The 41,354-nt window shown below is 32.0% G+C and carries 39 protein-coding genes; 19 read left to right on the top strand and 20 right to left on the bottom strand.

All coding sequences use genetic code 11. The features are described from left to right. Positions 1-500: 500 nt before the first annotated feature. Complete coding sequence (locus BOW57_RS17650) at positions 501-1,079, top strand: glutathione peroxidase (RefSeq protein ID WP_129056154.1); 579 nt, start codon at positions 501-503, stop codon at positions 1,077-1,079. Positions 1,080-1,195: 116 nt separating this feature from the next. On the opposite strand, the gene pip is transcribed toward BOW57_RS17650, so the two are convergent. The 3 genes from pip to BOW57_RS17635 all read right to left on the bottom strand — a co-directional run bounded on the left by pip (position 1,196) and on the right by BOW57_RS17635 (position 3,883). Further along, entirely contained in the window at positions 1,196-2,107 is a 912-nt protein-coding gene (gene pip, locus BOW57_RS17645) for a prolyl aminopeptidase (protein ID WP_129056152.1), read from the bottom strand. 7 nt (positions 2,108-2,114) lie between these two features. Continuing rightward, on the bottom strand, positions 2,115-2,612 hold the full coding sequence (locus BOW57_RS17640; protein WP_129026210.1) for a GNAT family N-acetyltransferase: 498 nt from the start codon (positions 2,610-2,612) through the stop codon (positions 2,115-2,117). A 95-nt stretch (positions 2,613-2,707) separates the two neighbouring features. Then, complete coding sequence (locus BOW57_RS17635) at positions 2,708-3,883, bottom strand: thioredoxin family protein (RefSeq protein WP_129056150.1); 1,176 nt, start codon at positions 3,881-3,883, stop codon at positions 2,708-2,710. Positions 3,884-4,057: 174 nt separating this feature from the next. Here BOW57_RS17635 and menD point away from each other — a divergent pair, with 174 nt between their 5' ends. Both menD and BOW57_RS17625 read left to right on the top strand, forming a co-directional pair. Beyond that, a complete protein-coding gene (gene menD, locus BOW57_RS17630; protein WP_129056158.1) occupies positions 4,058-5,719 on the top strand; it encodes a 2-succinyl-5-enolpyruvyl-6-hydroxy-3-cyclohexene-1-carboxylic-acid synthase in 1,662 nt (553 codons plus the stop codon). An 87-nt stretch (positions 5,720-5,806) separates the two neighbouring features. Continuing rightward, complete coding sequence (locus tag BOW57_RS17625) at positions 5,807-6,148, top strand: DUF2853 family protein (protein ID WP_129056148.1); 342 nt, start codon at positions 5,807-5,809, stop codon at positions 6,146-6,148. A 50-nt stretch (positions 6,149-6,198) separates the two neighbouring features. On the opposite strand, the gene BOW57_RS17620 is transcribed toward BOW57_RS17625, so the two are convergent. Beyond that, positions 6,199-7,548 carry a M20/M25/M40 family metallo-hydrolase gene (locus BOW57_RS17620; protein WP_129056146.1) on the bottom strand — a complete coding sequence of 450 codons (1,350 nt, stop codon included), beginning with the start codon at positions 7,546-7,548 and terminating at the stop codon, positions 6,199-6,201. Positions 7,549-7,690: 142 nt separating this feature from the next. On the opposite strand from BOW57_RS17620, the gene BOW57_RS17615 reads away from it, so the two are divergent. The 7 genes from BOW57_RS17615 to BOW57_RS17585 all read left to right on the top strand — a co-directional run bounded on the left by BOW57_RS17615 (position 7,691) and on the right by BOW57_RS17585 (position 14,785). Beyond that, positions 7,691-8,548: a S1 RNA-binding domain-containing protein gene (locus BOW57_RS17615; protein ID WP_089055719.1), complete on the top strand. Its 858-nt coding sequence runs from the start codon at positions 7,691-7,693 to the stop codon at positions 8,546-8,548. An 802-nt stretch (positions 8,549-9,350) separates the two neighbouring features. Beyond that, positions 9,351-10,184 carry a 1,4-dihydroxy-2-naphthoyl-CoA synthase gene (locus BOW57_RS17610; protein WP_017498510.1) on the top strand — a complete coding sequence of 278 codons (834 nt, stop codon included), beginning with the start codon at positions 9,351-9,353 and terminating at the stop codon, positions 10,182-10,184. A 93-nt stretch (positions 10,185-10,277) separates the two neighbouring features. Next, a complete protein-coding gene (menA, locus tag BOW57_RS17605; RefSeq protein ID WP_089055718.1) occupies positions 10,278-11,240 on the top strand; it encodes a 1,4-dihydroxy-2-naphthoate octaprenyltransferase in 963 nt (320 codons plus the stop codon). Between the two features lie 31 nt (positions 11,241-11,271). Then, positions 11,272-11,949, top strand: a complete 678-nt coding sequence (locus tag BOW57_RS17600) for a metal-dependent hydrolase (protein ID WP_129056144.1) — start codon at positions 11,272-11,274, stop codon at positions 11,947-11,949. Between the two features lie 16 nt (positions 11,950-11,965). After that, a complete protein-coding gene (locus tag BOW57_RS17595; RefSeq protein ID WP_129056142.1) occupies positions 11,966-12,475 on the top strand; it encodes a DUF2199 domain-containing protein in 510 nt (169 codons plus the stop codon). Between the two features lie 40 nt (positions 12,476-12,515). Next, on the top strand, positions 12,516-13,718 hold the full coding sequence (locus tag BOW57_RS17590; protein ID WP_129056140.1) for a M48 family metallopeptidase: 1,203 nt from the start codon (positions 12,516-12,518) through the stop codon (positions 13,716-13,718). Between the two features lie 29 nt (positions 13,719-13,747). Further along, positions 13,748-14,785 carry an o-succinylbenzoate synthase gene (locus tag BOW57_RS17585; RefSeq protein ID WP_129056138.1) on the top strand — a complete coding sequence of 346 codons (1,038 nt, stop codon included), beginning with the start codon at positions 13,748-13,750 and terminating at the stop codon, positions 14,783-14,785. A gap of 81 nt (positions 14,786-14,866) precedes the next feature. Here BOW57_RS17585 and BOW57_RS17580 read toward each other — a convergent pair whose 3' ends face one another. Then, positions 14,867-15,418, bottom strand: a complete 552-nt coding sequence (locus tag BOW57_RS17580) for a hypothetical protein (protein ID WP_129056137.1) — start codon at positions 15,416-15,418, stop codon at positions 14,867-14,869. Between the two features lie 19 nt (positions 15,419-15,437). Further along, positions 15,438-16,349, bottom strand: coding sequence for an OmpA family protein (locus tag BOW57_RS17575; RefSeq protein ID WP_129056135.1), 912 nt, complete (start codon positions 16,347-16,349; stop codon positions 15,438-15,440). A gap of 194 nt (positions 16,350-16,543) precedes the next feature. On the opposite strand from BOW57_RS17575, the gene BOW57_RS17570 reads away from it, so the two are divergent. Next, the gene (locus tag BOW57_RS17570; protein WP_129056133.1) at positions 16,544-17,020 is read left to right on the top strand and encodes a CYTH domain-containing protein; all 477 of its coding nucleotides are present in this window, start codon (positions 16,544-16,546) and stop codon (positions 17,018-17,020) included. A 3-nt stretch (positions 17,021-17,023) separates the two neighbouring features. Beyond that, a complete protein-coding gene (locus tag BOW57_RS17565) occupies positions 17,024-17,992 on the top strand; it encodes a YpdA family putative bacillithiol disulfide reductase (RefSeq protein WP_129056131.1) in 969 nt (322 codons plus the stop codon). Between the two features lie 82 nt (positions 17,993-18,074). On the opposite strand, the gene BOW57_RS17560 is transcribed toward BOW57_RS17565, so the two are convergent. Both BOW57_RS17560 and msrA read right to left on the bottom strand, forming a co-directional pair. Further along, a complete protein-coding gene (locus tag BOW57_RS17560; protein ID WP_129056129.1) occupies positions 18,075-19,643 on the bottom strand; it encodes a YdiU family protein in 1,569 nt (522 codons plus the stop codon). A gap of 71 nt (positions 19,644-19,714) precedes the next feature. After that, entirely contained in the window at positions 19,715-20,248 is a 534-nt protein-coding gene (gene msrA, locus BOW57_RS17555; protein WP_129056126.1) for a peptide-methionine (S)-S-oxide reductase MsrA, read from the bottom strand. A gap of 182 nt (positions 20,249-20,430) precedes the next feature. Between msrA and BOW57_RS17550 the strand changes: the two genes are divergently transcribed. Then, complete coding sequence (locus BOW57_RS17550) at positions 20,431-21,918, top strand: aminotransferase class V-fold PLP-dependent enzyme (RefSeq protein ID WP_129056121.1); 1,488 nt, start codon at positions 20,431-20,433, stop codon at positions 21,916-21,918. Positions 21,919-22,028: 110 nt separating this feature from the next. Here BOW57_RS17550 and BOW57_RS17545 read toward each other — a convergent pair whose 3' ends face one another. The 6 genes from BOW57_RS17545 to BOW57_RS17520 all read right to left on the bottom strand — a co-directional run bounded on the left by BOW57_RS17545 (position 22,029) and on the right by BOW57_RS17520 (position 26,797). Further along, the gene (locus BOW57_RS17545) at positions 22,029-23,771 is read right to left on the bottom strand and encodes an APC family permease (RefSeq protein WP_129056119.1); all 1,743 of its coding nucleotides are present in this window, start codon (positions 23,769-23,771) and stop codon (positions 22,029-22,031) included. A 129-nt stretch (positions 23,772-23,900) separates the two neighbouring features. Next, positions 23,901-24,371 (bottom strand): nuclear transport factor 2 family protein, encoded by a 471-nt coding sequence (locus tag BOW57_RS17540; RefSeq protein WP_129056117.1) that lies wholly within the window; start codon positions 24,369-24,371, stop codon positions 23,901-23,903. Positions 24,372-24,424: 53 nt separating this feature from the next. After that, the gene (locus BOW57_RS17535; RefSeq protein ID WP_241687468.1) at positions 24,425-24,937 is read right to left on the bottom strand and encodes a hypothetical protein; all 513 of its coding nucleotides are present in this window, start codon (positions 24,935-24,937) and stop codon (positions 24,425-24,427) included. A gap of 21 nt (positions 24,938-24,958) precedes the next feature. After that, entirely contained in the window at positions 24,959-25,435 is a 477-nt protein-coding gene (locus tag BOW57_RS17530; protein ID WP_129056156.1) for a hypothetical protein, read from the bottom strand. A gap of 6 nt (positions 25,436-25,441) precedes the next feature. Beyond that, positions 25,442-26,119 carry a peptidoglycan DD-metalloendopeptidase family protein gene (locus BOW57_RS17525; RefSeq protein ID WP_129056113.1) on the bottom strand — a complete coding sequence of 226 codons (678 nt, stop codon included), beginning with the start codon at positions 26,117-26,119 and terminating at the stop codon, positions 25,442-25,444. Positions 26,120-26,131: 12 nt separating this feature from the next. Continuing rightward, a complete protein-coding gene (locus BOW57_RS17520; protein ID WP_129056110.1) occupies positions 26,132-26,797 on the bottom strand; it encodes a spermidine synthase in 666 nt (221 codons plus the stop codon). A gap of 66 nt (positions 26,798-26,863) precedes the next feature. Between BOW57_RS17520 and BOW57_RS17515 the strand changes: the two genes are divergently transcribed. Then, on the top strand, positions 26,864-27,415 hold the full coding sequence (locus BOW57_RS17515; protein WP_089055701.1) for a 1-acyl-sn-glycerol-3-phosphate acyltransferase: 552 nt from the start codon (positions 26,864-26,866) through the stop codon (positions 27,413-27,415). An 83-nt stretch (positions 27,416-27,498) separates the two neighbouring features. Here BOW57_RS17515 and BOW57_RS17510 read toward each other — a convergent pair whose 3' ends face one another. After that, positions 27,499-27,972 carry a helix-turn-helix transcriptional regulator gene (locus BOW57_RS17510; RefSeq protein WP_129056108.1) on the bottom strand — a complete coding sequence of 158 codons (474 nt, stop codon included), beginning with the start codon at positions 27,970-27,972 and terminating at the stop codon, positions 27,499-27,501. Positions 27,973-28,284: 312 nt separating this feature from the next. Here BOW57_RS17510 and BOW57_RS17505 point away from each other — a divergent pair, with 312 nt between their 5' ends. From BOW57_RS17505 to BOW57_RS17490, 4 genes are all read left to right on the top strand, one after another. Further along, on the top strand, positions 28,285-29,439 hold the full coding sequence (locus BOW57_RS17505) for a M14 metallopeptidase family protein (RefSeq protein WP_129056106.1): 1,155 nt from the start codon (positions 28,285-28,287) through the stop codon (positions 29,437-29,439). A gap of 77 nt (positions 29,440-29,516) precedes the next feature. Further along, positions 29,517-29,996, top strand: a complete 480-nt coding sequence (locus BOW57_RS17500) for an Lrp/AsnC family transcriptional regulator (protein ID WP_007805990.1) — start codon at positions 29,517-29,519, stop codon at positions 29,994-29,996. A gap of 93 nt (positions 29,997-30,089) precedes the next feature. Beyond that, positions 30,090-32,675: a phosphoenolpyruvate carboxylase gene (locus BOW57_RS17495; protein ID WP_129056104.1), complete on the top strand. Its 2,586-nt coding sequence runs from the start codon at positions 30,090-30,092 to the stop codon at positions 32,673-32,675. Between the two features lie 30 nt (positions 32,676-32,705). After that, positions 32,706-33,221, top strand: a complete 516-nt coding sequence (locus tag BOW57_RS17490; RefSeq protein ID WP_129056102.1) for a DinB family protein — start codon at positions 32,706-32,708, stop codon at positions 33,219-33,221. Between the two features lie 161 nt (positions 33,222-33,382). Here BOW57_RS17490 and recQ read toward each other — a convergent pair whose 3' ends face one another. The 5 genes from recQ to aroB form a co-directional block, all read right to left on the bottom strand. Then, positions 33,383-35,506 (bottom strand): DNA helicase RecQ, encoded by a 2,124-nt coding sequence (recQ, locus tag BOW57_RS17485; RefSeq protein ID WP_129056100.1) that lies wholly within the window; start codon positions 35,504-35,506, stop codon positions 33,383-33,385. A gap of 134 nt (positions 35,507-35,640) precedes the next feature. After that, complete coding sequence (locus tag BOW57_RS17480) at positions 35,641-36,048, bottom strand: DNA primase (protein WP_089055695.1); 408 nt, start codon at positions 36,046-36,048, stop codon at positions 35,641-35,643. Between the two features lie 9 nt (positions 36,049-36,057). Continuing rightward, entirely contained in the window at positions 36,058-37,026 is a 969-nt protein-coding gene (locus BOW57_RS17475) for a deoxyhypusine synthase family protein (RefSeq protein ID WP_089055694.1), read from the bottom strand. 109 nt (positions 37,027-37,135) lie between these two features. Continuing rightward, positions 37,136-38,539 carry an arginine decarboxylase gene (locus tag BOW57_RS17470; protein WP_089055693.1) on the bottom strand — a complete coding sequence of 468 codons (1,404 nt, stop codon included), beginning with the start codon at positions 38,537-38,539 and terminating at the stop codon, positions 37,136-37,138. Positions 38,540-38,837: 298 nt separating this feature from the next. Then, a complete protein-coding gene (gene aroB, locus BOW57_RS17465) occupies positions 38,838-39,905 on the bottom strand; it encodes a 3-dehydroquinate synthase (protein ID WP_129025955.1) in 1,068 nt (355 codons plus the stop codon). A 270-nt stretch (positions 39,906-40,175) separates the two neighbouring features. On the opposite strand from aroB, the gene BOW57_RS17460 reads away from it, so the two are divergent. After that, positions 40,176-41,345, top strand: coding sequence for a proline dehydrogenase family protein (locus BOW57_RS17460; RefSeq protein WP_129056098.1), 1,170 nt, complete (start codon positions 40,176-40,178; stop codon positions 41,343-41,345). Positions 41,346-41,354: the final 9 nt, after the last annotated feature.

Here is a 41,354-nt window from a genome sequence, read left to right as displayed (position 1 = left end):
AACTAAAGTTCTATGATAAGTATAAATAGATTTAAAATATTAATTGTGGGTTTAACAACAGTTTTGGCTTTACAGAATTACGGTCAAAGTGATTTTTAGAAAAGAAATTGAAAAAAATTGGAACAAAGAAAGTAAAGAAATACAATAAAAAAATAAGATAGTTGATGTCTTCGGACTTCCAATCAAAAATTATTAAAGTAAAAAAGTAATCACAAAAACAGCAAAGAAAACGATCTACATATAAACGCCATCGAAAGAAAATGTAGTGATTAAGATTGAAAAAATAATTTTTACCATAACCGAAGCATCAACTATAATTTTAGAAAGATATAAAAGCATTTAAAAATAAATTCATGGTTTGATTTGTTTGTATGGGGGGAAGCCTAGCGTCTGATTAACGCTAGGCTTCAATTTTTTATTTAACGTATGTTTAATAAAAATAAAGACTTCAAAAATATACTGCAAAACAGATTTTGACTAATTTTATAAAAAATTAAACAATGAAAAATATAGCAATTTTAGTTTGCAGCGCTTTATTTATGATAGCTCCGCAAATTCAGGCTCAAACGAGCCATAAACCTAAAAAAGATGTCATGGCAAAAGAAAACATTTACCAATTTAAAGTAGAAGATTTATCAGGTGATACCTTTGCTTTTGCGTCTTTAAAAGGCAAAAAAGTCATGATTGTAAACACAGCTTCAAAATGTGGATTAACGCCGCAGTACAAAGATCTGGAAGCAATCTACAAAGAATACAAAGATAAAGGATTTGTAATTGTAGGTTTTCCAGCAAACAACTTTGCTTCACAAGAACCAGGAACCAATAAAGAAATCGAAACGTTTTGCCAGCAAAATTATGGCGTAACTTTTCCGATGATGAATAAAGTTTCGGTAAAAGGAGATGATATGTGTGAAATTTATAAATTCCTGACTCAGAAATCTAAAAATGGTTTGCAGGATTCTGAAGTAGAATGGAATTTTCAAAAATATTTAATCAACGAAAAAGGAGAATTGGTAAAGGTTATTAAACCAAAAACACTTCCAACAGATCCTGAAATTATTAAATGGATTAAGAGTTAAAAACGCTCTGAATAAAAAAACTCCAAATTTGAATTCTTCGAATTTGGAGTTTTTTTTTAGATACAAAGAGGCAAAGATGCATAGGAGCAGAGTTCTCTTTGTTTTTTCTTTAAAAATTATGGATTTAGGACACTTATAATTCTTTTTTCAATAGCAGGTTCAGAATCTGAATGACCTGCGTTTTCAATATATAAAACAGATTTTTTTAAGTTATTGTGAATTTCCTGCGCAAACTCAACAGGACAAATTGCATCATGTTCTCCATGTATTATTGTAATTGGAATATCTTCAATAATTCTTAGATTATCAACTATATAATCATCTTCTAAGAAACAATTATTACTCATATAATGAGCCTCCATAATACTTAAAGACTGATATGGAAATTGTTGAATAATACCATCGATTTCATTTGCTTTAATTCCTTTTATAAAAATAGAAATTTCATAATAAGCCCATTCATAGCAATAAAAATTTCTATTTTCGAGAGTTCCGTTCAGCATCTGATCTAAGTAATATTCTGAAATACTTAGTGAAGTGTCAGCAGGAACATTCTTTTTAAACCTTTGCCATTCTGCAGGATATTGTTTATTAAGAGCTCCTCCTAAAAAATGGTGAATTGTTTTTTGATCTGCTAGAAAAACACCTCTTAGCAAAAGACTTTTTACTTTCTCAGGATTCTGAATTGCAAATACAAGACTTAACGCTGTTCCCCATGAACCACCAAAAATGTTTATTTTTTCAATATTAAGATGAGATAAAAGGGCATTTATATCATTAACCAAATCTTGAGTTGTATTATCTTCTATGCTCGCAAATGGTTTACTTTTTGAAGCTCCTCTTTGGTCAAAGAAAACAACTTTATGTTTTTTAAAATCGAAAAAACGTTTGTCTTTTTCTGAAAAACCAGCACCTGGACCTCCATGAACAAACAAATAGGGTTCTCCAGTACCACAAACTTCATAATAGATTTCATGCAAATTATTAACTTGAAGATATCCTTTTTGTATAGCAGGGTTTGAATTCATTCTAAAATTATTTCAAGATCAATTGCATAAAAACCAAATCAAGCCAGTGATCAAATTTATATCCAACTTCGCGAATTGTACCGGTTGCCACAAAACCAAATTTTTCATGAAAAGCTATACTTCCTGCATTGTCTGCGTCGATTGCACCAATCATTACATGAAAACCTTGCTCTTTGGCTAACCGAATAAGTTCTGTAAGCAATTTTGAACCTACACCTTTTCCAATAACATTATCGACTACATATACAGAATGTTCAACAGTGTATTGGTAACCAATTTTCTCGCGAAACTGCCCATAACTTCCAAAACCAACAACCTCATTGTCTAACTCAGCCACGACAATAGGAAGGTTTTTAGTTTTCTTATCTTCAAACCATTTTGTTTGTACTTCAATAGTTTGAATATCGTAACTATAATTTGCTGTTGTATGCAGGATAGAATGATTTACAATTTCAAGAATTTTTTCTAAATCCTTTTTTATTGCTGGTCTAAGAATAAGTGCCATGTTTTGGTTGTTTTTTGAAAATTCAAATCACAAAAACTACTTTGTGATTCAAGCGAAAGCAAACTCACGAAGCAAATTTGCTGCTATTTTTTGATTTATTTAGAGTTTAATTCGGCTAGTAAAGTATCAACATCTTTCGTGCTCCAAGTCATTTCTGTGCAAATTACTTTTGCATCTTTGGCATATTTCAATGCTGTTTTTTTATCTTTTATCTTATTGTAAAGTCTTGCGAGAAGTAAATTACCATCATAAGTATCATTTAGTTCTATCGAATGTTTTACCCAAAATATACATTTTTTTAAACTCTCGGCATCAGAAATATGTTTTAAATAAGTTTGTCCTATATCTTTCAAAAAACTGGCATCGCTCCACACTAATTTTTGAGTATCTTCAAGCGTCACTTTTTTATAAAACTGCCATTTTTCGGTACGTTCAGCCAATGTTAAATCAAATTTAAACACGAGAGAATCTGTCTTTTGCAATCGAATCGATTTTGCAACTTCTCTTTGTTTATAGTAGTTCACAGTGTCTAAATTATCAACTAAAGGACGAAGTAATTCGTTTACAATACTTTCAACTTTACGATCAATACGTTTTTGAGAAGCAACAGCGGCAAACTCATTTTGATGTTTTAAAACGTACTGAAATTCTCTCGAATTAATATCTGTAACACCATTTGCAATTATTCGCCAATTGGTCTCACTTACTAATTGTGCATCTGATTGTGTATTAAGATAAATGTGCGTTGGAATTGCGATTTCATTTCTATCTCTTCCTTTTTTCAAACTATTCAAATAAGCAAAAAAGGTATTAGAATTGCTTGGATCGGCTAGAAACTGTTTTTTTAAATAAGGTAATTGCAATTTTGGATTTAAAGCATTAGACGCTTCCGTTAAAAATTCGGCTGTTTTCATTTCTCCTTTTAAAGCATACAAAAGATTTTCATTTGAATCTAAAAATAGAAAAGCAGGAAGTGAAGTGGTTCTAAATTTATTTTTCAGTGCAGTTCCTTCTTCTTTATCCACATTTTTCCAAACACAGATATAGTTTTTATTTAAAAAAGCCATCACATTTGGATCGCTAAAAACTTCTTTTTTCATTTTGTTGCAATGCGGACACCAATCTGCAAAAAGCATTACAAACAGTGGTTTATTTTGCGTTTTAGCACTTTCTAACGCTGTTTTATATGGCGTTTCATCAACAGTAAACTGATTTTGTGCTTGTATAGAGTGAACTGAAATAAGAATAAAAAGTAAATATAAGAAACGCATAAACGATCTGTTTTTATAAAAAATGTTCGATTTACAAATATATTCTCTTTTTCTAAAAATGGGTCATAATATCTTCCTAATATAAGTTAAATCATGCACGAAGTTTGTAACTTTGTAATTGCAAAAGAAATTCTAAGCAATAGATTTTCTTTAAAAAGTAATACACTATTTAGAATGATTTACCCCAAAATAGAGCTTGCGCAAAGCATTATCGAAATTTGTTCAGCAAAAGGAATTCACAATATTATAATTTCTCCCGGTTCACGAAACGCACCATTAACTATCGGATTTGCCCAAAATTCTAACTTCAAATGTTACAGCATTGCAGATGAGCGCTGTGCTGCTTTTTTCGCATTGGGAATTGCACAGCAAACTAAAAAACCTACTGCGGTTATTTGTACGTCAGGTTCAGCATTGCTTAATTATTATCCAGCTGTAGCCGAAGCTTTTTATAGTCAGATTCCGTTGATCATAATCTCTGCAGATCGCCCGCAAAATAAAATCGATATTGGTGATGGACAAACTATTCGCCAAGAAAATGTTTTTAAAAATCACTCCGTTTTTAATGCTAATTTAACGGAAGAAGCTTCTGTTGAAAATGATTTAAAAATAAATAAGGCTATAGAAACTGCAATTCTTCAAAAAGGACCAGTTCATATAAATGCTCCGTTTGAAGAACCTTTATATGAAACTGTTGAAACACTTTCTGTACAGCCAAAAATTACAAGTATAGAAGAAGAAGCAGATGTAAAAACCATCGAAAATGAAGCAGAATTTATTTCGATTTGGAATTCAGCAAAGCAAAAATTAGTTCTTGTAGGAGTAAATGATGCCAATACAGTTGATACTAAAATTCTTGAAAACTTAGCCGCTGATCCTTCAGTTGTTGTTCTTACAGAAACTACTTCAAACTTGCATCATCCTAGTTTTATTAATAGTATTGATACTTTAATTACTCCATTTAACGATTCTGATTTTCAAGCATTTCAACCAGATATTTTAGTAACTTTCGGCGGAATGATTGTATCTAAACGAATTAAAGGTTTTTTACGCAAGTACAAACCTCAAAATCATTGGCATATAGATCCACTTCGAGCTTACGATACTTTTGGTGCTTTAACAAAACACTTTGTTATGAGGCCAAATGAATTCTTTAAATCTTTGCTGCCAAAAACAGAATTTACAATTAGCGACTATTCTTCTAGGATTACAGAAATCTATGCTTTACGAAAAGTCCGAAAACAAGAATATTTAGATAAAATTGCCTTTTCAGATTTTAAAGTCTTTGAAAAAGTTATTGAATCACTTCCTAAAAACAGCCAATTGCAAATCAGTAACAGTTCTGCAATTCGATATGCACAATTAATTGATATTGATTCAAGTATCGAAGTATTCTGCAATCGTGGCACCAGTGGTATTGACGGAAGCACTTCAACCGCAATTGGTGCAGCTGTTGGTAACACTAAACAAAATATATTTATTACAGGCGATATTAGTTTTTTATACGACAGTAACGCTTTATGGAATTCCTATATCCCTAAAGACTTTAAAATCATTTTGATTAACAATGGCGGCGGCGGAATATTTAGAATTTTACCGGGACATGAAGAAAAACCTGTGTTTAATACCTATTTTGAAACCTCACATCATTTAACTGCAGAACATTTAGCTGCTATGTATAAATGTAATTATTTCAAAGCAGATGATTTGGCTTCATTAGAGCAAAATCTTAAATTGCTTTATAATGCAAATGATACTCCTGGAATATTAGAAATCTTTACGCCTACAATAGAGAACGATATTGTTTTAAAACAATACTTTAAGGAGCTGACTTAGTATGTAAGTTAAATTTTATTAAAATTAATTTTAGTATCGGTTTTTTAGTTTAAATTTGGATTTATTACCAATTTTAAAACTATAACAATGAGCAAAAGAGAAGAATTAATTGCAAAGTATGCAGCAGATTTAAAAGAAAAATGCGGAGTAACTCCAAACATGGATTTATTAACCAAAGTAACAATAGGCTGCGGTCCATCTATATACAACGATGATGCTGCAACAGTAGCAGGAAGTCAGCAGTCAGAATTAGATACGGTAAAAAATAACTTTTTAATCAAAAAGCTTGGGTTGGCTGATACGCCGGCTTTAGATGAAGCTATAAATACTGTTTTAGAAAAGTATGGTAAGTCTAACAAGCACAAATACAGAGTTGTTGTTTATTACTTATTAACGCTTCACTTTAAAAAAGAAAGTATTTATAAATAGAACTAAAAAAAAGCGCCAAAAAGGCGCTTTTTTCTTTATATGATTTAGTTTTATTTAATTGGAATTGGAAAAACAGGTAAACTTGCATGTCCTAAAGCATCAACGGTTTGCACTGCAAAAAAGTAATTATCTTTAGAATAAGGAATTTCGGCTCGAGTATCTTTTACAAAAAAAGTTTTTTCCCAATGTGAAGAAGAAGTTTCTCTCATTAAAATTTGATAACCATACTGTTCTTTTCCAGCTGGTGCTGACCAAATTAAAGTTGATGAATTAGAAAGTTTTTTAACCTCAATTCCAACATTTTCTGGTGCTTTTGGCGATGAAGCTAGATTAGCTAAAGTCGCTAAATTTGAACAGGTATTTTTTCTTAAATATTCAAAATCCATAAATTCTGGCAAATCTCCATATTTAATATTGTTTTCGGTTCTTAAATCTTGATGCTGATGATCAAAATTTTCATTCATTTCGCAAAAACGAACTGCGGTAAAACCATTTTGACTAAACGGAGTATGATCACCACCGCGCAAAAAACGATCATTTCGGTATACTAATTTTACTTTCAACTGATCTACATATTGTTCTGTAACGGTTTTAATATATCGAGCCAAAAGTCTTGACGGACTATCATTGTCGCGGCTTACAGCTTTACGCATTTTTGCTTCGTCTTCAGTTTCTAAATACGGAATTGTTTCACTGAAAACACGAATTTGAGTATTATCTCTTAAATTAGTACCGCTTGATAAGCTATTGCCAATCATATCATTATTAAACATTGCTACTATATTCCAGTTTTGTGCTTTTGCTTTTTCTGCAAGATGTCGAGCTCCAATCAAACCTTGCTCTTCGCCAGTTACAGCAACAAATATTATAGTAGCCGGAAATGATCTTTTGCTCATTACTTTGGCAAGTTCAATAACTGCCGCAACGCCAGAACCATCATCATTTGCTCCTGGAGCATTTGCTTTAGTATTCATAACATCTGTTACGCGTGAATCAAGATGTCCGCTGATAATCAATACACGATTATCTGTAGGGTCAGTTCCTTTTAAAGTCGCCATTACATTCCCAATCTGGCTGTCTACGTTAATTCGCTTACCGTCGGCTTTAACAGTAAAATAGTCAATTTCAGAAGTTAATCTTCCGTTAGATTCCAATGCAAATTTATCGAACTCAGATTTCACCCATTGCTGTGCAGCCCCAATTCCTTTTGTTTTGTTTTTTGCATCGCTCAAAGTATGTCTAGTTCCAAACGAAACTAATTTATGAACGGTAGCTTCAAGATTTTCGGCCTTAATTTCGCCTATCATTTTTTTTATTTCCAAGTCTTCGGAAACTTGCGAGATTGAAGCCTGCGCGAAAAGAAGAAAGGCAAAAGCAGAATAAATAAGATTCTTTTTCATTGATTTGGGATTAATTACAAGTTTTCAAATTTAACCAAAAGCAACAAACTACAATAAAATGGCTGCTTCTTTTTTTATCCCGCATATTTTTCGGATTACCATTTTCAAACTTCGTACATTTGCACCTTAGAACTTTATGAATATGATTGAAATAGGAAAATACAATACACTAACTATATTACGTGACACCAAAGTGGGGCTTTTTTTAGGAAATCCTGAAAAAGATCCTGAAGGAATTCATGATATTTTATTACCCAATAAATATGTTCCAAATGAATTTGAAATAGGCGAGGAACTTGTAGTCTTTGTTTATCTAGATCACGAACAACGCCCAGTTGCAACTACACTTGAACCTTATATTTTATTAAATGAATTTGCGCTTTTAAGAGTCAATTACATTAATAATGTGGGCGCTTTTATGGATTGGGGAATGGAGAAAGACATTCTTGTTCCGTTTAAAGAACAAGCTCGTCCTATGGAAAAAGGAAAACGTTATCTAGTTTACCTTTATAAAGATGAAAAAACGAATCGTTTAGTAGCATCAAGTAAATTAAACCAATTTTTAAACAACGATCAGCTTACAGTTGAAAAAGGAGAAGAAGTTGATTTGATCGTTTCGCATATTACTGAATTAGGAATAAATGTAATTATCAATGAGCAGCACAAAGGTTTGTTGTATAAAGATGAAGTTTACGACGATTCAATAAGAACCGGCGACAGAATGCGCGGTTACATTAAAAATATTCGCCCTGACAATAAAATAGATGTTGCATTGCAAGTTCAAGGTTATCAAAGTATTGAGCCAAATGCAGAGAAAATTTTAGATGAATTAAGAGCAAATAGAGGCTTTTTACGTTTAAACGACAATTCGCACCCTGAAGATATTAAAACGGTCCTAAAAATGAGTAAAAAAACTTTTAAGAAAGCAATTGGAGCTTTATACAAAGAAAAACTTATCGAGATCAAGGAAGATGGTATTTATTTGGTAAAAGAAAATTAGATTTTTTAAAATTTCAATAAAAAATTCCAAATTCCAATGACATTAAATGCTCAATTGGAATTTGGAATTTCTATTTTTTAGAGTTTAAACAAACTGATTATAACAGGAAAGGCTGCTCATTACAAGCAGCCTTTCCCTTTTTATTCTCGTTTTAAAAAAAATTGTAATTAAAAAAAAACAGAAATAAAATAAATTCGAATCTGATCAAAAAATAACAGCTTTAAAAATTTTAGAAGCTACTTCTTGAAAAGGTATGTCTTTAAACAATCAATACATCCATCTTAAAAGCGAAACGTTAATTTCACGGCTAATCCATTGGTTTTAGAAAATAATTTATAGAAAGTTTTAGTTAGTATCTTTTCCTCTTTTCGTAATCAATTTCATACTAATTACTTAAACAATTCTAGTGTTTAACCTTAGGTGTTACTATCTTCTTTTCGAAGTCTTGACAAATGAATAAATCATTTGCTCATTATTCAAGGGTTTACTAATAAAAACCATAAAAAAATGAGCGACAAATTTTTTAAATTTTCTCAAAAAAATCATTTTTTAGGTTAATAAATCAGTGAAAGAAAATCAATCTTGTATCAACAAAATAAATCGTATCTCGTTGATTTCTAGGATGTAAAATTACTTATTATTTTTTATAACTAATGTTAAAAAATGTTATTTTTTGAGCAAAAAGCCTAATTGTTAACATTACCGCAAATTGTTAACCGCTATATAAACCAAAATCAGTGAGTGAAAATCTAAAAAATGGCTTATTTTTACACTATAAATTTTTAAAATAAAACAAACAGAAATGGATTGGATTACTGCCAGAGAATTTGAAGATATAACTTATAAAAAATGTAACGGAGTTGCTAGAATTGCTTTTAACAGACCAAATGTTAGAAATGCATTCAGACCTAAAACTACTTCAGAATTGTACCAAGCTTTTTACGATGCACAGGAAGATACTTCGATTGGAGTAGTATTACTTTCTGCTGAAGGACCGTCGACAAAAGACGGAGTTTATTCATTTTGCAGCGGCGGTGATCAAAATGCACGCGGACATCAAGGTTATGTGGGAGAAGATGGTCAGCACCGCTTAAACATTCTAGAAGTACAGCGCTTAATTCGTTTTATGCCAAAAGTGGTTATTGCAGTTGTTCCAGGATGGGCCGTTGGCGGCGGACACAGTTTACACGTGGTTTGCGACATGACTTTGGCTAGTAAAGAACACGCTATTTTTAAACAAACTGATGCCGATGTTACCAGTTTCGACGGTGGATACGGATCCGCTTATTTGGCTAAAATGGTTGGACAGAAAAAAGCAAGAGAGATTTTCTTTTTAGGAAGAAATTATTCTGCTCAAGAAGCGATGGATATGGGAATGGTAAATGCTGTAATTCCTCACGATGAACTTGAAGCTACAGCTTATGAATGGGCTCAGGAAATTCTTCAAAAATCTCCAACATCTATCAAAATGCTAAAATTCGCTATGAACTTAACGGATGACGGAATGGTAGGACAGCAGGTTTTTGCTGGAGAAGCAACTCGTTTAGCTTATATGACTGAAGAAGCAAAAGAGGGAAGAAACGCTTTCTTAGAAAAAAGAAAACCAAATTTTGGCGAAAATAAATGGCTGCCGTAAAGAAGTTATAAAATAGTTTAAAGTTTCAGGTTTCAAATTGCGAACCTGAAACGTGAAACCTAAAACTTGAAATTAAAATAAACAAAATAAATAATGAAACATTGGATTGAAGCGGCTAGACTGCGCACATTACCTTTATCAGTTTCTGGAATTATAGTTGGAAGTATTTATGCACTTTCAAACCCAACAGAAACCATCAATACACCAACAGACGTTTTTAGCTGGAAAATCTTTGGTTTTGCTCTTTTAACTACTTTGGGTTTGCAGGTTTTATCCAATTTTGCAAATGATTACGGAGATGGTGTGAAAGGTACTGATAATGCTGATCGAGTAGGACCGCAGCGTGCTATTCAGAGTGGTGTTATTACGCCTCAAGCGATGAAAAAGGCAATAATAATTACTTCGCTGCTAACTTTATTATCTGCCATTATCTTAATTTATTTTGCGTTTGGAGAATCAAATTTTGGTTATTCAATATTCTTTCTGCTTTTAGGAATTGCTGCAATTGTTTCAGCAATTCGTTATACAGTTGGTAATTCTGCTTACGGTTATAAAGGATTTGGTGATGTATTTGTTTTCATCTTTTTTGGACTTGTAAGCACATTAGGTGTTAACTTTTTATATTCAAAAGAAGTTGATCCGCTTTTAATTCTTCCGGCAATTTCTATCGGATTATTAAGCGTGGGCGTTTTAAACCTGAATAATATGCGTGATGAAGAATCAGACCGAAAATCAGGAAAAAATACAATCGTAGTTCAAATTGGCGGAGCAAAAGCAAAAATCTATCATTTCTCATTGATTATTACAGCAATGATTTTAGTTGTAGTTTTTGCCTTTTTAAGCGATTATAATTTTGATCAATATTTATTTTTATTAGCTTATATTCCTTTAACTAAACATTTAATTACGGTTTATAAAAATCAAAACCCTAAGCTTTTAGATCCCGAATTAAAAAAACTAGCATTAAGTACATTTTTACTTTCAATATTATTAACAGTATGTATGATTTCATTGATTTCAGATATAATTGTTAACCTATTTTTAGGCGGAAGATAAAATTAAGTTCAACTATAAAAACACTCATAAAATGAAAATCACTTTTTACGGACATGCTTCTTTAGGAATTGAAGTAGGAGGAAAGCACATTATTGTTGATCCATTTATTACAGGAAATCCGCAAGCTTCACATATCGATATCAACAGCCTAAAAGCAGACTATATTTTATTAACACACGCTCACGGCGATCATGTTCTTGATGTTGAAAGTATTGCAAAACGAACTAATGCAGTCATTGTTTCAAATGCTGAGATTGCAGGTTACTATGCCAAAAATGGTCTTAACTCTCATCCAATGAATCATGGCGGAAGCTGGAATTTTGATTTTGGAAAAGTAAAATATGTCAATGCAATTCACTCAAGTTCTTTTCCTGACGGCACTTACGGAGGAAATCCTGGCGGATTTGTAATCGAAGGAGAGCATAAAAACATTTATATTGCTGGGGATACTGCACTTACTTACGACATGAAATTGATTCCGTTGAGAACCAAACTTGATCTTGCTATTCTTCCAATCGGAAATAATTTTACAATGGATGTTGAAGATGCAATTATTGCTTCTGACTTTGTAGAATGTGATAAAATTCTAGGCTATCATTTTGATACTTTTGGCTATATCGAAATTAATCATGAAGAATCAATTCGTAAATTCTTTGATAAAGGAAAAGATTTAATGCTTTTAGAAATTGGCGCATCAATTGAGTTGTAATAGCATTTGTTAAAATATGAGTGATATTAAATATACGTGTGATTGCTGCGGCGAAGAGCACGAAAGCTGGCCCGCAATAACTTATAACGCTCCAAACAGCTACAGCAATCTATCTTCTCAAGAAAAGGAAGATATTGCTGTAATTGATGAGGATTTTTGCGTTATAAAACATTCCGATCAAGTAGATCGATTTATTAGATGTGTTCTAGTTCAAAAAGTTAATGATCACTGCGAAGATTTAGAATATGGCTTCTGGGTTTCGTTAATCGAAAAAAGTTTTGAAAACTACTTAGAAAACTTTGATGATCAAAAAGAAGAAAACCAGTATTTTGGCTGGCTTTCAAATTATATTCCGCAATATGAGTTCTCAAACAGCATTCCAACAACAGTGGTAACAAAAACTGGAAACGAAAGACCAGAAATCTTTCCTCACAAAGATTTTGATCATCCTTTTGTAAAAGATTATTACGAAGGAATCCCTAAAGCAGAAGCTGAAAAGAGAATAAACGCAATACTTAAAAAATAGGCTTGAAATTTGTATGAGATCTTTAACTAAATTTTCTAAAATGAATTTTAAAAAAATAGCTCTATTTATTTTAATTATAGCTTCATCTAACGTTTTTGCACAAAAAGACGGCTATTGGGATAAAGAAAGAGCTACAACTAAAGAACTTATTGTTTCTGCGGGAGACAGAGTAACTTTTAAAATAGAAGATTTGCCTCTAGGTACTACCGAAATTGTATACAGGATCACTCTTTTAGACGAAAACCAGCAAATGGCCAATAGTTTAGTTTCGGTACTAAAAGCAATTCCAGATCCATATGGAATTGGTCAAGGATCTGCAGGAGCCGTTTTTTTGATGTCAAAAATTTCAGGAGATGACACTTGTACCTATGCCTTGTTTACTTCAAATGACGACGCAAAAAGATATATTATAGACGGTAAAACAGATAAAGCTTGTTATGCACAAACAGAACCGTTAAGTAAAGATGCCAAACGTTTATCTGTAGATAAATCTTCTTGTTTGAACCAAAATTCAAATACAATTTGGTTTGCATTTCAGAGTAAAAACTGGTTTTTGAATCAAAAAGTAGTATTAGAAGTTGTTCCGTGGGTTAATACTGTTCTTAGTCGTGGCTGGGATAAAGACAATAAAAACGAAATTATCAGCTTATGTAAAACATCTACATTAGCACAAAAAATGGCCAATTCTGATGATTTTTGTGTTTGTATTCTAAATAAAATCATCAAACAATATCGTTATACAGAATTTCAGAAATTATTAGCAGTTGAAAAAACCAAAGCATACAAAGATTTTGGAAACGCTTGTTATAAAGATGAAGATATTTCTAAAAACGTTTACAGTGATTTAAGAAAGCAGGCTTCTTTATTAATAAAACAACAAAAATACAACGAAGCTATTCCTAAGTTAAATTCGATTATTAACGACGGAAAAGCTACTGCTTTAGACTATAGCTCTATTGGTTATTGCTTCATTTTAACCAAGCAATACGGAAAAGCGTTGAAATTTTTAAAAGAAGGTGAAAAGCTTGATGATACTGAATTGTTAGTTAAACTAAATCTTGCTCATGTTTACTTGATAAGCGATGATTACAGCGAAGCCAAAGCAATTTACAAAAAATACCAAACTCAAAATGTAACTGATAGTGTAAGCTGGAAAGAAAAAACAAAACAAGATTTTACTGTTTTTCAAAAAGCTGGTCTGCCATCAAAAGATTTCGAAAAAGTTTTAAAACTTTATAATTAAAAACCTTTCCTTAATTTAAAAACAATAAATTGAAAGCTGTTTACCATAAATATATGCTCGAGTTTAAACGTCCGTCTGGGACATCTCGCGGCATTATGACCGAAAAAGAAACCTGGTTTATTGTTCTCGAGGATGATGGCAAAAAAGGAATAGGAGAATGCGGAATTCTTCGAGGCTTAAGCGCTGATGATCGTGATGATTATGAGGAAAAACTTAAATGGACTTGTGAAAATATTCATTTAGGAGAAACTGCACTTTGGGAAACTTTGTTAGAGTTTCCTTCGATACAGTTTGGAGTAGAAATGGCTTTTTTATCGTTAAAAAGTGAAAATCCGTATTTACTTTTTCCTTCAAATTTTACTTCTAATTCTGAATCAATACCTATAAACGGCTTAGTTTGGATGGGTGAAGCTTCATTTATGAAAGAACAAATTGAGGAGAAATTAGCAGATGGTTTTAATTGTATCAAGCTTAAAATTGGTGCTATAGATTTTCAAAAAGAATTAGAATTACTTGAGTTTATCCGAAGTCATTTTTCGGCAGAACAAATCGAAATTAGAGTCGATGCAAATGGTGCTTTTACTTTAAATGAAGCTTTAGATAAACTTAACCAACTTAATACATTTCAGCTTCATAGTATTGAACAACCTATAAAAAAAGGAAATAGTACTGCAATGGCAGATTTATGTAATACAACACCTTTTCCAATTGCTTTAGACGAAGAATTGATAGGTGTTTTTTCATTAGAAGAGAAAGAAGAATTGCTGCAAAAAATCAAACCGCAATACATTATTTTAAAACCAAGTTTTGTCGGAGGTTTTAAAGGAACACAAGAATGGATCACTTTAGCCGAAAAATATAACATCGGCTGGTGGATTACTTCAGCATTAGAAAGTAATATTGGTTTAAATGCAATTGCTCAATGGACTTTTCTTTTAAACTCAAAAATGCCGCAAGGATTAGGAACAGGAGCACTGTACACTAATAATTTTGATTGCCCGCTCGAAGTAAAACAAGGACAGCTATGGTATAATACAGAAAAAAACTGGCTGGGAGCCAGTTTTTAAGATTCAAAGTTACAGAGGTTCAAAGGGACAAAGTATTAAAACCTTTGAACCTCTGTAACTTTGAACCTTTGTATCTTTTTTTTACTCTTTCCCTCCACGTAAATTATCCTGCCAGTCTTTCAATTCCTGCCATTTACCTTGATAGGCTAACAAAGCTTGTTTTGCCCAAGTACTTGGATTGTGAATGGCATAATTTTCTCCGCCTGCATCCAGAATAGATTGTGATTTTTCTGTGGATGTTTCTGATAATTGATGCCAAGTTGATATTCCTGCTGCATGATATAAAGCTTCAATTTTAGGCCCAATTCCCTCAACAACTTTCAAATCATTTTCTTTTATTTTTTTACCAAAAACTGTGGCTGCCAGAGTTGCATCAAATGCGATTGCAGCAGGTGAAGACGCAAACGACTGCGCCGTAGACGAAGTATTTTTTACTTTTGCAGCTAGATCTGCTTCTAATGCTGCTATTTTAGCATTTAAGCTTTTCGTATTTGCTTTACAAGCATCTAAATCGGCTTGTAAAGATGCAGACAGTGAATCATCTCCTTTAGAATTCATTTTTCCTAGTAAGTAACCTAAAATTCCACAGATTAACCCCACTAAAATCGGTATTAAGATACATGGTATATTCATAATCGTATATTTTAATTAGTTATTTAATTGTAATTACAGTTCTTCTGTTATTTGCTTTACCTTCTGCAGTAGTATTTTCTCCAATTGGTTCATCAGGACCTTTTGATTGCGTTTCAATTCGCGTAGTCTCAATACCTTTTTTAACTAAATAATTTTTAGAGAAATCAGCACGTTTTTGTCCAAGAACAATATTCGAATCACGATTTCCTACATTGTCGCTGTGCCCAACAACCAATACAACAGCTTCTTTAACATGATCCATGTATTTGGCAATATCTGCAACTTTTTGCTTCTCGTCGGCACTTAAATCTTCACTAGATTTATTGGTGCTAAAATGAAGAACTAATGCATCACCATTAATTTTATTCTTTAAAATAACCCATTCATCTGTCGATACCGCTGGGGTATCAGTACTCTCAAAATTGTACTCGACAGGACCAAGAAGCGTATCAGAACTCATTTTCCACTGATCGATAATTTTGCCTTTTGTATCAAAATTAGAAGCAGCTAATCCTTTAGAAACAAAATAGTTCTTAACTTCATTTGCTCTTGCTAAACCAAGATTCTCAAAAGTTGTGGTGTTCTTTTCATCAGATGTGGCGTAACCAGTAATCGTAATTTTTTGCTGTGGATTTTTAATTAAAAACCCTTTTAGATTTTCTATTCCTATAGCTACCGAATCATGTACAGGCATGATTACCGCTGCATTGTTTTTAAGGAACTTAAGATTGCCGTGTGTGCGATAATCAATTCCGGAGCCGTTTAAAACAAAAGGAACAAAATTAGTGTCCTGAGCCACAACAACGCTTACTGTTTCAGTAGTAACGTCAGCTGTTTTCGTACAACAATTGCAACAGAATTTCAGGTATAAAAAAGTCCCTAAAATAATTGTTATTGCAATGCCCAATAGATAAAGTGCTTTTTTAGACATAGTAATAAAGTTAAGGTTTTATCAAATTTAGGAAAAATAAAAACACGTAACCTACTAACAATCAATCAACATGGTTGCATTTTCCACTTTTGTTTGAATTTGATTCGTGAACAAATAAAAAGAGGTTTTATAAATGTAAATTCTCAAACTTAATTTAATTAAGTAACTTTGAGTAAAATTAATTCAGAAACAAAATGCTCGAAATAGAAAGAAAGTTTCTTGTAAAATCAAATGATTTTAAAGAACAAGCTTTTACTCATAATAAAATTGCGCAAGGCTATTTAAGTTCGATTCCTGAAAGAACTGTAAGAGTTAGAATTAAAGGTGAAAAAGCCTTTTTGACCATTAAAGGAATTGGGCACCAAGGCGGTATGTCGCGTTTTGAATGGGAGAATGAAATTCCGCTTGATGAAGCTATAGAGCTTTTAAAATTATGCGAAAAAGGCAAAATAGAAAAAATACGTTACGAGGTAAAACTTGGAAATCATATTTTTGAAGTTGATGAATTTTACGGCGAAAATGAAGGCTTAGTAATGGCCGAAGTTGAACTGAAATCCGAAACAGAAACTTTTGAAAAGCCAGAATGGCTTGGGAAAGAGGTAACAGACGACAAAAGATATTACAATGCTTATTTAAGTAAACATCCTTTTAAAAGCTGGGAAAAAGAATAATTTATGACGGATCAATATGATGTAATTATTGTGGGAGGCGGACCAATAGGACTTGCCTGTGCAATTGAAGCTCAAAAGAACAATTTAAAATACTTAATAATCGAAAAAGGCGCTATTGTAAACAGTATCTTCAATTATCCGCTGTACATGACCTTTTTCTCTACTGCCGAAAGGTTAGAAATTGGTGATATTCCGTTTAATTGTCTTGCTCCAAAACCAGGCAGACAGGAAGCTTTAGAATATTATCGAAATATTCATCGTTATTTTAAATTCAATATCAATTTATTTGAAAAAGTTACCGAAGTCAAAAAAATCGAAAATTCGACTTTTGTAGTTTCCACCGATAAAAAACTGTATGAAGCAAAGAATGTGATTATTGCTACTGGTTTTTATGATATTCCAATTCAAATGAATGTAATAGGAGAGGAATTGCCTAAAGTACGTCATTATTACAAAGAAGCCCACGAATATGCATTTCGCAAAGTTTTAGTCGTTGGCGCCAATAATTCATCTGTCGATGCTGCTTTAGAATGCTGGCGAAAAGGCGCTGATGTTACGATGGTGATTCGTAAAAAAGAAATAAATAGCAGAGTAAAATATTGGGTAAAACCTGATATTGAAAATCGAATTGCTGAGGGCAGTATTAAGGCTTATTTTGAATCTAATATTACGAAAATAAAAGATAATGAAGTCGAAATTGAAACTCCAAACGGAAAAGTTACAATTGAAAATGATTTTGTTTTGGCTTTAACGGGCTATAAACCAGATTTAACTTTTCTAGAAAAAATGGGCATTGAACTTTCAAATGATGAATTAAAGATTCCTGTTTACAACGCCGAAACGATGGAAACAAATGTAAAAGGTCTATTCTTAGCTGGTGTTGTCTGCGGTGGAATGCAGACGCACAAATGGTTTATTGAGAACTCAAGAATCCATGCTAATATGATTATGGATTATATTGTTTCAAAATAGTTTTTTTTTAACCACGAATTTCACTAATTTTTTTTCGAACTCACAAAATCTAATTCGTGAAATTCGTGGCTAAAAATAAAACTTAAGAACTGCAAGAAAGCATTGAACAACCAACTTTTGATCTTGCCCAATCCGGTCGTTTTGCAAACCATTTTTGATAATCAGGCTGCTCGTCGTACGGTTTTTGCAAAAGCGCATAAAACTCATTTACCAACGAATAATCTTCTTTGTCTGCTGCATCAATCGCTAATTGCGCCATATAATTACGAAGCACATATTTTGGATTAATGGAATTCATTTTTTGTGAACGTTCCTGATCTGATAAATTTTCAGCTTTTAATCTTTCTAGATATTCTGAAAACCATTTTTTCCATGCTTCTAGAATTTCCCCAGAAACTTCTTCTATTTTATAAAACGAAAATTCAATTTTCTCCATTGCTTTTTCAACTGAATCTGATTTTTCAACAGCACTCAAATTTCTAAAAAAGATAGTCATATCAGTTTCTGTTAATTGCAAATTAGCTTCTAATTCATCAATAAGAGCATTATCAGTTTCACTTAAAGTAAACAAACCTATTTTACTTAAAAACATCACTTTATAATCTTTAATAAAATCATCCATAAATGATTCTAAGATTTTTTCTAATTGCTCTGTTTCATTTATTAAAGGATAAATTGCATTAGCTAATTGGTACAAATTCCATTGTGCAATTTGAGGCTGATTTCCAAATCTGTATCTTCTATATTGACTGTCGGTAGTGTTTGGCGTCCAGTTTGGATCGTAGTTTTCTAACCAGCCATATGGACCATAATCGATCGTAATTCCATGAATCGACATATTATCTGTATTCATTACACCATGTACAAAACCCACACGCTGCCAATGCAAAATCATTTCGCGAGTAGAATCAGCCACTTTTTTAAAGAATGCTAAATATTGTTCTTTCGGCTCGCCTTTGATCTCAGGAAAATAATGTTTGATATTATATTCAACAAACTGTTTCAAATTCTTGAGTTCGTTTCTGGCTGTCAACATTTCAAAACTTCCAAAACGAATAAAAGAAGGAGCAACACGACAAACAATTGCACCTTTTTCGTAAGCTGGATTTCCATTATACAAAACATCTCTCAATACTTGATCACCGGAAAGCATTAAAGAAAGCGATCGAGTAGTAGGCACACCTAAATAATGCATGGCTTCAGCACATAAATACTCTCTAATAGAAGAACGCAAAACCGCCAAACCATCTGCAGTTCTCGAATAAGGTGTTTTTCCTGCTCCTTTTAATTGAAGCATGAAAAACTTACCGTTGTTTTCAACTTCCGTTAAATTAATAGCACGACCGTCACCTAATTGCCCTGCCCAATTTCCAAACTGGTGTCCAGCATAACTCATTGCAAACGGACGTGTTCCTGATAGGATTTCTTTTCCTGAGAAAACATTCAAAAAAGTTTCAGAATGAATTTCTTCTTTTGAAATACCAACTAATTCTGCAACTTCTTCGGAAGCATGAATTAGCTTTGGATTCGATGGTTTTGTTGGATCTACATACGAGAATACAGTATTCTTCACCTGACGCACTTCGTTTGTAGTTTCAGGATCTGCAGGTAATTCCGCAGTAAATCGATTATTTATTTTTAAATTTTTCATTTTAGTTTATGTAGGCTTGCTACAACTTTTGATGATTTTTTTATTACCTCTAATTCGTGACTAAAAATTTATCAGCCAATTAATTTATCAGCATACATTTTTTTAAGTTTTTGAACTTTTGGATCGATTACAAACTGACAATAACCGGCTTCTTGATTGTTGTTGTAATAGTTTTGATGATAATCTTCGGCTTCATAAAACACTTCGAAAGGCTTTAACTGCGTAACAATTGGATCTGCGTAAACAGACTGCACTTCATGAAACACTTTTTCAGCAATTTCTTTTTGTTCGTTATCATGATATAAAACAATCGAACGATATTGTGTACCGCTGTCACCGCCTTGGCGATTTAAAGTTGTTGGATCATGACTCGTCATAAACACAGTTATCAAATCATGATATGAAATTATGTCAGGATTAAAGGTTACCTGAATTACTTCTGCGTGACCAGTGCGTCCCGTGCAAACTTCACGATATGCAGGATTTTTTATAAAACCATCTGAATATCCCGATTTTATTGTTTCAACTCCTTTTAAACGCTGAATTACAGCTTCTACACACCAAAAACATCCACCACCAAAAGTGGCTGTTGATAAATTTTCCATAAATGTAAATAGTTTAAAGTTTACATGCCCTATTAATCCGATAGAATATTATGATAATTTATCTAAAAAATAGCTTTTTAACTAAAGATATTAAAAGTTTACTCACTGTTTGAAGTTTATAATTGATAAATTCTCAATTCTATAAAAAAACAATATATTTGCATCCAAACACAGGCACACTAATGAATACCAAAAATAATACCATCAGTCTAGAAACCTACTTTCAGGACTTTAGACAACATATTGTTGGCATAGATCAGGAATTTATGTCACCTTTTGGCAAAAAAAATATTGTTTATACAGATTGGACTGCCAGCGGAAGGCTTTACAGACCAATTGAAGAGAAACTTTTAAATCAATTTGGCCCTTTTGTAGCCAACACACATACTGAAACTACTGTATCTGGTACTGCCATGACAAAGGCGTATCATCATGCAAGACATATTATCAAACGTCATACAAACGCTAATAACGATGATGTTTTGATTACAGATGGAACTGGTATGACTGGTGTTATTAATAAGTTTCAGCGTATTTTAGGTTTGAAAATTCCTGAAAATCTAAAAAGCTTTACTACAGTTCCTGCAGAGAAAAAACCTATTGTTTTTATTTCTCATATGGAGCATCATTCTAATCAGACTTCTTGGTTAGAAACTATTGCTGATGTCGAAATTATTCCGTCTTGTGAAAAAGGACTTTTTAGTTTAGATAATTTAGAGCTGTTGTTACAAAAATACAGTGATAGAACAATAAAAATTGCTTCTATTACTTCGTGTTCGAATGTTACAGGTTTAAAAACACCTTTTCACGAAGCTGCCAAATTAATGCATCAATACAACGGTGTTTGCTTTGTCGATTTTGCCTGTTCAGGACCTTATGTAGAAATTGATATGCATCCGGCAGATGAAGAAGCGTATTTAGATGCTATTTTCTTTTCTCCGCATAAATTCTTAGGGGGGCCTGGTACTTCTGGTGTTCTTATTTTTAATAAAAAATTATACAACAATATGATTCCTGATTGTCCAGGCGGTGGAACTGTAAGCTGGACAAATCCTTGGGGAGAGCATAAATATATTGACAATATAGAGGATCGTGAAGATGGCGGAACTCCAGGATTTCTTCAGGTTATTAAAACAGCTTTGGCAATTGAGTTAAAGGAAGAAATGGGAATTGAAAACATTTTACAGCGCGAGCATGAAATTGTTGATTATGTTTTTAGTCAATTAGAGCCTGTTGATAATATTAAAATTCTAGCAGGACAGCATAAAAACAGATTGGGAGTTGTTTCGTTTTTTATTGAAAACCTTCATTTTAATTTAGGTGTAAAAATATTAAATGACCGATTTGGAGTTCAAACTAGAGGAGGATGCAGCTGTGCAGGAACTTACGGGCATTTTTTACTTCATGTTGATCAAGAAACTTCAAATAAGCTGGTTAACGAAATTACAATTGGAGATTTAATCAAAAAACCAGGATGGATTAGAATGTCAATTCATCCAACTACGACTGATGAAGAAATTGCTTTTGTTTGCGAAAGTATTAAAGAGTTAGCTAAAAACCATAAAGAATGGGCTTTAGACTATTCTTACAATAAAGACACAAATGAGTTTGTTCATAAAAATGCAACTTCTTTTGAAGATGAATTGGTTGAAGGCTGGTTTAAATCTTAAGAATTAATCTACTGCAAGTTTCTTTAAACTATACACGAAGACTTTGAAATACTAAAAACCCGATAGACTTTAAAAATCTATCGGGTTTTTTATTTAAACTATTTTTAGAACTACATAATCAAACGTACGCCGCCAAGATCAGAAACTCTATAAGAAAACTTATTTCCAGGCGAACCAATAAACATGAAATTCTTAGGGATTTTCCATTTTTGAGATAATTCATCTATAATTTCTGGGCCAAAAACACCTTGAATTTCAAGATATTCAATATCAATATCATCATAAGCACGATCTAGAACTTCAAGATCTTTTATTAAAGCTTCATTGTTTACAGAATCACTTTTAACATGAACAATTTTCAGCTTTTTGGTGGTTTCGTTGCCTTGAACATATTGCAAGACTTTGTTTAAAATCGCAATATCATCGCCCTTAGTAAAAAAGACAAACTCTTGAGAGTTGATTTGGACACTCATTTTTTGTAAATATCGATTACTTAAAATCACCATTTTTCGTAATGGCTGATAAAAATATTCTAAAGCTTCAATTAAAAGTTTAATAAGTATAACTCGATTCAGCATTATTCCGATAAACAATAATGATGGAACCATATATTTTAGAAAAGTATAGAATGCGTTGATGTTGAGCTCCATATTGCCTATAAAAGCAATAATAACAAAAACTATAGCAGTTACAACAGCTATACCGCGTGCTCGTACAGGTCTTGGAAGTTTACTGCGTTTAAATTTAAGAAGGAGGTTTCCTATTCCAAACAATGCCATTACCGCCAAAAACGAAAATGTATAAACGCCCGCTAAAGATTCTAAATGACCATTTGTAGCAAAAAGAACGGATATGCAAAGAATTAAAAAACTTATCGCAATACGATAATGTGATCCTCTTTTATTCTGTTTTAGAAAATAATTTGGCAGAATCCGATCTAAAGTCATTCGGTTTAAAAGTCCAGAAACACCAACAAATGAAGTTAATACAGCACCACAAAGCACTAAAACTGCATCAATAGAGATTAACCATGCAAGCCAAGAACCACCGGTTGTTTGCCCTAAAAAAGCCAATAACGATTCTTTGTTTTCGCCAACTTGTGCTAACGGAATTACTCCAATAATTAGAATTGCAATAACGGGATTAAAAAAGCTGACAATCGCCCACATATTGCGGAGTGTTTTAGGAAATACTCCTGTTTCCTGCTCTTCGACAAAATTAGCCGAACTTTCAAATCCTGAAATTCCGAGCATTGCAGCTGAAAAACCTAAGAAAAGGGCCGTTTTTAAGTTTCCAAACGCAATAGGAGCCTGCCAATTCAGCTGAAAAACATCTAAACCGTTCATGGCGATATACAAAAGCGACGCTAAAACAAGTAAACTTAAAGTGGTTAAATGGGTTACGAATATAATTACTGCCACAAAAGCAGATTCTCCGATTCCTAAAATGGCAAGAAAAGTAAAAAGAATTAAAACGACAACGGTAGCAATTGTGACATTGATTCCTTCAAAAATTCCGTGTAAATAATGCATTCCTTCTGAAGCAGAAATTACAGCGGTTGCCATATAGGATAAAACGGTAAGCGTTGCGGCCAGCGATGCGAGTTTTTTAGTAGATGTATTTAGTAATACATTGTAAGCGCCTCCATTTAAAGGAATTGCACCAACAACTTCTCCATAAATTTTTCTGAATAAAAATAAAACGGCAGCTACAATCAACAGTGAAATCCATGCATATTGTCCTGCGTATAAAATAGTTAATGCTGATACATACAAGCAGGAAGAACTTATATCGTTTCCGCATATTGCCGTAGCTTGTAATTGATTTAATCTCTTGTGTATAATTTCTTTCATTTTTAATAGAATTGAAAACAATTGACTTAAAAAATAATGAAGGGCAAAGTATTAGAGTTTTGCAAGAGGCGTATAAATGCAGAGAACTACATCAGTTTTGGTACAAAAGAAAAAATTAAGTTAGGAAAATTATTTGGATTCCTCAAATTTATTAAGTGACAGCAAAGCTTGTTGTTGAATTTTTTTCTGAAAAAAACCAGTCCATCCAAGTAAATAACCAGTAAGTCCAAAAGCTTGTTGTGACCATTTCCAAACATCAAAATCGTCAATATGTTTAATAATTAAGCCGTCTTGAAATACGAATTCAGCTCTAATTTTATTGATTACCTTACGATTTGTTTTGCTAAAGTTGTAGGTTGCAACCCATTTTGCAGAACCCGAAAAATCATCTGCTTTTACATCTGAGAATTCAATTTTGATGTTTCCTTTACTTTTAAGCAATAGCATTTTCCACATTTTAGAAACCTGCTCATCTTTCAATAAACCAAATGCAGGATCAATAAAATGTACTTTTGGATGATAGCATTCAGACATTGTTTGAGCATCTGAATTAGCAAATGCGGCATAAAACTTTGTTATTACTGCTTCGTTAGGAGTCATATTAAATTGTAATTAGATTATAAATATAAGATTTATTCTAATAAATTTTATATTTATAAAACACTTATTTCTTTTGCTGTATCGTAACTCTTTTTAGATTTATCGTAAGCCGTTGAGAAATAGTTCATTTTGTTATGCGCTGTAAAATATCCGTTTTCATTGCCAAAAGCATTAGAACCGCCGGTTATAATAAAACGAACAGCGTAAATATCGTTTTTCTTCAGTTTTGCAAATTCAGCTGGAGTAAAATAATAATAGGCAGATATTTTACCGTCTGCAGTTTCCTTCACATTTTTATCTACGCAAGCAATAACATCGGCATTTGCCAGATCAACATATAAACCGCCTGAAATTTTTGCTTTATCATTTGATGGTAAAATTGTAATTTTTAAAACACCGCCTTTGTCTGTTTTTGCAATTTGTATATCAGCTTCTCCTGTAAAAGCATATTTCTCGCAGATAAACGTATACGTTTTTGTTGCAGAAAGAGGAACAGCGCCTTTAATGCTCATAGTTTCTTGAGCATTTAAAATAGTTGAGAATAACAGTAATAAAAACAGGGGCATTTTTAAATTCATAATTTTGCTTTATTGTTCGGTTAATTTTGAGTCAAACTTCTCGTCCCAATCCATTGACTTTATTGCTGAAACTAAATTGTCATTGTTCACAAATACACGAAGCTCTTTATTGGCAACCTTTTTAGTATACAAAGCACGATAACGGTAAATTACTTCTTGCTTGGTTTTATAAACGCCATCTAATTTCAAATCAATAAAACTCCCGTAATATTGTCTAAATCTTGTACACGTTTTAGTCAATCGTTCTTCAGTTGTGTTTTCTCTCACAGACTGTGTCACTTCGGTTTCATTAAAAGGCTTGAATTTTGATGTGTTACAAGTTTCCAATACTCTTTTGCCTAATTCATAAGCTTTTCGTTGCTGCTGTGAATTAATCTCGGCACTTGGAACTTTTTTTATCTTTAAATCTTCAGTATCTCGATTTATCGTTTTCGTTTTACATCCAATTAATAACAACAAACATATAATCAATCCTGCTTTCTTCATAATCATTTAAGTAATTTTTAATAATAAGTTAGGGTCAGGGCAGTTTTCAATATAAAAATTCAAATCATTTGTATTGCATACTCCAGGATAATCGCCCCAGTAATCTCCCAAATTTCGTATAATTTGAAAGTGAACATGAGGAGCATAATCTCCATTTATAGATGAATTTCCTAAAGATGCAATTTGTTCGCCTTTTGTAAAAATCGCCCCAACAGTAAGGTTTTCTATACTTTCTAACGATAAATGTCCGTATAAAGTATAAAATATTTCATTTTCAATTTCGTGCTCTAAAATAATAGTCGGGCCATAATCGCCTAAACCAACATTGTTTTTAAAACTGTGAACTTTTCCATCAAGAGGCGCCAAAACAGAAGTGCCTTCTTTTGTCCATAAATCCAATCCTATATGAATATTTCGTTCTTGAATTGAATCATTTCTAAAAATAGAACTTCGTTTGTACAAAGTGCGTCCTTCAATATATCCACCATAAGCCACTTCAGCATTATTCCTTTTTAAATAATCAGTAATAAAACGTTCAAAATCAGCTGCACTTTCTGGCTTACTTTCAACCAATTCGGTATTTGTTGACGATAAATCAAGTGGAAGATATTTTGAAGAATCAATTACATCATCAATTACTTTAGCAGGCGGCAAGGTTTTTAGAATAGAAATAAGGGTCTTCATGAATATACGATTTTAGAACAATTTCTCAATTATTATTATTTCATTGTGTACTTCTATGCGAGGCAGCATTTTTACCGTAAACGATTCAGTGTTTATTTCGGCTTTGTATTTTCTATTACGAACATTATGTGCTTCATCAAGAATCATTGTGTTAAACAAAATGAAGCCTTTATCTTTTAATAAAAAACAGACTCTCTCACTGAAAAACTTTTCAAACAAAAAGTTAGGCATATTAGTATCCTCAAAAATATCGATTATAATCAAGTCATATTTATCTTTTGTTTTTAAAACAAATTCAAAAGCATCATCTATTATAATTTCAAGCTGCTTAATTTGATTGAGATTAAAATATTCATTAGCAATCTGAATCATGTCTGAATCGATCTCGACACCTGTAATTTTTCCTTTGTATTCTATTTCGTCAACAAGGGTTTTAATTACGCTTCCGCCGGCAACTCCAAGAACCAGAATATTATCCATTTTTAAAACCTTATCATATCCAATATTCCTAAGGCCGTATCTTAATATTCGCTGTAAACTTCCATATGAATAATTTGTATTTTCAGAATCGATTACCAATTCTCCGTTTGTCCAAGTAACTTCGATTATTTTACTTCTTGCTGACTTTTTTTTGAATATATTTATAGGTATAAGATAACTGAACAGTTTTTGAATCATTTTATAATGGTTTTACTCAAAAATACCATTTTAAATCTTTTATTTTGTAGCAAAAATTAAATTTTAATGAAGAAACAATTATACAATTTTATCTTTTGCAAGCTAATGGGCTGGAAAATAACAGGGTTGAAGAACGCTGAAGTAAAAAAATGTATATTGATGGTTATGCCTCATACCAGTAATCACGATTTTTATATTGGGCTTTTTACCCGAGGAATCTCTGGCTTGCAAATGAATTGGGTAGGAAAGAAGGAATTGTTTAGATTTCCTTTTGGATATTACTTTAAGAATGTTGGCGGAGAACCTATTGATCGCACGGGAGGATTAAACAAAGTAGATTCTATTGCTGCTATTTTTGACCGTAAAGAAATCTTTCGTTTGGCTGTTGCTCCAGAAGGAACTCGAAAAGGCGTTACCGAAATTAAAAGCGGTTTTTATTATATCGCACTGAAAGCAAATGTACCTATTGTTCCAGTCGCTTTTGATTGGGGAAAGAAAATAGTTGATCTAGGGAAAGCTTTTTTTCCAACTGGAAATTACGAAGCTGATCTCGAAATCTTAAAACAACACTATAAAGGTGTTTTAGGAAAGATTCCTGAAAACGGAATTCAAATCTAAATTTTCGATATTTTTTTAATTGCGTGAGAATCGCTTAAATCAAAAATAATTTTGAAATTTTTCAAATACGCGAAAATTTCAAATTAAGGTGTGTACACTTTAAAAGTTCCATTTTTATAGAAAAAGACTATTTTTTCTATTTCATCTTCCTCAACATTGAAATTAGAGTTTTTGTCTAACTCTATTTTTTTTGTCTGAGGATTTTCTGCTTTATATTCTATTTGAGAAAATAAATCTTCACCCGCAAAATTATCAGTCGACGAAGCAGGGGAGTTTAAATTTTTATTTTCTACAAAATTATCTGCTTTTGAAATTGCATCTCCATCATCTGATTTTGGAAAATTTCCTTTCCCATTTAAAATCCAGTATAAATCTACATCAGGAAAAACATCCAAAATTTTCATGACAAAATCTAAACTTGGTTTATTTCTTCCAGAGAGCAGGTGAGACATACTTGATCGCTGCACACCAATTTTATCTGCAAATGAAGAAGCATTTAAACCATAATAATCCAGTATACTCTCCAGTCTTTTTACAAAATCATCTATGTTTACCATTGTAAATTACAGTTTGAAATTAACTTGTTTACAAATGTAACTAATTTGCATTGATTTAGCAATTTTACAACTGTAAATACCTAAAGAAACAACTTTATATCAACATAAATACTTTAAATAAACTATCATAATATATTGAAAATAAGTATTTATATCAACAAAATTAACTTTTGTAATTTTCAGTCCAATATTCAACTTAAAAAGACCATAAAGTTTTGAAATATCTGTTTACAATTCTGAATTCTATTTCTTTTCATAAATTTACAATTGTAAAAATAAAGATGTTTACTTTTGTAAACTAATCAAAAGACAATGAATTTAGAAGAATTATTCATCCAAAATAAAGAAGAATCTATTTCAGGACGTTACCTGACATTAGATCATATCAAGCCGCTTTTAGAAAAACTAAACACCAATAATCAAGTTAAAATTATTGGTAAATCTGTTTTAGGAGAACCTATATATAGTTACGAAATAGGAACAGGAAAAACTCGTATTTATTTATGGTCACAAATGCACGGTAACGAAAGTACAACGACCAAAGCACTTTTTGATTTCATAAATGTTCTAAACAACAAATCTGAGTTTGCTGAAAAATTACTTAATACTTTTACATTCTATAGTATTCCAATTCTAAATCCTGACGGAGCACGTCTTTATACACGTGAAAATGCTAATAAAATTGATCTAAATAGAGATTCGCAAAATCTAACACAGCCAGAAAGTAACATATTACGAGAAGTTTTTGAAGCTTTCAAACCGGATTACTGCTTTAACCTGCACGATCAACGTACTATCTTTGGTGTAGCCGATACAGGAAAACCTGCAACAGTCTCTTTTTTAGCACCTTCTTATAATGAAGAGCGCGAAATAAATGATAACAGATTAAAAGCAATCAACCTAATTGCCGGCATTAATGACGAATTACAAAAACACATTCCGGGTCAAATAGGTCGATTTGATGATTCGTTTAATATAAATTGTATTGGTGATACCTTTCAGTTTTTAGGAGTGCCGACTATTTTATTTGAGGCAGGACATTTTGCGGGAGATTATGAACGCGAAACCACTAGAAAGTTCATATTTTTCTCACTTATTCAGAGTTTTAAACTGCTTAGCGAAAACGATTTAGTTTACAATAGAATTAATGATTATTTGAATATTTCACAAAATAAACCTGTTTTTTATGATTTTATGTATAAAAACATCAAAATAAATTATGATGGTATCGAAATTATTACGAATTTTGTCGCACAATACAAAGAAGAATTGATTGAAAATAAGATTCATTTTAATGCCTACATAGTTGAAGCAGGCGATTTGGAAAATTATTTTGGACATTACGAATATGATGGAAATGGTGCTGTTTATTCTGATGACTATAGTGGTTTTCCGAAATTGAATCAAAAAGCAGATTTTTATTTAAATAAAAATATTAAATTTGTTAACGGGTTGATAAAAAGTTAATTTTTATGTGAATTTGTTGTTTTTTATATATATTTTTATACTTTGTAATAGCAATTAGTAATATTAATTAAAGAATTATGAGTAAATTTCGTTTAGATGAAGTAGATCACCAGATTTTAGATATGTTAATAGACAATACGAGAGTTCCGTTTACTGACATTGCAAAAAAATTATTGATATCTGCTGGTACAGTACATGTTAGAGTAAAAAAAATGGAGGATGCAGGAATAATCATGGGATCTTCATTAGCCTTAGATTACGATAAATTAGGGTATTCATTTATTGCTTACGTTGGGGTATTTCTTAATAATACATCTCAAACTAAATTTGTATTAGAGCGAATCAACCAAATTCCGTTCGTAACAGTTGCATCTGTAACGACAGGAAAATTTAATATCTTTTGTAAAATTAGAGCAAAAGATACAAAACATGCAAAAGAAGTTATTTTCATGATCGATGACATTGAAGGTGTTTACAGAACTGAAACTATGATTTCATTAGAAGAAAGTATTAACGACAAGAAGCGTTTGATGCATACTATTTTCAAAAATATGTAAGAATTCCTCTTGAATGCTATATTAAAAATATAACCTCAAGTTTATTCTTGGGGTTTTTTTATGACTAATTAACCAACCAACTACAACACAATTATGTACACGTTGCCAAAAATTGAACGTTTTAATCGAGATGTTCTTTCTAAATATCACATTTACAACAGTGTTTTTATAACATTACCTTTTGATTCTATAGATAATACAGGCGTTTTACTGCCATTATTTACAGAAACTTGCGAAACAGGTTTTAAAAAACAAGAAACACCAAAAGAAATTTTTGATTTCTTTTCAAACAAATTTCTAAATAACGCTTCTGAGACTGAAAAAATCGACTTAATGTTTCGATTTATTCAATATATAGAGCGCCAAATTGTATTGTTTGATGCAATTGAAGATGCTGCTTTTCCAGAAGTAAACAATATGGAAGGAAGAGGTTCTTTGAGAGATATCAAAGAAAAATCGGACGCTAAGGAGAAAGACGACGAATTAATTCAGTTTCTAGAAAATTTCAATGTAAGAACTGTTTTAACAGCGCATCCAACTCAATTTTACCCAGGACCAGTTCTTGGAATTATTAATGATTTGACCGAAGCAATTCGTCAGAATGATTTATTACAGATAAAACAATTGCTGGCTCAGCTTGGTAAAACTCCTTTCATTCAAAACGAAAAGCCAAATCCTTATGACGAAGCTGTAAGTTTGATTTGGTATCTTGAAAATGTATTCTACGCTACATCGGGAGAAATTGTACATTATCTTCAAAAGAACATACTTAACGGAAACGCAATTCAAAATCAATTAATCAAATTAGGATTTTGGCCGGGCGGAGATAGAGATGGAAATCCTTTTGTAACTACCGAAATAACTCTTAAAGTAGCAGAACGTTTGCGTACTTCTATTTTAAAGTGTTATTATGTCGAAATGAGAAATCTTAAACGAAAGTTAACGTTCTCAGGAGTAGATACTTTAGTAGCGGAACTTGAACATAAGCTTTATCGTTCTGTTTTCTATTCAAAAGGTGAAATTTACATTACATTAGATGAACTTTTAAGCCAGTTGAATACAATTAGAAGTATAATTATTGAGAAACATCAATCATTATATCTAGATGAATTGGAAGCTCTTTTAGTAAAAATCAATTTATTCGGATTCCATTTTGCGACATTAGACATTCGCCAGAACAGTAAAATTCATAACATTGTTTTCAAAGATGTTGTCAATTTCTACTTAAACTCTGATTCAAATGTATTTCCAAAAAATTATTTTGAATTATCGGAAAATGAAAAAATTAGTATTTTATCTAAAGTAAAAGGAGATTTAAATCCAAGTGATTTCGAGAATGAAATTACAAGATCTACTTTAGAATCTGTACAGGCGATAAAAACTATTCAAGAAAATAATGGAGAGGAAGGAGCCAATCGTTATATTATCAGCAACAATGAAAGTGCTTTAAATGTAATGGAAACTTTTGCAATGATTCGTTTGAATGATTGGGAAGATCCAACAGTTGATATTATTCCGCTTTTTGAGTCCGTTGATGATTTACAAAATGCACATTCTATTATGGAGCAGTTGTATACTAATCCAGAATACTCTAAACATTTACAAGCTAGAGGAAATAAACAAACTATAATGCTTGGTTTCTCTGATGGAACAAAAGACGGCGGATATTTAATGGCGAACTGGAGTATTTATCAAGCTAAAATTTCACTTACTGAAATCTCTAGAAAATACGGAATTAAAGCCATTTTCTTTGATGGACGCGGCGGGCCTCCAGCTCGTGGTGGTGGAAAAACACATAAATTTTATGCTTCTCTAGGTCCAAAAATTGAAAACAACGAAATTCAAATTACGGTTCAAGGTCAAACCATTAGTTCTAATTTTGGAACTTTAGATTCTTGTCGTTATAATATCGAAAACTTATTAAGTGCGGGTGTTACAAATCAAGTATTTAGTAAAGAAAAGAACGAACTTACTGCTGAAGAAACTCAAATTTTAACTCAATTAGCTGATTTAGGATACGAGAAATATCTAAACTTTAAGAATCATCCAAAGTTTATTCCGTATTTAGAAAAGATGAGTACTTTGAAGTATTACTCTAAAACAAATATTGGAAGCCGTCCGTCAAAAAGAAGTAAATCAGAATCATTAGATTTTGCTGATCTTAGAGCAATTCCATTTGTAGGTTCTTGGAGTCAGTTAAAACAAAACGTACCAGGATTTTTTGGAGTTGGTACCGCTTTGAAACATTTTGAAGACACTAACCAATGGGATAAAGTAAGCGATTTGTATCATAATTCTTTATTCTTTAAAACACTGTTGGAAAATAGCATGATGTCGTTGGCAAAATCATTTTTACCATTGACGGCTTACATGAGAAATGATCCAGAATTTGGTGAGTTTTGGCAGATTATTTACGACGAATTTTCAGAAACAAAACGTATGTTATTGAAAATTGCTGGTCATAAAACCCTTATGGAAAACTATCCTGATGGTATAGCATCGATTCAAATAAGAGAGCGTATCGTATTGCCTTTGTTGACAATACAGCAATATGCTTTATTAAGAATTAATGAATTAAATAAAGATACAGCTAAGAATGAAGAGTTGATTAAAGTTTACGAAAAAATTGTAACTAGATCTCTTTTTGGAAATACAAACGCAAGCAGAAACTCAGCATAAATTAAATTTAGACCTTTAATTTTTATAAAAATGTACAGCAATCAATTAGCAGAAAATGAATATTCAGGACATTTTGGTACGTATATCAAACAAGCTGGTGACGGAAAATTAATAGAGGAATTAGAGATTTCATTACACGAATTTATCCGATTTGTTCAAAATATTCCACTCGATAAATTTGATTACCGATATGCAGAAGGCAAATGGACAATTAAAGATATCATTCAGCATATTATAGATTCTGAACGTGTTTTTGCGTATCGCGCTTTGAGGTTTTCAAGAAATGATAAAACACCTTTATCGAGTTTTGAAGAAAATGATTACGCTGATAACGCAAATTCAAACAACAGAAGTATTCAAGATTTATTGACCGAATTGTCCGCATTAAGACATTCAACTTTATTGTTTTACAAAAGCTTATCTGGAGAGCAGCTTAAAAATATTGGAACAGCTTCAAACAATCAAATTTCTGTTCGCGCTTTGGGTTTTGTAATAATTGGACATCAAAAACATCATCAAAAAGTTTTTGAAGAAAGATATTTGTAAAAGCTTGAAATAATTTTAAATTAAAAACCCTGTGAAGTATTTCACAGGATTTTTTGTTTCACCGTAATCTTGTCATTTCGACTGAAAGGAGAAATCACACTAGGAATTCCACAAAGATTGGCAATTAACTTTGTCGAATTCCTAGTATGATCTTTCCTTCATCAAGATGACAAAATAGACTTGTTATGTTTTCTTTCTAAAAAAGCCAAACCAAATCTTATTTTGTCGTAAGACATTTTCTCTTCGAAATAATCAAAATACGGTTTTAAAGTACTTGGTTTTTCTAATTCTATTTGGGCTTTTTCAATTGTTGCAATTTCGTCTTCAGAAACAAATTGGCTTAAGTCGAAATCTTGACCATCTACATATAGTTTTGCAAGATGCGAAACTATCGTTGTTTTACTTACGCTTCTTCGTTCAGCAATTTCTTCAACCGAAAGTCCGCTTAAAAAAAGTTCTAAAGTTTTAACGTAGGTACTTTCTTTTTTTTCTTTTTTTACTGATTTATTTTTATGAAACTCAATTATTGCATTTATAAAATCTGAACCATATTTTTCGAGCTTAACTTTTCCAACACCATCAACTGCAAGAAAATCATCATCAGTCATCGGTCTTAAAATTTCCATTTGTCTTAAAGCCGCATCACTAAAAATTACATAAGCAGGAACTTCTTCTTCTTGTGCTATTTCATAGCGTAATTTTCTAAGTGTTTCAAAAAGTGAATTTTTGACTGGTTTTGCTTTTGCTTCTTTAATTTCATTTTTGTCGATTACTTTTTTAACAACGGTTGTTAGTTTTACCTTTTCTCCTTCAAATAAAACTTTCTTTGCAAAAGGAGTCAATAAAATCTTATTATGCTGATGAAATGCAATTTCGCAATAGCCAAGATTTATTAACTGAATTAAATATTGATTCCAATCGTACCAAGAAATGTCAGCGCCAATTCCGTACGTTTTTAGCGTTTGATAATTTTTTTCGTAGATATACGCGTTTCTTGAGCCTCTTAAAAAATCTACAATTACTGCCAAAGGTTCTGATTCTTGTAAACGAGTAATAGCCGATAGTGCTTTTTGTGCTAAAACAGTTCCGTCAAAAAATGTTGGAGGATTTTTACATATATCACAATTACCGCAATTTTCGGTTACTAGTTCTCCAAAATAAGAAAGAAGAATTTTTCGTCTACAGCTTACAGCATCTGCATATTGTTTCATTCGTTCTAATTTTGCGAGCTGTACATCAGAGTTTAATCCGTCAGATGCAAATTTCTGAAGTTGTATTACATCTGCATAACTTTCAAAAAGAACTGTTTCAGCTGGAAGCCCATCACGACCGGCGCGACCAATTTCCTGATAATAACCTTCAATATTTTTTGGAAGATTATAATGAATTACCCAGCGAACATTCGATTTATCGATTCCCATTCCAAAGGCAATTGTAGCACAAACCACCGAACAATCATCATTTATAAATTCATCTTGTGTTTTTGCACGAAGCTTATTATCTAAACCTGCATGATACGCTTTTGCCGTAATTCCATTTTTTTGAAGTTTTTCTGCGAGCTCTTCCGTAGTTTTTCGGCTTAAGCAATAAATTATTCCAGATTCATTTGGTTTTCTTTCGACAAAATCAATAATTTGTTTTACTCGATCTAAAGCCGGACGCACTTCTAAACTTAAATTTTTTCGATCAAAAGAAGCAACAAATGTTTTTGGATTTTTAAGATTCAGCTGTTTTGTAATATCAGTTCGCGTTGCTTTATCGGCTGTTGCAGTTAATGCCAAAACTGGAGTAGAAGGGAAGCGGCTTTTTAAATAACCTAAATTAGTATATGCAGGGCGAAAGTCATGACCCCAAGAAGAAATACAATGCGCTTCATCAATCGCTATCAAACTAATTGTCAACTCATTGAAAACCGAATCTAAGTAAGATAAACTTTCTGGCGCAATATAAACCAGTTTAAATGTATTAGATCTTAAGTTTTCTATATAAAACTGCTGTTCTTCACTAGACTGGCTGCTGTTAATATAGCAAGCCGAGATTCCGTTGGTTTTCAAGCTATCAACTTGATCTTTCATTAAAGCAATCAGTGGCGAAATTACTATTGTAATTCCAGGCAAAACTAAAGCCGGTAATTGAAAACAAATCGATTTTCCGCCACCAGTTGGCATAATTGCCAATGTGTCCTGACCAGAAAGTATCGTTGTAATTATCGTTTCTTGGTTAGGTCTGAATTTTTCGAAACCAAAATTCTCTTTTAATTTGGCGTGTAGTAATTCTGAAGTCATATAGTAGATAATTTATGTTTTGCGAATAGTACAAAACAATAAATATAGTAATTTTCTTACATTTAAGATTATTATGAGTAATAAAAAAAAGGAACCCTAAAAGAGTTCCCTTATTTTATTTAAAAAGAAAATGACTAATCTTCATCATCTTCGTCTTCGTCGTCGTCAGCTATATCATCTTTATCTTCATCATCCTCGTCATCGCCGCCATCTGAATCGGGTTTGTCTTGATTATCATCATCTTCGTCATCATCATCGTCATCATTATCAAGATCGATTCCTTTTACCGGCTCGATTGTATCTACATCAAGATCGATATCGTCATCTTCGTCGTAATTTTCGATTCTATCTGCAAGTTTAGTACTAATTTTTACTAAATAAATAGTGTCTTCAGTACGAACTTCAACAGCCTCTACTAATTCGTTTTTAGCGTTTCTAAAACGGATAACATCCGAATCATCATAACCATCAGGAAATTTTTCTACTAAAAGGTTTAAAATTTCATTGGTAAGTTTAGCGTAGTCTACTATAACTCTCTTCATAAAAATATCCTATAAATCTAATAAATATGCAAAAATTAATGGAGCAACAATTGTAGCATCCGACTCAATAATAAATTTTGGAGTTTTAATATCTAATTTACCCCAAGTGATTTTTTCATTTGGAACTGCTCCAGAATATGAACCATAACTTGTTGTAGAATCTGATATTTGACAGAAGTAACTCCAAAATGGAACGTCATGCATTTCCATATCTTGGTAAAGCATTGGTACAACGCAGATAGGGAAATCTCCTGCAATACCACCACCAATTTGGAAAAACCCGATACCGTTTTGGCTGTTTTTTGAGTACCAGTCCGCTAGGAAAGTCATGTACTCAATACCTGATTTCATTGTTGAGGCTTTTAATTCTCCTTTAATAACATATGATGCGAAAATATTTCCCATTGTACTATCTTCCCATCCTGGAACGATAATTGGAAGATTTTTTTCGGCAGCTGCATACATCCAACTGTCTTTTAAGTCAATTTCATAGTATTCTTCAAGAACGCCTGATAATAACATTTTGTACATGAATTCATGTGGAAAATAACGTTCTCCATTATCATCAGCATCTTTCCAGATTTTGTAAATATGCTTTTGCAAACGTCTAAAAGCTTCATGCTCAGGAATACAAGTATCTGTAACACGATTTAAGCCTTTTTCAAGCAAAGCCCATTCGTCTTCTGGTGTCAAATCACGGTAATTAGGAACTCTTTCGTAATGCGAATGAGCTACTAAATTCATAATATCCTCTTCTAGATTGGCTCCAGTACATGAAATAATTTGTACTTTATCTTGTCTAATTATTTCAGCAAAAATTTTACCAATTTCTGCAGTACTCATTGCTCCAGCCATACTTACCAACATCTTAGATCCATTTGCTAATTGTTGCTCGTACTCTTTGGCTGCATCTACTAGTGAAGCAGAATTAAAGTGTAAATAATGTTTTTCAATAAACTGACTGATTGGTCCTTTCATTTGTTTTTGTTTTTTATTTTTTTTTGAATTAAAAGCTTTTAACCTTCTTACGTTGTTATGCAAATTAATAATTTTTTAAGTATGAACTTTTAATTTGCATTCTTTTTTTTTACAATTTTTTCTTATAGCCTAAAATCTTCAATACATCGTCTGAAGTCTGCTGTTCAGAGAAAACCTCTGTAGCCAGTATACCATTTTCATCACGATCAATTAAAATATGTTTAGGCTGTGGAATTAAACAGTGGTGTAAACCTCCGTAACCTCCAATAGTTTCTTGATACGCACCAGTATTAAAGAAACCAATATAAAGCGGTTTTTCTTTGTTGTATTTAGGCAGATAAATCGCGTTCATATTCTGCTCTGAATTGTAATAATCGTCACTATCACAAGTCAAACCACCTAATAAAACCCGTTCGTAAGTATCATTCCAGCGGTTAATTGCCAGCATAATAAAACGTTTGTTTATAGCCCAAGTATCTGGCAAAGTTGTAATGAATGATGAGTCGATCATATTCCATTTTTCTCTATCATTTTGTTGTTTTTGATACAAGATTTGATAGATAGCTCCGCCGCTTTCGCCTACTGTAAATGAACCAAATTCAGTGAAAATGTTTGGTACATCAACTTCGGCTTCATCACAAGCAATTTTAATTTGATTGATAATTTCATCAATCATATATTGATAATCATATTCGAATGCAAGTGAGTTTTTAATAGGGAAACCGCCTCCAATGTTCAAACCATCTAGAGTAGGGCATTCCTTTTTAAGTGCAATGTATACTTTAATACATTTTACAAGCTCATTCCAGTAGTATGATGTATCATTAATTCCGGTATTAATGAAAAAGTGAAGCATTTTAAGCTCTAATTTATCATTTTCCTGAATCTGTTTTTTATAGAATGAAACGATATTTTTATAACCAATTCCTAATCTAGAAGTATAAAACTCAAATTTAGGCTCTTCTTCAGCAGCGATACGAATTCCAATTTTGAATTTTCCTTTGATTTCACCCTGAAGCAAATCAAGTTCTTCATAGTTATCAATAATCGGAATAGTATTTTTATGTCCGTTATTGATTAATCTAGCGATATTAGTAATATACTCGTCTCTTTTAAAACCATTACAAATTACATAAGTACTTTTGTTGATTTTTCCGTTTTCTAATAAGTTCTCAACTATGTTAACATCAAAAGCAGACGATGTTTCAATATGAATATTGTTTTTGAAAGCTTCATTCATGATATATTCAAAATGAGAACTTTTTGTACAATAACAATAGTAATACTTTGCTTCGTATTTATTCTTTTCCATTGATTTTCTGAACCAAGCTTTTGCTTTATTGATGTTTTCAGAAATCTGAGGAAGATAAGTAAACTTTAATGGCGTACCATATTGTTCAACCAATTTCATCAAATCGATATTGTGAAACTGAAGATTGTCTTTGTTTAATTTAAACTCCGCTTGTGGAAAGTAGTATGTTTGATTTATTAGATCAGAATATTTTGTATTCATTTATTTTTCAATATTTTAAGTTGTAATTTTTAAATTTAGGTTACTGTGCTAAATCTAAAATTCAAACTCTAATATTGGCAAATATAATTTGCAGTTTTTCGTGTTCGGCTTTTGAACATTGGAAAACATCAAAACAGAACGGACTTTTACTATTATAAAAACGGTTCAACATTCTTAGTAAAGAACTGTTGAGACGGTTTCTGTAAGAGCTGAATTGTCTTTGTTTATTGTTTGTTTTCATCGTGGCAAATGTAAAAAATAATATATACCTAAAGCAATGCTTTTTATTAAAAAAAGTTTAAGATTTATAATCTTGAAACGCCTCTAGAATCAATTTATTTTCAACGGATTGATTAATTTTTATTTTACCGATTCCTTCAATCAAGGCAAATTGAATTAAACCGTATTCATTTTTTTTGTCGTGAACGAGCAATTCAAGGATCGGATCTATGTCATTTTCTTCTACTTTTACATCATCATAAATGCTCTTAATTGCAGTTTTAATCTCGTTGTATTCAGCTTCAGAAATTAAGTTTTTATGCAAAGAGATATAACTTTCTAGTATCATACCAATCGCAATTGCTTCACCGTGCAATAAAGTAGTTTTGTTTTCACTTTCTAAAAAGTAACTTTCTATCGCATGACCTAAAGTATGACCAAAATTCAATGCTTTACGTATGTTTTTTTCTGTTGGATCCTGAATTACGATTTCATTTTTAATCTCTACAGAACGATAAATCAGTTGATCTAGAGCGTCGTAATCAATCTCTTTTAAGTCTAAAAATTGTTTCCAATATGCTGCATCGTATATTAAGCCGTGTTTTAACATTTCTGCTAAACCAGAACGCATTTCACTTTGCGGCAGAGTTTGAAGATAATCTGTATCGATTAAAACCATTTGCGGTACATTAATAACACCTATTTGGTTTTTTAGATTCCCTAAATCTACTCCCGTTTTTCCTCCAACTGAAGCATCAACCATAGATAATAGAGTGGTTGGAATATTAATAAAATCGACACCTCTTTTAAAAGTCGAAGCTACAAAACCGCCTAAATCTGTAACAACACCACCGCCAAGATTAATTACAAGTGATTTTCTGTCGGCACCAAGTTCAGTAAGTACATTCCAGATTTGAATACAAGTTTCTATATTTTTGTTAGCTTCTCCAGCCTCAAACTCAATAATTTCGATATTAAGATCCGTTTCAATTACCGGTAAAAGCTTAGGCAGACAAAATTCATTTGTTTTATCATCTACAATTATAAAAAGATTAGAATATTTGTTCTCTTTTAAATGTTTATTTAAAGCTTCGTATGCATTTTGGTTAAAATGTACCAGATAATTATTGGCTTGAATAGACTTCATAAGTTCTTAGGTTAATTGAAAGCGCAAAATAAGGCATTTTTAAGCAATAATTATTCAATTTTTGATGCTATTTTGTTTTAAAATCAAGCTTTACGACAGTTCTAAAAGCAGAAAACGGACACTTTTATAAACACATATTTCTTTAAAAGTAATTTTTTACTTAAATAATTTAATATTTCTAAGAATGTTATTAACGATACCGAAAAATTTGCCCCTGTTTAGTAAATAATATTCAAAACACTCTTTATATTTGCATAAAAACTAAACTTAATGGAAAAAATATTCGATAACACACAAGTTGCATTTTCACTTAAAAGTGATACTGAACTTGATAGGGCTTATTTTCTTTTTAAAATGATTGACAGTGAGCCTTTAGTAAGAATTGGAACTGCTGTTACTAATTTTGCAATCAAAGCACATCTTCCTGTTGAAGGATTAATCCGTGCTACTGTTTTTGACCATTTTTGCGGTGGTGTAAACGAAGACGATTGTATTACAGTAGTAGATAAAATGTTTACAAAAGGAGTTTCATCTGTACTAGATTACTCTGTTGAAGGAAAAGAAGAGGAAGAGCAGTTTGATGCTGCTTTACAAATGACCTTAAAAACTATTGAATTTGCAAAAGAACGTTTAGCTATTCCTTTTGCCGTTTTTAAACCAACTGGTTTAGGACGTTTTGAATTATATGAAAAACTAGGAGAAAAACAAACATTGTCTCCTGCAGAGCAAACTGAATGGGATAGAGTAGTAGCTCGTTTTGACCAAGTTTGCAGCGAAGCACATAAAAAAGATGTTGCATTATTAATTGATGGTGAAGAAAGCTGGATGCAAGATGCAGCTGATGATCTAGTAACCGAAATGATGCGCAAATACAATAAAGAGAAAGCAATTGTATTTAACACATTGCAAATGTACCGTTGGGATCGTTTGGACTATTTGAAAAAACTACATGAAATTGCCAAACAAGAGGGCTTTTTTATTGGAATGAAATTGGTTCGCGGTGCTTACATGGAAAAAGAAAACAAGCGTGCAGAAGAAAAAGGTTATGTTTCGCCAATTTGTGTTTCTAAAGAAGCTACAGATGTGAATTATGACAGCGCTGTACATTATATGTTAGATCATTTAGAAACGATGTCAATTTTTGCAGGTACTCATAACGAATTAAGTTCTTATAAACTTATGGAAATGATGACTCAAAGAGGTATTGCAAAAAATGATAACAAAATTTGGTTTGGACAGTTGTACGGAATGAGCGATAATATTAGTTACAACTTAGCCGAAAACGGTTATAATGTTGCTAAATACCTTCCTTTTGGACCTGTAAAAGATGTTATGCCATACTTGATTCGTCGTGCTGAAGAAAATACTTCGGTTGCAGGACAAACAAGCCGTGAATTATCAATGATAAAAGCTGAGCGCAAACGCAGAAAAGGGAAATAATCTTCATTT

Origin of the sequence: Flavobacterium sp. YO64 (assembly GCF_004119505.1) — a bacterium.
Lineage (GTDB): Bacteria > Bacteroidota > Bacteroidia > Flavobacteriales > Flavobacteriaceae > Flavobacterium > Flavobacterium oncorhynchi.
This window is presented reverse-complemented; position numbering and strand designations above follow the sequence as displayed.

Bases quoted from the DNA above. Each gene is read 5' to 3' on its own strand.
- BOW57_RS17495 (WP_129056104.1), top strand. From the start codon at position 30,090: ATGTACACGTTGCCAAAAATTGAACGTTTTAATCGAGATGTTCTTTCT.
- BOW57_RS17545 (WP_129056119.1), bottom strand. From the start codon at position 23,771: ATGAAAGAAATTATACACAAGAGATTAAATCAATTACAAGCTACGGCA.
- aroB (WP_129025955.1), bottom strand. From the start codon at position 39,905: ATGAAGTCTATTCAAGCCAATAATTATCTGGTACATTTTAACCAAAAT.
- menA (WP_089055718.1), top strand. From the start codon at position 10,278: ATGAAACATTGGATTGAAGCGGCTAGACTGCGCACATTACCTTTATCA.
- BOW57_RS17560 (WP_129056129.1), bottom strand. From the start codon at position 19,643: ATGAAAAATTTAAAAATAAATAATCGATTTACTGCGGAATTACCTGCA.
- BOW57_RS17610 (WP_017498510.1), top strand. From the start codon at position 9,351: ATGGATTGGATTACTGCCAGAGAATTTGAAGATATAACTTATAAAAAA.
- BOW57_RS17600 (WP_129056144.1), top strand. From the start codon at position 11,272: ATGAAAATCACTTTTTACGGACATGCTTCTTTAGGAATTGAAGTAGGA.
- BOW57_RS17650 (WP_129056154.1), top strand. From the start codon at position 501: ATGAAAAATATAGCAATTTTAGTTTGCAGCGCTTTATTTATGATAGCT.
- BOW57_RS17480 (WP_089055695.1), bottom strand. From the start codon at position 36,048: ATGAAGAGAGTTATAGTAGACTACGCTAAACTTACCAATGAAATTTTA.
- BOW57_RS17530 (WP_129056156.1), bottom strand. From the start codon at position 25,435: ATGAAGAAAGCAGGATTGATTATATGTTTGTTGTTATTAATTGGATGT.
- recQ (WP_129056100.1), bottom strand. From the start codon at position 35,506: ATGACTTCAGAATTACTACACGCCAAATTAAAAGAGAATTTTGGTTTC.
- BOW57_RS17525 (WP_129056113.1), bottom strand. From the start codon at position 26,119: ATGAAGACCCTTATTTCTATTCTAAAAACCTTGCCGCCTGCTAAAGTA.
- BOW57_RS17500 (WP_007805990.1), top strand. From the start codon at position 29,517: ATGAGTAAATTTCGTTTAGATGAAGTAGATCACCAGATTTTAGATATG.
- BOW57_RS17635 (WP_129056150.1), bottom strand. From the start codon at position 3,883: ATGCGTTTCTTATATTTACTTTTTATTCTTATTTCAGTTCACTCTATA.
- BOW57_RS17510 (WP_129056108.1), bottom strand. From the start codon at position 27,972: ATGGTAAACATAGATGATTTTGTAAAAAGACTGGAGAGTATACTGGAT.
- BOW57_RS17490 (WP_129056102.1), top strand. From the start codon at position 32,706: ATGTACAGCAATCAATTAGCAGAAAATGAATATTCAGGACATTTTGGT.
- BOW57_RS17505 (WP_129056106.1), top strand. From the start codon at position 28,285: ATGAATTTAGAAGAATTATTCATCCAAAATAAAGAAGAATCTATTTCA.
- BOW57_RS17640 (WP_129026210.1), bottom strand. From the start codon at position 2,612: ATGGCACTTATTCTTAGACCAGCAATAAAAAAGGATTTAGAAAAAATT.
- BOW57_RS17540 (WP_129056117.1), bottom strand. From the start codon at position 24,371: ATGACTCCTAACGAAGCAGTAATAACAAAGTTTTATGCCGCATTTGCT.
- BOW57_RS17615 (WP_089055719.1), top strand. From the start codon at position 7,691: ATGATTGAAATAGGAAAATACAATACACTAACTATATTACGTGACACC.
- BOW57_RS17625 (WP_129056148.1), top strand. From the start codon at position 5,807: ATGAGCAAAAGAGAAGAATTAATTGCAAAGTATGCAGCAGATTTAAAA.
- BOW57_RS17475 (WP_089055694.1), bottom strand. From the start codon at position 37,026: ATGAAAGGACCAATCAGTCAGTTTATTGAAAAACATTATTTACACTTT.
- BOW57_RS17550 (WP_129056121.1), top strand. From the start codon at position 20,431: ATGAATACCAAAAATAATACCATCAGTCTAGAAACCTACTTTCAGGAC.
- BOW57_RS17620 (WP_129056146.1), bottom strand. From the start codon at position 7,548: ATGAAAAAGAATCTTATTTATTCTGCTTTTGCCTTTCTTCTTTTCGCG.
- BOW57_RS17595 (WP_129056142.1), top strand. From the start codon at position 11,966: ATGAGTGATATTAAATATACGTGTGATTGCTGCGGCGAAGAGCACGAA.
- BOW57_RS17520 (WP_129056110.1), bottom strand. From the start codon at position 26,797: ATGATTCAAAAACTGTTCAGTTATCTTATACCTATAAATATATTCAAA.
- BOW57_RS17565 (WP_129056131.1), top strand. From the start codon at position 17,024: ATGACGGATCAATATGATGTAATTATTGTGGGAGGCGGACCAATAGGA.
- menD (WP_129056158.1), top strand. From the start codon at position 4,058: ATGATTTACCCCAAAATAGAGCTTGCGCAAAGCATTATCGAAATTTGT.
- BOW57_RS17590 (WP_129056140.1), top strand. From the start codon at position 12,516: ATGAATTTTAAAAAAATAGCTCTATTTATTTTAATTATAGCTTCATCT.
- BOW57_RS17580 (WP_129056137.1), bottom strand. From the start codon at position 15,418: ATGAATATACCATGTATCTTAATACCGATTTTAGTGGGGTTAATCTGT.
- BOW57_RS17515 (WP_089055701.1), top strand. From the start codon at position 26,864: ATGAAGAAACAATTATACAATTTTATCTTTTGCAAGCTAATGGGCTGG.
- BOW57_RS17570 (WP_129056133.1), top strand. From the start codon at position 16,544: ATGCTCGAAATAGAAAGAAAGTTTCTTGTAAAATCAAATGATTTTAAA.
- BOW57_RS17575 (WP_129056135.1), bottom strand. From the start codon at position 16,349: ATGTCTAAAAAAGCACTTTATCTATTGGGCATTGCAATAACAATTATT.
- msrA (WP_129056126.1), bottom strand. From the start codon at position 20,248: ATGGAAAATTTATCAACAGCCACTTTTGGTGGTGGATGTTTTTGGTGT.
- BOW57_RS17470 (WP_089055693.1), bottom strand. From the start codon at position 38,539: ATGAATACAAAATATTCTGATCTAATAAATCAAACATACTACTTTCCA.
- pip (WP_129056152.1), bottom strand. From the start codon at position 2,107: ATGAATTCAAACCCTGCTATACAAAAAGGATATCTTCAAGTTAATAAT.
- BOW57_RS17460 (WP_129056098.1), top strand. From the start codon at position 40,176: ATGGAAAAAATATTCGATAACACACAAGTTGCATTTTCACTTAAAAGT.
- BOW57_RS17535 (WP_241687468.1), bottom strand. From the start codon at position 24,937: ATGCCCCTGTTTTTATTACTGTTATTCTCAACTATTTTAAATGCTCAA.